The following is a 57259-nucleotide window of genomic DNA, read 5'->3' as shown; positions in this document are numbered from 1 at the left end:
CCCGCTCCCGGTCCACCGGCGCGATCGTGTCGCCGTCGTTGACCACGTCCACGACGGCCTCCTGCCCCTCCGCCCGCAGGGAGACGGAGATCCAGGTGTCCGCGTGCCGCTCCGCGTTGGAGAGCAGGTTGCGGACCACCTGCTGCAGCCGGCTGGCGTCCCCCCGGACCCGCACGGGGTCCACGTGCACGCGCACCTCGTGCCGCGAGGCCGGGCGCATCCTGGCCAGCTCCTCCCGGACCACCTCGTCCAGGTCGGTGTCCGCGGTGCGCAGCCGCAGCCCGGCGTCGTCGATCTTCGCGAGCGTCAGGAGGTCCTCCACGAGCCGCCCCATCCGGCGGGACTGGGACCTGAGCACGGGGGCGACCTCCGGCCACGTCGCCCCGGATGGGTCGGAGGCGGCCACCTCGATCGTGGTGGTGAGGGTGGCGAGCGGGCTGCGGAGCTCGTGGGAGGCGTCCGCGACGAACCTCCGCTGCGCGCGGTCGGACGCCTGCAGGCGGTCCAGCATCCCGTTCATGGTGGTGGCGAGCACCGCGATCTCGTCCCGGGTGGGGGGCACGTCGACCCGCTCCCCCAGACGGGCCGTGCCGATGCGCCGGACCTGCCCGGTGATGCGCCGCACCGGCGCGAGGGAGCGGCCGACGAGGAACCACATCAGCGCGGCCCCGAGCAGCGCCAGCACCGGACCACCGACCAGCAGGAACAGGGACACGGTCTGGAGGGTGCCCTGCTGCAGCGCCATGGGAACCGCCACGGTGAGGGTCAGGGGCTCACCGTTGATGTACATGCCATGAGCGACATACACGAAGTCGCCGGTCCCGGGCACCGGTCCCTCCCCGGTCGCCGCGGAGTCGGAGGACTGCCCCGGCTCCAGGACCGGCACGGACAGGTCCGTGTCCAGCGCGCTGGCGGGGGACGCGGCCACCACCCGCCCCTCCGCGTCCTGGAGCTGCACGATGACCCCCGGCCGGCCAAGTCGCAGCATCAGCTCGCCGAGACCGGCCCGCGTGAACACGGCCGTTTCCCCCGCCGTACCCCCGGCGCTGCGCGGTCCCCACGGCAGGCCCAGGTCCTGCAGGATCTCCGTCTGCCGGGCCACCGCCTGGTCGTGGGCGGCCCCCACGGCCGCGCGGCTCAGGACCTCGAGCAGCACGGCTCCCGCGACGGCCATCACGAGGAGGATGAGCAGCGCCGCCGCGGCCGTGCTGCGCTCCCGCACCCCCCACCGGTCGAGCAGGCCCCTTCCGCGGGGGGTCACGACGCCGCGGTCCCGGGCTCGTCGGGGACCAGCCGGTAGCCCATGCCGCGGACCGTCTGCAGGGTCGAGAGGCCGAAGGGCGCGTCGATCTTCTTCCGGAGATAGCCCACGTACACCTCGACGATGTTCTCCGAGCCCTCGAAGCCGGCGTCCCAGGCGTTGTCCATGATCTCGAGCTTCGAGACGACCTTCTCCGCGTTCTGCATCAGGTACTGGAGGATGACGTACTCCTTGGCGGTGAGCTCGAGTGCCTGCCCGCGCCGGGTCACGGTCCGGCGGACGGGGTCCAGCTGGAGGGACCCGATCGTGAGGACCACGGGCCGTTCGGGTGCCCCGCGGCGGATGAGGGCGCGCAGCCGGGCCACGAGCACGAGGAAGCTGAAGGGCTTGGTGAGGTAGTCGTCGGCGCCGAGGTCGAAGGCGTCGGTCTGGTCGTACTCGCCGTCCTTGGCCGTGAGCATCAGGACGGGGACCCAGTTCTCGGCGGCGCGCAGGTCCTCGAGCACGGCGTAGCCGTTCCTGCCGGGCAGCATCAGGTCCAGGACCACGACGTCGTAGGGGTTCTCCCGGGCGAGCCACCCCCCGGTGATCCCGTCGTGGGCGACGTCGACGACGAAGCCCTCGTTCGTGAGACCGCGGCGCAACGACTCCGCGAGGTCCACCTCGTCCTCCACCAGCAGCACGCGCACGCGATCTCCCGTTCTCGTCCGTGGGCGCGGCGGGACCCGCCCCCGTCCAGTCTTCCGCACGCGGCCTGAGGATCGCTGGAGAACGCCGTCCCGGGCAGCGCGTTCCGTCCCCTTCTCCCCACCCGGTGCACAACGTTGTCCACAGGTGTGGAGAACTGTGTGCACAGCTCGCTCTCCACAGCGTTATTAACAGCTGTGGAAGCCGCCGTGGCGCTGTCCACACCGTTGGTCACAGGTGTGGAATTCCACCGGTGTAACTTGTCGACAGGTGGGGACAACCCCTGTGGAGAACACGCCCCGCCCTCGGCGCGCGGGGCCCAGTGGGCGGGTGCGGGAACGGCGTCACCGGCGGCGGCCGGCGCCGCGGCCCCGGCGGGTAGCGAGCGTGTAGCCGAAGGCGACCAGGGCCCCCGTGACGAGCCCGCCCAGGTGCGCCTGCCAGGCGATGCCGGGGAAGAGGAAGCCGAAGACGACGTTCACGCCGATCAGCACCGCGATCGGCGTGATGGACTGCCCCAGGTGGCGCTGCAGCACGAACAGGGCGCCGAAGAGGCCGAAGACGCCCCCGGACGCGCCGACCACGAGGCTGAGGGGGTGCGACAGCAGCAGGACGCCCACGGAGCCGCCCAGGACGGAGAGCAGGAACAGCAGCAGGAACCGGCCGCGGCCCAGTGCCGGCTCGAGCATCCGCCCGAAGAGGTAGAGCATGTACATGTTCAGGAGCAGGTGCAGCGGACTGGACATCGAGTGCAGGAACCCGCTCGTGAGCATCCGCCAGGGCTCGGAGGTCGTGGTCACGGGGGCGTAGGCGAACAGCTGCAGCAGGCTCACCCCCGCCGCCTGCACGAGCCACTGCAGCGCGTAGACCACCGCGTTGGCGCCGATGAGCCACCACGTGACGAGCATCGGGGAGCCCTGGGCCGCCCGGCCGCCGAGGCTCGTGCGCACCGCCGGGCGCGAGCGCGTCGCCTCCTGCACGCAGTCGACGCAGTGGACGCCCACCGCGGCCGTGCGCTGGCACTCCGGGCACGTCGGCCGGCCGCAGCGCTGGCACGTCACGTACGCCGGCCGGTCTGGGTGGCGCGGGCACACCGGGATCTCTCCTCCGGTGGACGCGCCGTACTGCGGTCGCTCGCCGCTCACTGGAACTCCTCCTGGGCCGGACCGGGCCCGGATCGCTGGACGGGGTGGACTGGACGGGAACGGCGCAGGCCCGTCCGGATCGCTCCGGACGGGCCTGCGCCGCTGGTCCCCGTCCCGGCGGCGCCGGGACGGGGAGACTGCTCGGATCTAGAGCTGCTCGACGTCGATCGAGGTGACCACGCAGTCCTCGACCGGGCGGTCCATGCCGCCGGTGCGGACGTTGTTGAGCTCGTCGACGACCTTCCGGGAGGCGTCGTCGGCGACCTCGCCGAAGATCGTGTGCTTGCCCTGCAACCAGGTGGTGGGAGCGGTGGTGATGAAGAACTGGGACCCGTTGGTGCCCTTGCCGTTGCGCTTGCCGGCGTTGGCCATCGCCAGGATGTAGGGCTCGTTGAAGTCGAGCTCGGGGTGGATCTCGTCGTCGAACTCGTAGCCCGGTCCGCCGATGCCCTGGCCGAGGGGGTCCCCGCCCTGGATCATGAAGTCGCGGATGATGCGGTGGAAGACCACGTCCTTGTACAGGGGCCCGGTCTGCTTCTCGCCGGTGCGCGGGTCGCTCCACTCCTGGGTGCCGTCCGAGAGGCCGATGAAGTTCTTGACGGTCTTCGGGGCGTGGTTGCCGAACAGATTCACGACGATGTCGCCGTGGTTCGTGTGGATGGTCGCCTTGGCGGTGGGAATGGCAGAAGTCATGCGCTCATTCTTGCACGGCGCCCGGAGGCCCTCCCCGGCGGGGTCACGGGGTTCAGCGCACAGTGAAAAGGCCCGGGATTGCGCGGGGCACCCTCCTGCCATGACGGCTCTGCCCGTATGCTGACAGTGGATTGTCACGACCCGAGGAGGGATGGATTCATGAGCTTCAAGAAGTCCAAGAGCGAGAAGAAGGCCGTCGCGGCGCAGAAGGCCACGGAGAGCAAGGTCCTGGACGCCGGGAAGTGGGCGTCCAAGGAGATCGGTGATCTCGCGCCCCGGCTCCAGCACAGCGTTGAGGCGGGTGCCGCGGCCCTGGCCGGTGGCGTCGCGACCGCCGGCCCCAAGGTCCAGGAGGGACTGGGCCGTGCGCACGAGTTCTCCGACTCCGCGAAGCTGAAGGCGGCCGCGGTGACCGCCCCGGTCGCGGCGAAGGCCGCCAAGACCGCGGGCCCCGTGGCTGCGAAGGCCGCCGACCGCGCCTCCGAGAGCCGTGCCGCGATGCAGGCGAAGTACGCCGGCGCCGCCGCCCTGCTGGCGGGCAAGTTCGCCGACGCGGACACCCCGGAGCAGCTCGAGGCCATCGTCGCCAAGCTCACCGGTGACAAGAAGGCCGTGGCGAACGCGAAGAAGGCCGCCGCGAAGGTCGCCAAGGACTACGCCAAGCAGCAGAAGAAGGCCGAGAAGTCCCACAAGGGCCTGCTGCTGCTGGGCCTGCTCGTGGCCGGTGGTGTCGCCGGCGTGGCCGCCTGGAAGGCGTCGCGCCCCGTCGAGGACCCCTGGAAGACCCCCGCGGCCACGTCCCCGCGCGTGACCGCGTCCCCGGTGGCCCAGCAGTCCACCGTGGCCGCCGGCACCGGCGTGCAGGTCGACGACGTCAAGGACGCGACCACCCCGGCCGGCCAGTCCGGCGGTGTCTCGGAGGCGGCCTCCGAGGTCAAGGACAACGCCAAGGCCGTCGGTGACGACGCCAAGACCACGATCCACGAGGTCAAGGAGCAGATCCAGGGCAAGAAGGACGAGAACGAGGCCTGATCCCCGCCCGTTCGGGCAGAGGCCCCCGCTCCCGGGAGGGAGCGGGGGCCTCTGCCGTTGCGGGGGACCTGCCGCTCAGCCCTGGAACCAGACGATCACGTCCTGGAGCGTGTCCCACGCCTGGTAGAGGCCGAGCACGGTGAACAGCACCACGCACACGGCGAGCATGACGTTCGTGAAGACGCCGTTGCGCCAGCGCTCGGGCGTGCGCCGCGTGTTGAGCAGCCAGATCAGGGTCAGGGCCAGGAACGGCATGAACAGGGCGCCCAGCACGCCGTAGAGGAGGATCAGGAACACCGGCCGGCCCAGCATGAACAGGAGCATGGGCGGGAACGTCAGCCACAGCAGGTAGAACCGGAAGTACTTGCCGCCGGTCACGGTGTCCGGGTGCCCGCTGTGCTTGCCGCGGATGTTGCCCCAGAAATCGGCGAACATCAGGGAGACGCCGGACCACACGCCGACCAGCGAGGAGAAGGACGCCGCCCAGAAGCCGACGAGGAACGCGGTGCCGATGACGTCGCCGTAGCGGTCCTTGAGGATCTCGCCCAGTTCGAGCAGTCCTTCGTCCCCGGCGCTGATCGCGTAGCCCGCGGAGTAGAGCACCTCGACGCCCACGATGAGCATCGCGACCACGAAGATGCCCGTGACGGTGTAGGCGGCCGCGTTGTCCAGCTGCATCACCCGCATCCAGCGCGGCCGGTACCAGCCCTTCTCCCGCAGCCAGTAGCCGTAGGCGGCCAGGGTGATGGTGCCGCCGATCCCGCCGGCCAGCGCGAGGGTGTAGACCAGCCCGCCCTCCGGGATGACCGGCACGAAGCCGCGGATCATGTCGGGGACGTTCGGGACCGCGATGACCGCCAGCCCCACGACCACGACGAACATGATGCCGACCATGAGCGCGGCGAGCCGCTCCACGAGGGCGTAGCGGCCGAACCAGACCATGGAGAAGCCGAGCAGTCCCATGAAGATCGCCCACGCCCACAGGGGCAGGACCGGGAACAGGGCCGCCAGCGGCAGGGCGGCCGAGGACATGGCGGTAGCGCCGTAGACGAACCCCCAGATGATGATGTAGGGGCCGAAGTAGACGGTGGTCCACCGGCCCAGGGAGCGCCATCCCTCGAAGATGGTGCGCCCGGTGGCCAGGGAGTACCGCCCGGCGCCCTCGACGAGGATGATCTTCAGGACCGTGCCGAGCACGACCGCCCAGAGCAGGCCGTAGCCGAACCGGGAACCGGCGGTGAGCGTGGCCACGAGGTCCGCGGCGCCCACACCGGTGGCCGCGACCACCAGTCCCGGTCCCACGACCTTCCAGCCGCTGACCTTCTCGAGCGGTTCGCCGGGGTCGATGCCCGGCAGGGGGGTGAGCGCCTTGTCGGCGAAGTCGTCTCGGGGCATGGCTTCTCCTGGGTTCCGGGCGGCTCAGCCGGCTGCGGCCGGGGAGCTCGCCAGGAGGACGAGCGGGGACGCGCCCAGTCTGCCACGAGATCCCCGCTCCGACGTGCGGAGAGCCCTGGTGCGGAGCCTGCGCGGTGACCCGGTCCGGAGACGACGGGATCCCGACCGAGCGTGTGCTCGATCGGGATCCGATGTGGTGGAGACGAGGGGACTCGAACCCCTAACCCTCTGCTTGCAAAGCAGATGCGCTACCAATTGCGCCACGTCCCCGCGGTGTCCGGGCTACTCCACCTCGTCGGTGGCGTCCGCCCAGGCGGACCTGTCGGCGTCGGCCTCCCGCAGCTTGGTGAGCACCGCGACCGACGCCCCGACCAGGGCGAGGGCCGCAGCCACTTTCCTGTTCACGCCTGCCTCCTGACCTGCGGAAAAGGGCAACCGTGGGCGTACCAGGAATTGAACCTGGGACCTCTTCGTTATCAGCGAAGCGCTCTAACCGTCTGAGCTATACGCCCTCTTGCGGCCCTTGCGGACCGAGAAGAAACGATACCGGAGTTGCCGACCCGTGCCAAATCCCCGGCCGGGCCGGTCTCCCGCGTCCGCGCCGGATCAGTCGTCCGTGAGGGTGAGCCCGATCCCGCCCACGAGGGCCGCCGCGATGTTGTACAGGAGCGCTGCGAGCACCGACAGGGCGGTCAGCAGGATGACGTTGACCACGGAGACGATGGTCGCGAAGATCGCGATCTGGCCCAGGGACAGGAAGTCCTTGATGTCCAGGGCCCCGCCCGCGCCACCCAGCATCCCGAGCAGCTCGTTGATCCCGTCGAACAGGCCGGTGAGGTCCAGGACGATCCACAGCACCACCGCGGCGACCACGGTGATGATCCCCAGCGCGACCGACAGCAGGAACGCGAGCTTGAGCACCGACCAGGTGTCCACCTTCGAGACCACGAGCCGGGCCCGGCGCACCCGGGGGCGCGGGGCCGGGCGGACCAGGCCCTTCGTGGAGCTCGCGGGCCTGGAGCTCTTGGCCGGGGCGGAGCCGGACGCGGTGGGACCCGACCGGGCCGGTCCGGAGCCGGACTTCGCCGGCTTCGGCGCGGTCCGGGCGCTCGTCGAGGGCCTCGCCGTCCCGGACGGCGCCCCGGTCCCCGTCCGGGGCGCGGACGCGAGGGGGGCGCGTCCGGACTTGCCGGCGGCGTTGGAGCCGGAACTCGAGCTCATGCGTTACCTCCGTAGTTGTTCGGGTCCAACGCTACTTCATCGTCCGTGGTGTCCCCGGAACCGGGGACGGAACCGAGCTCGTCGTCCGCCCCGGCGTCCAGGACGTCGGCCGTCTCCATCGTCTCGTCGAGCTGGTCGTCGACCTCGGCCACGGCCTCGGCGTCGACCTCCTCGGCGATCTCCCGGTCCGCGTTGCGGGCCACGCCGGTGATCGCGTCACCCTGCGCGGGCTTCGCGAAGATCACGCCCATCGTGTCCCGGCCCTTGGCCGGGACCTCGGAGGCGCCGGTGCGCACGACCTTGCCGGACTCCATGACCACGAGGACCTCGTCCTCCTCGCCCACGATGATCCCGCCGACCAGCCGGCCGCGCTGCTCCGCGAGCTTCGCCACCTTGATGCCGATGCCGCCGCGGCCCTGCACCCGGTACTCCTCCACCTTGGTGCGCTTGGCGTAGCCGCCCTCGGTGACCACGAAGACGTAGGCGTCGTCGGTGACCACGTTGGCGGAGAGCAGCTCGTCGCCGTCGCGGAACTTCATCCCGGTGACGCCGGAGGTGGCCCGCCCCATGGGACGCAGCACCTCGTCGCTCGCGGTGAAGCGCAGGGACATGCCGTTGCGGGAGACCAGGAGCAGGTCGTCCTCCGCGGACGCCAGCTGGGCCGAGACGAGCTCGTCGTCGTCGCGCAGGTTGATCGCGATCACCCCGGCCGTGCGGTTGGTGTCGTAGTCCATCAGCCGGGACTTCTTGACGAGGCCCTTGCGGGTGGCGAGCACCAGGTACGGGGCGTCGCTGTACGAGCGCAGCTCCATGACCTGCGCGATCCGCTCCCCCGGCTGGAAGGCCATCAGGTTGGCCACGTGCTGGCCCTTGGAGTCACGGCCCGCCTCGAGCAGCTCGTACGCCTTGGTGCGGTAGACCCGGCCCAGGTTCGTGAAGAACAGGATCCAGTTGTGGGTGGTGGTGACGAAGAAGTGCTCGACGACGTCGTCCCCGCGCAGCTGTGCGCCCTTGACGCCCTTGCCGCCGCGCCGCTGCGAGCGGTACTGGTCGGAGCGCGTGCGCTTGACGTATCCGCCGCGGGTGATGGTCACGACCATCTCCTCCTCGGGGATCAGGTCCTCCATCGACATGTCGCCGTCGTAGCCGTACATGATCTCGGACCGGCGGTCGTCGCCGTAGCGGCTCACGATCTCCTCGAGCTCGGAGGAGATGATGCCGCGCTGGCGCTCCTCGGAGGCGATGATCTCGGTGTACTCGGCGATGAGCCGCTCGAGCTCCGCGTGCCGGTCCTGGATCTTCTGCCGCTCGAGGGCCGCGAGCCGGCGCAGCTGCATGTTGAGGATGGCCTGCGCCTGGTCCTCGTCGATCTGCAGGAGCTCCATGAGCCCGGTGCGGGCGTCGTCGGCCGTCGGGGAGCGGCGGATGAGCGCGATGACCTCGTCGAGGGCGTCGAGCGCCTTGAGCAGGCCCCGCAGGATGTGGGCCTCGGCCTCGGCCTGCCGCAGGCGGTACTGGGTGCGGCGGACGATGACGTCCATCTGGTGGGTGACCCAGTGCCGGATGAACGCGTCGAGGCTCAGGGTGCGGGGCACCCCGTCCACGAGCGCGAGCATGTTGGCGGAGAAGTTGTCCTGCAGCTGCGTGTGCTTGTACAGGTTGTTGAGCACCACCTTCGCCACGGCGTCGCGCTTGAGCACGATCACCAGGCGCTGGCCGGTGCGCCCGGAGGTCTCGTCCCGGATGTCGGCGATCCCGGTGATCCGGCCGTCCTTGACCAGGTCCGCGATCTTCATCGCGAGGTTGTCCGGGTTCGCCTGGTAGGGCAGCTCGGTGACCACCAGGCAGGTGCGGTTGTGGATCTCCTCGACGCTGACCACGGCGCGCATGGCGATCGAGCCCCGGCCGGTGCGGTAGGCGTCCTCGATGCCCTTGTGGCCGAGGATCTGCGCGCCGGTCGGGAAGTCCGGGCCCTTGATCCGCTGCAGGAGCTCCTCGAGCAGCACCTCGTTGGAGACGTCCGGGTGCTGGAGGTACCACTGCACGCCGTCAGCGACCTCGCGCAGGTTGTGCGGCGGGATGTTCGTCGCCATGCCCACGGCGATGCCGGAGGAGCCGTTGACCAGCAGGTTGGGGAACCGGGACGGCAGCACCGACGGCTCCTGGTTCTTGCCGTCGTAGTTGTCCTGGAAGTCGACGGTCTCCTCGTGGATGTCCCGGACCATCTCCATGGCGATGGGCGCCATCTTGGTCTCGGTGTACCGGGGCGCCGCCGCGCCGTCGTTGCCCGGGGAGCCGAAGTTGCCCTGGCCCAGGGCGAGCGGATAGCGCATCACCCAGCCCTGGATCAGCCGCACGAGGGCGTCGTAGATCGCGGAGTCGCCGTGCGGGTGGTACTGGCCCATGACCTCGCCCACCACGCGGGCGCACTTGTTGAAGGAGCGGTCCGGGCGGTAGCCGCCGTCGTACATCGCGTACAGCACGCGGCGGTGCACCGGCTTGAGCCCGTCGCGGACGTCCGGCAGGGCGCGTCCCACGATGACGGCCATGGCGTAGTCGAGGTAGGACCGCTGCATCTCGGTCTGCAGGTCCACCTGCTCCACGCGGTCGGTCAGCACGGGGGTGTGCTCGAGGTCGCCCGCGAGGCCGGCGTCCTCGGGGGTCTGGCCGTCCTGGGTCTCGTCACTCATGCGGTCTTTCCGTTCTGTCTGCTGGTCCTCGGTGTCCTGCGCAGGTCCCGCCCCCGGCCATTGCATGCCGGACGAGACATATGTCGCGGATCAGATGTCGAGGAACCGGATGTCCTTGGCGTTCTGCTGGATGAACTCGCGGCGGGACTCGACGTCCTCGCCCATGAGCACGGAGAAGATCTGGTCCGCGGCGGCCGCGTCCTCCATGGTCACCTGCAGCAGGGTGCGGTGGTCGGGGTCCATCGTGGTGTCCCACAGCTCGGTGTAGTCCATCTCGCCGAGGCCCTTGTAGCGCTGGATCCCGTTCTCCCTGGGGATGCGCTGGTTGTTGGCGAGCCCGCGCGCCAGCGCCTCGTCCCGCTCGGCGTCCGTGTAGACGTAGTCGTGCGGGGCGTTGGACCACTTGATCCGGTACAGCGGCGGCTGGGCCAGGTAGACGAAGCCGTGCTCGATGAGCGGGCGCATGAACCGGAACAGCAGCGTCAGCAGCAGCGTGGTGATGTGCTGGCCGTCCACGTCCGCATCGGCCATCAGCACGATCTTGTGGTAACGGGCCTTCGCGATGTCGAAGTCGTCGCCGATGCCCGCGCCGAAGGCGGTGATCATCGACTGGACCTCGGCGTTGGACAGCGCCCGGTCCAGCCGCGCGCGCTCCACGTTGAGGATCTTGCCGCGCAGGGGCAGGATCGCCTGGTGCGCGGGGTCGCGGCCCTGCACCGCAGAACCGCCCGCGGAGTCGCCCTCCACGATGTAGATCTCGGACAGGGACGGGTCCTTGGAGGAGCAGTCCTTGAGCTTGCCCGGCATCCCGCCCGACTCGAGCAGACCCTTGCGCCGGGTGGTCTCGCGCGCCTTGCGGGCCGCCAGCCGGGCCTGCGAGGCGTTGATGGCCTTGCGGATGATCTCCCGCGCGGCGGCCGGGTTGCGCTCGAGCCAGTCGCCGAACCGGTTGTTCACCTCGCGCTGGACGAAGGTCTTCGCCTCGGAGTTGCCGAGCTTGGTCTTCGTCTGGCCCTCGAACTGGGGTTCGGCCAGCTTGATCGAGATGACGGCCGTGAGGCCCTCGCGGACGTCGTCGCCCGTGAGGTTCTCGTCCTTGTCCCGGAGCAGCTTGTTCTCCCGGGCGTAGCGGTTCACGAGGGAGGTCATGGCCGAGCGGAAGCCCTCCTCGTGGGTGCCGCCCTCGTGGGTGTTGATCGTGTTCGCGTACGTGTGCACGGACTCGGTGTAGGCCGTGGTCCACTGCATGGCGAGCTCGAGGGACATCTTCCGCTCCGTGTCCTCGGACTCGAGCGCGATGACGTCGTCGTGGACGAGGTCGGCCTTCTTGGACGTGTTCAGGAACGTCACGTAGTCGAGCAGGCCGTGGTCGTACTTGTAGACGACCCGGCGGTGGCCGGAGCCGTCCTGGTCCTCGTGGTTGAGCCGGGCCACGTCGGTGCCGCCGTCACGGCCCTCGACCGGCTCGGCGTCCGCGTGGACGGCGGTGCGGTCCGAGGCGGAGCCGGCGATCTCCTCGCCGGACTCCTCCGGGGCGCGCTCGTCCGTCAGGGTGATCCGCAGGCCCTTGTTGAGGAACGCCATCTGCTGGAAGCGGGCCCGCAGCGTCTCGAAGTCGAAGTCGACGGTCTCGAAGATCCCGGGGTCCGGGTAGAAGACCTGGGTGGTGCCGGTCTCCGACGTCTCCTCGCCCCGGACCAGCTCCCCCTGGGGCATGCCGCCGTCGGCGAAGAGCATCCGCCAGACGTGGCCCTGGCGCCGCACCTCGGTCTCGACGCGCCGGGACAGCGCGTTGACCACGGAGATGCCCACGCCGTGCAGCCCGCCGGAGACGGCGTAGCCGCCGCCCCCGAACTTGCCGCCCGCGTGCAGGATGGTCATGACGACCTCGACGGTGGGCCGGCCCTCGGTGGGGTGGATGTCCACGGGGATGCCGCGGCCGTTGTCCACGACCTTGACGCCGCCGTCCGCCTGGAGGGTGATCTCGATGTGGTCGCAGTAGCCGGCCAGGGCCTCGTCGACCGAGTTGTCGACCACCTCGTACACGAGGTGGTGCAGTCCCCGCGGGCCGGTCGAGCCGATGTACATGCCGGGACGCTTGCGGACGGCCTCGAGACCTTCCAGGACGGTGATGTCACCGGCACCGTACTCGCGCTTCTGTGGATCCTCTGTTGCCACGGGTTCCTGGCTCCTCCTGTTGGGCACACCGGTCCCGCTCCGGACGGCACAAGAGAACGCCGATGAGACGTTCGACGGCTCATCGGCTCGTGCAGGGTCGGAACGGGTCGACGTCTCCGGGTGCCCGCGCCGCGGGCGGGGTGGTCGCGATCGGCCGTGGGGGCCCGGTCCGTCGATTGCTGTCTGGTGTCGATTCTATCGGAAAACCGTGGCCCCGGGGTGCTCGCAAGCCCCTCTGAACGGCCTGGAAAGGCCCTCAGGACCACTTTTCTTCCGCTCCGCGACCCCCGGGACGCCCCCGGGGGGCCGCAGCGCGCCACGAGGCCGCTCAGCGGTCCGGGCCGTCCGCGTCATCCGTAGGTGTCGCGGGGCCCGCGGCCCTGCACCGAGCGGCGGCCGCGCTTCCAGCTCGGGGCCGTGGGGCCGAGGATCTCGATCCGGGTGACGATGCCCTCCCCCAGGTGCTCGTCGAACATGCGCAGCAGCTGCGGAACCATGAGCCGGAGGTTCGCCGCGTAGGCGGTCGAGTCGCACCGGACCCGCACCACGGTCTCGTCGAAGCTCTCCGGCCGGCAGTGCCCGGCGATGCCCGGACCCACGAGGTCGTCCCAGCGGGAGAGCACCGAGCCCACGGCGACCGGCGCCTTCCAGCCGCGGCCGGACACGAGCCCGTCCAGCACCGAGCCGACGCCCCGGGGGTCGCGGGCGGAGCGCCCTGCTCCGGAGTACCCGCCGAGCGCCCTCGGGTCCACGTCGTTGCCCCGGCGTCCGAGGCGCTCGGCGGGCGACGCGGTGGCCGACTCCATGGCCGCGCCGAAGCCCTTGAGGTTGCGCCGCGCGGCGGCTCCGTGGAGCCGGCCGTCCCCGCGGGCCTCCGCGGCGTGGCGCATCCGGGTGAGCAGCGCCGCCGGTGCGTCGATCTCGTCCTCGATCCGCACGACGTTCGCCTCGGGAACGGGCGGCTCGGGGACGGGCCACCCGTCGGGCTCGTCGGGACCGGGACGGCGGTCCCCCCGCTCGGGCCCGGTCACGACGACGACGCCTCCCCGGGCTCCGGACCGGTGTTTGCGGGCGCCGGCTCGTCGTCCCGGACGGCTGTGCCGGGGCCCACCCGCACGACGTCGTGCGGACCGGCGACGAGCTCGGCCGGCAGGTCCTCCTCGACCGCGGCGGTCACGAGCACCTGCTCCGCGGAGGCCACGATCGCGGCGAGGCGGCTGCGGCGGCGGGCGTCGAGCTCCGCGAACACGTCGTCCAGGACGAGGATCGGTGCCGCGCCCTCCGTGGGGTCGTCCGCGAGGTGCACGTACCAGGAGCCGAGCCGGAGCGCGAGGGCGTAGGACCAGGTCTCGCCGTGCGAGGCGTAGCCCCGGGCCGGAGCCTCACCGAGCAGCAGCTCGAGCTCGTCGCGGTGCGGGCCCACGAGCGTCATCCCCCGCTCGAGCTCCCGCTGCTCCGAGACCTCGCACGCGTCGAGGATCAGCTGGTGGAGGTCGGCCGGGGTGAACCCGCGCAGTCGTTCGACGTCCCCGGCCGCGCTCTCGGGCAGGACCGAGGACACGTAGCGCAGCGTCGTCCTCTTGCTCCCGTCCGTGAGTTGGCCGTAGGCGGTCGCGACCTGGGGCGCCAGGGCGTCGATGAGCTGCAGGCGCGCGTGCAGGATGCCGGCCCCGGCGCGGGCGAACTGGTCGTTCCACGCGGCGAGGGTCGACCGGTGGGTGTCCGTGAACCGGCCGCTGCGGCGGGCGGACTTCAGCAGCGCGTTGCGCTGCCTGAGCACCTTCTCGTAGTCGGCCAGGGTCCCGGCGAGGACCGGGCGCATGGACTTCGCGAGGTCGTCGAGGAAGCGCCTGCGGTGGGAGGGGTCGCCCTTTACCAGGGCCAGGTCCTCCGGGGAGAACAGGACGGTCCGCACGATGCCCAGGGCGTCCCGGGCCCGCACCGGGGAGGCCCGGTTGATGCGCACCCGGTTGGCGCGGCCGTCGTTGAGCTCGAGCTCCAGGACGGTCTGCTGCCCGCCGCGCCGCACCCGGACGCGGACGATCGCGCGCTCGGCGCCGAAGCGGATCAGCGGCCCGTCGGAGGACACGCGGTGGGAGGAGAGGCCCGCCGTGTAGTCCAGGGCCTCGACGATGTTCGTCTTGCCCACGCCGTTGGGCCCCAGGAACACGGTGGTCCCGGGAGCGAGACGTATGTCCAGATGGGCATACGTCCGGTAGTCGAGCAGCGAGAGATGGTCGACGAACACGCCGGGATCAGCAGCTTCCGGTTCCGGGCCGGCCGGTCACTGGCTGGGGAGCCGCACCGGCATCAGCAGGTACTTGTAGTCGTCCTTGTCCTCGCCCTCGGGCTCGGCCTGGGCGGAGAGCACGGCCGGCTTGGGCGGGGCGGTGAAGGAGAACCGGACGTAGTCGGAGTCGAAGGCGTGCAGGCCCTCGGACAGATACGTCGGGTTGAACGCCACGGTGATGTCGTCGCCCGTGAGGTGCGCGTCGAGGACCTCCGAGGCCTGGGCGTCCTCACCGGTCCCGGCGTCCAGCGCCACCTGGCCCTGGGTGAAGGCCAGGCGCACGGGGGTGTTGCGCTCGGCCACGAGCGAGACGCGACGGACGGCCTCGACGAGCTCCGTGGTGCGCACCGCGGCGGTGATCGGCGTGTGCTCCGGGAACAGCGAACGGATCTTGGGGTACTCGCCGTCGATGAGCAGGCTCGTGGTGCGGCGGCCGCCGGACTCGAAGCCGACGAGCTCCGCGGAGTCGGACAGCGCGATGTTGATGTCACCGGCCGGGCCGAGGGTCTTGGCGATGTCGTTGAGGGTGCGGGCCTTGATCAGGGCGGCCGTCGAAATGTCCTGGGCACTGGGCCGCCAGGTGAGCTCGCGCATCGCGAGCCGGTACCGGTCCGTGGCGAGCAGCGTCATCTTCTCGCCCTCGATCTCCACCCGGACGCCGGTGAGGATGGGCAGGGTGTCGTCCTTGCTCGCCGCGATGTTGACCTGCGCCACGGCGTGGGCGAACTCGTCGCCGGCCACCACGCCGGAGACGTCCGGCAGGGCGGGGAGCTCGGGGTAGTCGGCGACCGGCATGGCGGCGAGGTTGAACCGGGAGGACCGGCAGGTCAGGGTCACCTTGCCCTCGTCGGCGTGCACCTCGACCGGGGCGGAGGGCAGGGACCGGCAGATGTCCGCGAGCAGCCGGCCCGAGACGAGAGTGGTGCCCTCCTCCTGGACGTCGGCGCTGATCGAGAGCCGGGCCGAGATCTCGTAGTCGAAGCTCGCGATGGACAGCTGACCGCCCTCCGCGCGGATGAGCAGACCGGACAGCACGGGGACCGGGGGCCGAGGAGAGAGGGACCGTGCGGTCCAGGTGACGGCCTCGGCGAGAACATCGCGTTCGACGGAGAACTTCACGAGAGGTTGCTGCCTTTCAGTGTGAGCAAGGAGGGCGGAGCCACGATCCCGGGAGGAACCGGTGCCGGCTGCGCCGTGAGGTGCAGCCGGTGCGGACGGGTCTTCGCCCTCTGCATCGTATCGGTCCGTTTCACGGGACGGCCATTCGGCCGCCCCGTGGCGGCTTTCTTGTGGTTCGGGCGTCCGGAACGGCCCGGACGGGGTCGGGGCTCCAGGATTCTTGTTGTTTGGCCGGATCTCTCTTTAAGGATGGGAGTGTTAATAACCGCTGTGGAATCTGTGGATAACTGCCTCTCGGCCAAGCCCTGGGCGGTTCGGGCCTGTTGAGTTCCTGTGGTTCGCGGTCCACCGGAACGACGGCAGCCGGTGGACGAGATCCGCGTGGTTCCGCGGGTTCCACAGCCCTCCCCGGAGTTGTACCGAGGTTCTCCACCGATCGGACCGGGAATTCCACAATTTTATCCACAGGTGTGGGTTCTGTCCTGTGCACAGGCGCTCCACAGGGACGGATCTCCTGTGCAGAGGAGTGCCGGCGGGCCCGGGATCCCGCGGGCGGAGCCTGTGGACGAACTACACGAAAAGGGCCCGGCGGGAGTCCGCCGGGCCCTTCAGGGGTGGGTGAGGTCGTGCTCAGCCCTCGCGCTGCTGCTGCTTGATCCGGTTCGTCAGCTCGGTGACCTGGTTGAAGATCTGCCGCCGCTCGGCCATCAGGGTCCGGATCTTGCGGTCCGCGTGCATCACCGTGGTGTGGTCGCGCCCGCCGAGCTCCTGGCCGATCTTCGGCAAGGACATGTCGGTGAGCTCGCGCAGCAGGTACATCGCGATCTGCCGGGCCGTGACCAGGGTGCGGGTGCGGGACTTGCTCTTGAGCTCCTCGAGGCTGATGTCGAAGTACACCGCGGTCTGGGCCAGGATCGAGGCGGCGGTGATCTCCTGCGCGCCGTCGTCGGTGATGAGGTCCTTGAGCACCAGCTCGGCCAGGGGCAGGTCCACCGACTGCTTGTTCAGCGAGGCGAACGCGGTGACGCGGATCAGGGCGCCCTCGAGCTCGCGGATGTTGGTGGAGATGTGGGAGGCGATGTACTCGAGCACGTCGTCGGGGGCGTCCATGCCCTCGCTCGTGGCCTTCTTGCGCAGGATCGCGATGCGGGTCTCGAGCTCCGGGGGCTGGACGTCGGTGATCAGGCCCCACTCGAAGCGGGAGCGCATGCGCTCGGCGAAGCCGGTGAGCTGCTTGGGCGGCATGTCGGAAGTGATCACGATCTGCTTCTCGTGGTTGTGCAGCGCGTTGAAGGTGTGGAAGAACTCCTCCTGCGTGTGCTCCTTGCCCGCGAGGAACTGGATGTCGTCGATCAGCAGCATGTCCACGTTGCGGTAGATCTCCTTGAAGGAGGAGCCCTCGTCGTCGCGGATCGAGTTGATGAAGTCGTTGGTGAACTCCTCCGAGTTCACGTAGCGCACCCGTACCTGGGGGTAGAGGCGCTTGGCGTAGTGGCCGATCGCGTGGAGCAGGTGCGTCTTGCCCAGTCCGGACTCCCCGTAGATGAAGAGGGGGTTGTAGGCCTTGGCCGGCGTCTCGGCCACCGCGAACGCCGCCGCGTGGGCGAACCGGTTCGACTGGCCGATCACGAACGAGTCGAAGACGTACTTGGGGTTCAGCCGCGCGGAGCTGTCCCACTCCCCCACCACGGCAGGAGCGGTGCCGGTGTCCTGCACGGGGCGGCGCGGCGGCGCGGCCTGCGGGTCCCGCGGCGGCGGCAGGGTCCGGTCGGCGGTGCCCAGGGCGGAACGGGGCGCCGGCTCCACGGGCGGAGCCGTGAGCCCCACGGGCTGCTGGTCGAGGCCCGCGCTCCGCCGGTCGACGTCCACCGCGTCGGCGGTGTCGGCGTGGTCGACCCGCGCGGGCAGGTCGGTGCGGTTGCGCTCGGCCTCGAGCTCGCTGATCGGGGGCAGGGCCGCGGTGGGGGCCGAGGCCCCGGCCTCCGGCGCGGGAGCGGTCTCGAGGTCGGCGTCCACGACGAAGGCCACGAGCGTCTCGTGGCTGAAGGCGCGGCCCACGGAGGACCGGAGCACGGACGCCATCTGGTTCTGGAAGAACTCACGGGTGAGTTCGTTGGGGACCGCGACGAGCAGCGTGGTGCCGATGAGGCCCTGCGGCTGGGCCAGGGAGATGAACCCCCGGTAGCGCCCCGTGGTCAGGGGGTCCTCGTACATGTACTGCACGCATTCCGCCCACTGCGCACTGAGCGCCTGATTGTCCTGCGTGCCCACACGTACTCCTGCTGTCGTCGAGATGTCGTCGGAATGACGAGGCGGTGGACAGATCGTCCCGGCCCCTCGGCGGGGATCTTGTCCACAGCGTTGTTCACAACGGTGGAAAAGCTGTCGGGGGCCAGCCGCGAGTGCCAGCCTAGAACATGCGTCAGGCCGGTTCATAGCCGTTTTCCAGGCCCTCCGGGAACTACAGACGTGTAGTTCGGGCCCTGATCCGCGCGGTTCCGCGGCTGCGGCCGGACCGGTTTTCCACAGGATGTGATGAAGATCCGTGCACAGCTGTGGGTAGGATGTGAACTGCACAGCGGCGCCGGGCATCCCGGGGTCCGGTCCAGCACTCGATCAGCATCCGATACGGCTCCTCCCCGGCCGCCCCGCTCCTTCCGCGGTGGCGTCGGGGCCCGCGGCCACCCACCACCGATTTGACCGTCCCCTGCCCGTTGTCTAGGGTGAAACAGTCTTTTGTGTCCACTGCCATGCCCAGCCGCATGCTCGGACGCATCCACCAGCACCGCTGTGACCGTCCCCCTCGTCCGCGCCGATCCGGTGCGGACGAGCACGAAGGCGGACGCACACCCTGACGCCTTTGGAGTAACCAGTGAGCAAGCGGACTTTTCAGCCGAATAACCGCCGTCGCGCCAAGAAGCACGGCTTCCGTGCCCGGATGCGCACCCGCGCCGGTCGCGCCATCCTCGCCGCCCGCCGCAGCAAGGGCCGCACCGAGCTCTCCGCCTGAGCCGGCCCGTGTCGGCGCCGGCGCTCCCGACGACCGCCCCGCGGCGGGCGCTCGTCGGCGTGCCGGAGCCGCCTGAGCCGCCGACCGCGCAGGAGCGGGACCGTGCTTCCTGAACAGCACCGGATCCGGACCGCGGTCCAGTTCTCGGCCACCACGCGTTCCGGCGCCCGCAACGGGCGCCGGAACGTCGTCGTCTATGTGCGTCCCACCGGCGAGGAGCTGCCGGCCCGGTTTGGCTTCGTCGTCTCGAAGGCCGTGGGCAACGCGGTGCGCCGCAACAAGGTGAAGCGACGCCTCCGGGAGCTCGCCCAGACCACGGTCAGGCAGCTCCCGTACGGTTACGACGTCGTGGTGCGTGCGCTGCCGCCGGCCTCCCGCGCGGACTGGCCGGAGCTGGCCGCCGACTACGCGAAGGCGTGGCGGACGGCGTCCGCGCGGGCCGGGGTTCCCGGGACCGCCGGGACGACCACCGCAGAAGACCGACGACCCGCACGGGAGGAGCCGGAGTCATGAGCGAGCACGCTCACGCGCCCGAGGACCTCCTGGCCGCGGCTCCCCACGAGTTCGTCCGCCCGGCGTCGGCGTGGCAGGTCCTGTGGTTCCTGCCGCAGAACGCGCTCATCGCGGGTCTCAAGCTCTACCGGACCATCGTCTCCCCCCTGTACGGGGACGTCTGCCGGTACTTCCCCTCCTGCTCGGCCTACGCGCTCGAGTCCGTCACGGTGCACGGCGCCGTGCGCGGCCTGGGCCTCAGCGTCCGCAGGCTCCTCCGCTGCCACCCCTGGGCGGCGGGTGGGATCGACAGGGTCCCGGACGGCGGTCGGGTCTTCCCCGACTTCGCGTCCCTTCCCCGGATCGTCCTGCTGAACCATCCCACCCTTGCCGAGCACCACCAGCACCACCCCGCCGGGGGCACCGGTCCCGCGGCCCAAGGAGAGCCTTCCCCATGAACCTGTTCGAAATGATCCTCTTCCCCTTCAGGTGGGTCGTCTCCGCCGTGCTGTGGGTGTTCCACGAGCTGCTCACGGCCATCGGGATGGATCCCGCCGCGGGCATCACCTGGGTGCTGTGCATCGTGGGCCTGACCCTGGTCATGCGCACGCTGACGATCCCGCTGTTCCTCAAGCAGATCAAGTCCATGCGCGGCATGCAGGAGCTGCAGCCGGAGATGGCGAAGCTCCAGGCCAAGTACAAGGGCAAGAAGGACCAGCTGTCCCGGCAGGCCATGGCCCAGGAGCAGATGGAGCTGTACAAGAGCCACGGCTCCAACCCCTTCTCCGCGTGCCTGCCCATCCTGGTGCAGATGCCGATCTTCTTCGGGCTGTTCCAGGTGCTCAACGGCGTGCCCGGCTCCGCCGCGGCGGGCGAGGGCGTGCACGTCCTGGACGCGCCGACCGTGCAGTCCTTCAACGAGGCGACCTTCTTCGGGGCCCCGCTGTTCTCCACGCTGCTCAACCCGGGCGACGGCAACCACGTGGCCACGATCCTCCTGGCCATCGTGATGATCATCGCGATGTCCGCCTCGCAGTTCTTCACGCAGAAGCAGCTGACGGCCAAGAACATGAGCGAGACCGCCAAGGCCTCCCCCATGTACCGCCAGCAGCAGATGATGCTGTACCTGTTCCCCCTGGTCTTCGCGATCGGCGGCATCAACTTCCCCATCGGCGTCCTCATCTACTGGACCGTCTCCAACCTCTGGTCCATGGGCCAGCAGTGGTGGGTCATCCGCAACAACCCCACCCCCGGTTCGCAGGCCGAGCAGGAGCTCAACGAGCGCCGCGCCGCGAAGGGTCTCCCCCCGCTCGGCAAGACCCAGGAGGAGCACGAGGCCGAGGTCGAGGAGCAGCGTGCCCGCGCCGCCGCCGGGCAGCGCCAGCAGCCGGTCGGCAAGAAGCGCCAGAGGCAGCAGGCGAAGCGGAAACAGGCGCGATGACCCCGGCCGGTCGATCCGGCTCGACACCCTCCCCGCTCGGGGCCGGCGTGCCCGGCCCCGTGCTTCCACGGCCCCAGGAGACGACATGACCGACATCCGGCAGACCACCCAGGACGCCGACGACGTGCAGCACCCCACGCCGGGCGACGACGCCGGGCGCGGCGTGCCGACTGAGACCGCCGTGCCGCGGGCGGCCGAGGCCCGGAGCGCCGACCGCCCGGAGTCCGAGCACGATCCCGCCGGCCGCCGCGACGGCGAGGGCGGCACCGCGGCCGACCCGCTCGAGGAGGAGGGCGAGATCGCCGCCGACTACCTCGAGGAGCTGCTGGACACGGCCGACCTCGACGGCGACATCGACATCGAGGTCCGCGACGGTCGCACCTATCTGTCGGTCGTGGCCGACGGGGACGACGACGAGAGCCTCTCGGTGCTGGTCGGCGAGGACGGGGAGGTCCTCGAGGCCCTCCAGGAGCTCCTGCGGCTCTCCGTCCTCGCCGCCACCGACCGCCGCTCCCGCCTCGTCCTGGACATCGGCGGCTACCGCCGCCGCCGGGCGGGCGAGCTCCAGGAGCTGGCACGCTCCGCCGCGCGCGAGGCCCGGGAGAGCGGGGAGCGGGTGCACCTCGACCCCCTGTCCGCCTACGAGCGCAAGATCGTGCACGACGTGGTCGCCGAGGAAGGTCTGGTCAGCGAGTCCGAGGGCGAAGGGGCGGCACGGCACATCGTCGTGTCCGTTCCGCAGGGCTGATGTCCGAGGACCAGCGCCCCTCCCCCGCCCCGCAGGACCCTCCCGTCCCGGACGACCGGGAGCGGCGCGCGGCGGAGCAGCTGTTCGGCGAGCGGCTCCCCCTGGCGGAGCGCTACGTGGCGCACCTGGCGTCCTCGGGCATCGTCCGGGGACTCATCGGCCCCCGTGAGGTCCCCCGGCTCTGGAGCCGCCACGTGCTCAACTGTGCCGTGGTGGAGGAGCACATCGCCCCGGACGCCCGCGTGGCGGACGTCGGCTCGGGGGCGGGCCTGCCGGGCCTGTGCCTCGCCCTCGCCCGCCCGGACCTGCGGATCACCCTCATCGAGCCGCTGGAGCGGCGCGTGCAGTGGCTGGACGAGGTCGTGGCCGACCTCGGGCTCACGAACGTGCGGGTGCTGCGGGCCCGGGCGGAGCAGGCCAAGGAGGAGGTCGGCGAGGTGGACGTGGTCACCGCCCGGGCGGTCTCGGCGCTCGTGGGCCTCGTGGACATCACGCTGCCGCTGCTGCGAGGCACGGGCGAGCTCCTCGCCCTCAAGGGGCGGTCCGCGGCGGACGAGGTGCGCAGGGCGCAGAAGAAACTGGACCGTCTGGGCGCCCGGTCCACCGAGATCGTGACGGCCGGGGAGGGACTGCTCGAGGAGCCGACCACGGTGGTCCGCGTCCGGCTCTGAGACGCCGCCGCCGGCTGCGGCCGGTGACGGCGGTAGGCTGGGAGGAGTGTGCCACGGGCGGGGCGCCGAACTCGGCCCCGGGTCGACGGCGACCTGACCTGCGGCGCGGCCCCAGGCACCCCTCCCCCACGGGAGGCGTGCTCCGACGGAACGAGTTCGAGACGAACCGGGAAGGTGCGCAGTCAGATGCCGATCGACGACGGCGCGGGAAGTCCGAGAGGCTTCGACGCCGAGTTTCCCCCCGATCCGCTTGATCAATCGATCAAGGTTGTTCCTGACCGGGGTACTCGTGTTTCACGTGAAACGGACGGACAGCTGCCCAAGATGACCACAACGATGGCGGAGGACACGCCGCTGGGGAGGAAGCTCGTGGAGGAGACCAGGCGACGCGCCAGGCTGAAGAAGGTCCAGCTGGAGAAGCCCGCCGCAACGCGGATCTTCACGATCAGCAACCAGAAGGGCGGCGTGGGCAAGACCAGCACCTCGGTGAACCTCGCCGTGGCCCTGGCCCGGCAGGGACAGAACGTGCTCGTGATCGACAACGACCCGCAGGGCAACGCGTCGACGGCTCTCGGGGTGGAGCACAGTTCCGAGGTCGACAGCACCTACGACGTGCTCATCGACGAGATGCCCATCGCCGACGTGGTGAAGCCGTCCGCCGAAGCGGAGAACCTCTGGGTCGTCCCGGCCACCATCGATCTGGCCGGCGCGGAGATCGAGCTCGTGTCCATGGTCGCGCGCGAGCACCGGCTCCGCAGGGCACTGGAGGCCTACGCGCGCCAGCGGGAGGCGGACGGACTGCCTCGCCTGGACTACGTCTTCATCGACTGCCCGCCGAGTCTCGGGCTCCTGACCCTCAACGCGTTCGTGGCGGCCACCGAGGTGCTGATCCCCATCCAGTGCGAGTACTACGCGCTCGAGGGACTCAGCCAGCTGCTCAAGAACATCGAGATGATCCAGAAGCATCTCAACCCCGACCTCGCGGTCTCGACCATCCTGCTCACCATGTACGACGGTCGCACCAACCTCGCGTCCCAGGTGGCCGAGGAGGTGCGCAACCACTTCCCCTCGGAGGTGCTGGAGACCATGATCCCCCGCTCGGTGCGGATCTCGGAGGCGCCGAGCTACCAGCAGAGCGTCATCAGCTACGACCCCAGTTCCACGGGAGCGCTGTCCTATCTCGAGGCCGCGGCCGAGATCGCTCTGCGCTCCGAGCACTGACCGGCCGGTCTCCTCCACTCCCCCGTCCGACGCCCGCCTCCTACGGGAGGCGGGCGTCGTGCTGTCGGCGCCCCGGAACGTCCCCGCGGCACCGCACCGTTCCACGTGAAACGTCACGTCGGAACACGACGCTCGGCTAGAATTGTCCGGATTGCCGGGCGAGGGAGAGGAACACCGTGAGCGAACGACGACGTGGTCTGGGACGAGGACTGGGGGCGCTCATTCCGAGCGCGCCCGCGACGGAGACCGCCGACCGGGAGGAGCCGCCGGCCGGCGCTCCCCCGGCTCAGGACACCGCCGAGGCACCGCAGAGCAGCGCGTCGGGAGACCGTGTTTCACGTGAAACGGAGCATTCCGGGGCGGGACACGACACGCCGGCCGTGAGTTCCCCCAGTGACGGCGCGCCGCGCCCGGCAGGGGACGCACCGGAGGCACCGACGGCGGATGCTCGTCGGCGCACCACCACCGCGCCGGGGAGTCGGACGGACGATGCGGAGTCACCGTCGACACCGGAGCAGGCGGGGACGACGAGCGCCGCCAAACGCCCGAGCGCCGGCGGGCGCGGCCGGTCCGCCGGCCCGGCCGCACGGCAGAAGGCCATGAAGGCGCGAATGGACATGGGCGAGGCCCTGCGCAACACCACCCTCGTCAGCCGGCCGTCCGACATGTTCTTCCTGCCGTCGACGAGCACGACCGAGGGGGGAGACTCCTCGGCGATCTCCGACGGGCCGGACGCGGACCAGCGGACCGCGTCGGACGGGGCGACGAGTGTTTCACGTGAAACGACGTCCCCCACGGACGAGACGGAGCCGCGGACGTCGTCGGCGGGACGCCCGGAACCCGCGGACAGCACGCCGGAGGCGACGCCGACCCCGGAACCGTCGAAGCGGAGCCCCGCACCCCCCTCGTCCCGTGCGCCGATGACTGCGGACCGGACATCCGGGGCCGCCGACCCCGAGGCACCGAGATCCCCGTCCGCGTCGGAGTTGGTCGACACTTCCGCCCCGGAGTCCGTCGACGCACCGGACACCGATGTTTCACGTGGAACGGAGGATGTCGCCGAGGAGCTGGCCGCGGTGCCCGGCGCCACCTTCGCGGAGATCCCCGTCGCCGCCATCCACCCCAACCGGAAGCAGCCCCGGCAGGTCTTCGACGAGGAGGAACTGGCGGAACTGGCCTACTCGATCGCCGAGCTGGGCGTCCTGCAGCCCATCGTGGTGCGGTCGAGCCGCGAGGACGGCGAGCAGTCCTTCGAACTGGTCATGGGCGAACGCCGGTGGCGTGCCACTCAGCGCGCGGGGCTGTCCACCATCCCGGCGATCGTCCGGGAGACGGCGGACGACGACCTCTTGCGGGACGCCCTGCTGGAGAACCTGCACCGCAGCCAGCTGAACCCTCTCGAGGAGGCCGCCGCGTACCAGCAGCTCCTGGAGGAGTTCGGCACCACGCAGGAGGAGCTGTCCCGGCGGATCGGCCGGTCCCGCCCCCAGATCAGCAACACGATCCGTCTGCTTCGTCTGCCCCCGCTCGTCCAGCGTCGCGTGGCGGCAGGCGTGCTCTCGTCCGGTCACGCGCGCGCGCTGCTGTCCCTGGCGGACCCCGCGGAGATGGAGCGTCTTGCCCAGCGCATCGTGGCGGAGGGTCTGTCCGTGCGCGCCACGGAGGAGGCCGTCCAGCTGACCGAGTCGGGGGAGCGCAAGCCCCAGCGGACGGCGGTCCCGGCCGGACGGCACAAGGAACGGCTCGACTACATCGCGGACGCCTTCGCCGACCGGCTGGACACGAGCGTGCGGATCGCCCTCGGCGCGCGCAAGGGCAAGATGACCATCGAGTTCGCCTCGGTCGAGGACCTGAACCGCATCATCGAGGTGCTGGACCCCGGAATGGACCGCAGCTAGAGGGAACCGCCCACGCAGAAGCCCCGGTGTTTCACGTGAAACACCGGGGCTTCTGCGTGGGCGCGGGGCCCCTTCGGCCGTGGCGGGCCGGGCTCAGCGCCCGTTGTACTCGGCGACGTCGTCCACGCTCATGGTCCCCGTGGGCACGTCGTCCTCCGCGATCAGGAACATGCGCTGCAGCCCGAAGACGACGGCCTCGGCCAGGTGGTTCCGGTGCTCGGGGTCCGCGAGGGCGGCCCGGTCGGCCGGGCTGGAGAGGTACCCGAGATCGAGCCAGATGGTCGGCGCGTCGTGGGACCTCAGCAGGTCCCACTGCCGGGCGTGGGTGCCGAGGTCCAGGGCCCCGGTCCGGGCCACCATCTCCTTGAGCACGAGCACCGCGGCCCTCTCGCCGATGGGGGAGTAGATCTCGGAGCGGTCCTGCTCGCCCCAGTAGTACGAGGCCACTCCACCGGCCGCGGGGGAGCTGTTCCAGTCGCAGTGCAGGGTGACCACCACGGAGTCCGACCGGCATCCGGCGACGACCTCGTGGACCGAGGAGGCCGTCCGCACCGTCTCGCCGCGGCGGTCGCGGAGCTCTCGGCCGGGGGAGACGACCGCGGGCTCGGCGCCGATCTCGCGCAGGAGCTCGAAGGCCCGGAGGACGACGTCCCGGGTCACCTCGTCGGCGCGGTCCCGGAAGTCCGGCGCGGCCGAGGCGGGCGGCTGCTGGCCGGCGGTCCCGGACGGGACGAGCACCACGGAGCGGCCGCGCAGGGCGGAGGTGGCGCGCTCCAGGCGGTGGTACTCGCGCAGGGAGAAGGCTTTGGAGGAGGTGATGTTCTTGTTGATCCGGGCGAGGGCGGCAATGGTCTCGCGGTCCACCACTCCGGTGGTGGGGAGACCCAGGCTCTGCTGCAGCTCCATGACGGCGTGGTGCGTGCTGCTCCCGAACACCCCGTTGAGGTGGCCGTAGTAGAAACCCAACCGTGACAGGTTGTGCTGCAGCATGCTGACGTCGTCGCCCCGCAGGGGACGCTCGTCGTCGACGTAGAGCGGGCGGTCACCGAGGGCGTACTGCGCCTCGTTGAGGCACCGGTCGGTCTCGGGGCCCACCAGGCCGTCCACGATGAGCCCGCGCTCCTGCTGGAAGGCGCGCACGGCGGCGTCGACGTGGTCGTCGAAGTAGGAGGGATTGTTGACATCCTGCGGCGCGAGGTAGGCCACGGTGACGCCGGCTCGCAGCAGACGCTCCCGCAGGCTCACCACCCGCCGGCTCGTCATGGTCCGGCGCAGCATCGGTTCGGTGTCGTCGTTGTTCACGGGTGTCCCACGGGTCGGAAGGGTCGGTGAGGTGCCAGGACAGCGGCTCGTCCGTCCCTCCCGGATGGGGGAGGGACGGACGAGCCCGGGGTGCCGAGGATGTCGGTGGAACCGGTCAGTTCCCGACGACGAGGTAGTCGGCGAACTCCTTCTCGAGGGCGCTCTTCGGCTTCGCGCCGATGGCCTTCTTGACCACCTCGCCGCCGGAGAAGAGGTAGATCGCGGGGATCGAGGTGATGCCGTACTGGGACGCCACGGCGGGGTTCTCGTCGACGTTGAGCTTGACGACCTCGACGGCGTCCGCGTGCTCGGCGGCGATCGCGTCGAGGACCGGGCCGACCATGCGGCAGGGGCCGCACCACTCGGCCCAGAAGTCGACGATGACGGGCTTGTCCGACTCGAGGACCTCGGTGCGGAAGTCGGCGTCGGTGACGTTCTTGGCGGCGCTCATGGTTCTCCTTGTCCGGGCCGCGGGCACGCGGTCGGCGTGCCCGGACCGCTCTGGGTGGAACGTGCGAAAGGCGGATCCGGTTCGATTATGACCCATGCCGGTCGGGGCGCCGGCGGGTGCCCCGACCGGGACGGCTCAGCTGTGCAGGACGGAGCGGTCGTGCAGGGCGGCGAGGTAGTGCTCGGCGTCGACGGCGGCGACGCACCCGGAGCCCGCCGCCGTGATGGCCTGGCGGTAGGTGCCGTCCACGACGTCGCCCGCGGCGAAGACCCCGGCGAGGCTCGTGGTGGAGCTGCGGCCGTCCACCGCGATGGTGCCGTCCACGGTGAGCTCCAGCTGGTCCTTGACCAGGGCGGTGCGCGGATCGGAGCCGATGGCGACGAACAGGCCCGTCACGGGCAGCTCCGTGGTCTGGTGGGACTCCGTGTCGCGGACCGTGACGGAGCGGACCTTCTCCTCGCCGTTGATGCCCACCACCTCGGCGTTCCACAGGACCTCGATCTTGGGGTCGTCGAAGGCCCGCTGCTGCATGATCTCGGAGGCGCGGAAGCTGTCCCGCCGGTGGATGATCGTGACCTTGGAGGCGAAGCGGGAGAGGAACGTGGCCTCCTCGAGGGCGGAGTCGCCGCCGCCCACCACCGCGATGTGCTGCTCCTTGAAGAAGAAGCCGTCGCAGGTGGCGCACCAGCTCACGCCGTGTCCGGAGAGCCGCTTCTCGTCCGGCAGACCGAGCTCCCGGTAGGCGGAGCCGGTCGCGAGGATCACGGCGTGGGCGCGGTGCACGGAACCGTCCTCGAGGGTCACGGTCTTGACCTCGCCCTCCAGCTCGAGGGCCACGACGTCCTCGTAGCGGATGTCGGCGCCGAAGCGCTCGGCCTGCTGCTGCATGTTGGACATCAGCTCCGGGCCCTGGATGCCGTCGACGAACCCCGGGTAGTTCTCGACCTCGGTCGTGTTCATCAGCTCACCGCCGGCGGTCACGGACCCGGCGAACACGATGGGGTGGAGGTTCGCGCGCGCGGCGTAGACGGCGGCGGTGTACCCGGCGGGGCCGGAACCCACGATGATCACCTCGTGGACGGTCTCGTCGTCCGCGGTGGCCGTCGGCTCGCCGCTCGAGGGGACGAGGTTCAGGGCGTTGATCACGGGACCGAAGTCGGGGCTCACTGTTCTGCAGACCTTCCGTACAGGGAGCGGCCGGGCACGCCGACCGCAGGGACCACTGGCACAACGGGGGGCGCGCGGCGGATATTCCGGTGCCGGGCCCGTCATGGCGGGCCCGGCGGGGGAGCGGAGGCCTCAGTCGAGCTGGATCTCGCCGACCCGCAGGCCGTGGTTGAACCCGGCGATGGGGTTCGTCAGCTGCGGCAGCTGCGTCCAGTTCACGATCACGTACTCGTGCTCCCCGTCCCGGGCCGCCGCCGAGAGCGGAACCGTGATCTCCGGGCCCGTGAAGGAGCCCGAGGCCACCTGCTCGGCGCCGTCCAGGCTCGGGGCGTCGTTGACGTACACGTCGAACATCCCGCCCGAGCCGGACGACTGGTCGAGCCTCAGGGTCTCCACCGGCGCGGGCTCCTCGAGCTGGACCGCCAAACCCACGCTCGGGGTCTGGTTGCCGAAGTTCTGGTCGGAGAACCCGTAGCTGATCCAGTAGGTGGACGGGTTGCCGTCGATGGTCTGGCCCAGCTGGGCGTCCTGGTCGGCCATGAAGCCCGGATCGGTGGGCACCACCCGGGTGACGGCGCGGGGCTCCGGGTCGGCGGCCGGGGCCTCCGGCTCGGGGCTCGGCGGGGCCTCCTCCTCGCCGCCCTCCTCCGCCGCGGGCGCGCTCACGGCGGGCTCCGGGGCGTCCGCCCCCGCGAAGAGCCCGCCCAGCCGGTCGAAGCTGAAGACCACGGCGCCGATCAGCAACGCCAGCAGGAGCAGCAGGAGCAGCAGCAGGCCGCTGCCGCCCTTCCGGGTCTGCGGCGCGGCCTGCTCCTTCCGCGGCGGGGCGGCCGGGGCGGTCCCCTCCGGGCGGGGGGCCGTGTCCAGGCCCCCGTCCTCGGGGCTGTCGTAGCCGTCGTAGCGGTTGTCGCCGTCGTAGCCGGGGTCGATGTCCGTCCCGGCGGTGCGCACGGCCGAGGCCGCGGTGCCGCTCGCCGCCGCCCGGTCGAAGAGGGTCGACCGGGTCGAGGTGGCGCTGACCCGCACGGGCCGGCCGAGCCGGGTGCGCACCGAGGGCGCGGGCGCGGCGTCGTCGTACGAGTCGTCGTCCCGCCACCGGGTGACCTTGGGCTGCGGGGCCGCGCCGCCGAGGTCGTCGGAGGCCTCGGTCGCGACCACGGGCGCCGGGCTGGTGGGGTCCGGCTCCTCGTACACGTAGGAGCCGCTGCCGTTGCCGCGCGGGGCGCCGAAGATGTCGTCGCTGAGGGACTCGTCCTCGACCTCGTCCGGCTCCACGAGCAGGGAGTCGAGCATGTCCGCCGCCGGGGTGTGCGAGGTCACGAGGTAGGTGTGCGCCTCCGCCTGGCCCAGGTCCAGGATCTGGAAGGGGGCGCCGATGCTGCCGTTGGCCATGGAGCGGGCGTTCTCCACCAGCAGGGACGTGTGCCGCTCGGCGGGCAGCAGGATCGAGACGCGGCGGCCGAGGATCTGGTCCTGTCCCTCGAGCACGTGGTCGCCCTCGGCGGTGGCCAGCACGTCGGAGACGACCTTGTAGCGGCCGCCGAGGACGGAACCGAGCTTCATCGGTGCGGGCACGTTGGCTCCCTGGGGGTCGGGAATTCGCGGCGGGGGCCGGAACTCGCGGGCGGGGGTGGCCGGCGGGGCAGGAGGGGTGTTCCCGACCCACGTCATCGACCACTCAGCACCTTACCGGTCCCGGCGGTCCGCGGCCGAGAGCTCCGTCACACGGTCAGCGGCGGAGCCGGGCGAGGACCGGGCGCACCAGGCTGTCGAGCTCCTGGACGCGGCAGAGCCGCAGAGCGCCCAGGTAGGCGATCCCCATGACGGTCCCGCCCGCGGCCACGGTCGCGATCGCGGTCAGCTGGTTGGTCCAGGGGAAGCCGTCGGGGTCGTAGCCGCCGAGCAGGAACAGGGCCACGGCGCCCACCGCGCCGGCGAGCAGGGACGCGGCGAGGATCCGGGCGTGGGAGTCCACGACGCGGGCCACGTCGTAGTCCCCGATCCGGCGGACCAGGACCACGTGGTAGAGGAGCGTGCTCAGGATGTTCTGCAGCGCGTAGCACCCGGCGACCGCGAAGACGATGAGGTCCGGCGGGACGAAGGACCAGATCAGCAGGGCCGAGACCACGGTGAAGAGGGCGACGCCGACCTGCACCAGGAACGGGGTGCGGGCGTCCTCCTGGGCGTAGAACGCCCGGCCGAGCATGAAGGAGACCGACATGAAGGGCGCGCCGATCGCGATCACCGCGATCACCTGGCCGACCACGGCCCCCGCGGAGGGGACGCCGCCGCTGAAGAGCATGCCGAGCGGGCCGGCGAAGACCACGAGGGCGACCGTGGCGAAGACCGTGGCCACGCCCGTGATGCGCAGGCTCGAGGACAGGGAGGTGACCATGCCGGCCCGGTCCCCGTCGGTCGAGGCCGCGGCCATCCGGTTGAACAGCACGGTGGCGATGGACAGCCCGATCACCCCGTGGGGCAGGGAGTACAGCATCGAGGCCTGGTTGAGCGCCGCCACGCCCGCGATCTGCTGCGGCGGGTCCATGGCGAGGTACTCCGGACGGTAGCCGGTGGGGATCGCGGCGACCTTGGTCAGGGTCAGGAACGCCAGGTTGGCGAGGATCCCGGTGGCGAGGGTCCAGCCCGCGAGCCGTGCCGCGGTGGAGAGCCCGATGCCCCGCCAGCCGAACCTCGGCCGCAGTCCCAGCCCCAGCCGGCGCAGCGGCCAGAGCAGCACGAGGGCCTGGGCGGCGACACCCACGGTGGCCATGGCCGCCAGCCAGAACGTCTTGGCCGGGATCCAGTTCTCCAGGGTGTGCGGGGCCTGCTGGTAGGCGCCGAACTGCTGGACGAACACGAGCAGCGCCGCGATGGCCACCACGTTGTTGACCACCGGCGCCCACATGTACCAGCCGAAGGCGCCGCGGGCATTGAGGACCTGGCCCACCACGGTGTAGAGGCCGTAGAAGAAGATCTGCGGGAAGGTGAACAGTGCGAACGTCAGACCGAGGGACAGCTGCGCCTCGGACCAGTCGGTGCCCATGGTCCGCACGATGGGCCCCGCCAGCAGCACCACGACCGCGGTGACGCCCAGCAGGGCGAGCACGGCGAGGGTGAGCAGGCGGGAGATGTAGTCGGCCCCGCCGTCGTCGGCGGCCCGGGAGGCCTTGATGATCTGGGGCACCAGGACGGCGTTGAAGATGCCGCCGGCCACGAGGACGTAGATCAGGTTCGGCAGGGTGTTCGCGAGTTCGAAGACGTCGGAGACGGTCGTGACGGAGCCGATGGCCACGGTGATGAGGACGACCTTGACGAACCCCAGCGCGCGGGAGACGAGCGTGCCCGAGGCCATGATAGCGCTGGAGGCCGCCCCCGAGCGCCGGGCCGGGGCCGCCGGGGGGCGTGCGCCGCCCGCCCCGGAGGGGCCCGCGGTCTCAGAGCTGGTGGATGATGTATTCACGGGCGATGTCGGCGATGCGCCGTTCGTTGGGGAAGGACAGCTTCCGGCCGAGGTCGTCGATGTTCACCCAGGCGACGTCCACGGCCTCGTGGTCGGGGTCGTTGTCCGTGGTGAGGTGACCGCCCGTGGCGCGCAGCAGGAAGTGGTGCACCGTCTTGTGCACGCGGTGGCCGGAGACCGTGAACCAGTAGTCGATGCTGCCCAGCGGGCTCAGCACCTCCCCGGCGATGCCGGTCTCCTCCTCGATCTCGCGGATCGCGGCTTCCTCGTTGGTCTCCTCGTTCTCGGGGTGGCCCTTGGGCAGGCACCACTCGAGGCGTCCGCCGCGGTTGATCCGGGCGATGATGGCGACCGGGTGGGACGGGGTGGCGAGGTCGACGACGATCCCCCCGGCGGAGACTTCCTCGACCGTGGGCAGCGCGGCGGCCGGCGCGGTGGGCCGCTTCTTCGGTGCGCTGGGGACGGGGAAAGCCATGTCTCCTACCTTGCCACAATCGTCCGGGCTCCTGCGGGAGTGCGGGAAGGCCTCCCCGGCCGGTTCCGGCGGGGTCGCCGCGGCCGGGTCAGCGCCCCGCGGTCTGGAACAATGGGCCGCACCATGACGCAGCTCCCCGACGCCCACGCGATCCATCCCGCCGCCCTCGACCTGGGGCGGCGGTTCGCCGCCGCCGGCCACGAGCTGTCCCTCGTGGGCGGTCCCGTGCGGGACCTCTTCCTCGGCCGGCCCGCCCTGGACCTGGACTTCACCACCGACGCGACGCCCGACGAGACGCTCGCCGTGGTCACGGGGTGGGCGGACGCGGTGTGGGAGATCGGCCGTGCCTTCGGGACCATCGGGATGCGCCGGGGCGACGTCCAGCTGGAGGTGACCACGTACCGGGCCGAGGCCTACGACGCCGACTCCCGCAAGCCGCAGGTGGCCTTCGGCGACTCGCTCGAGGACGACCTGTTCCGCCGCGACTTCACCATCAACGCCATGGCGCTGCGGCTGCCCGGTATGGAGCTCGTGGACCCGCACGGCGGGATCAAGGACCTGCACGCCCGGGCGCTGCGCACCCCGGGGGCCCCGGAGGACTCGTTCTCGGACGACCCCCTGCGCATGATGCGCGCCGCGCGCTTCGCGTCCCAGCTCGACGTCGAGGTGGCGCCCGAGGTGCGCACGGCCATGACCGGCATGGCGGAGCGGATCGGGATCGTCTCGGCGGAGCGGGTGCGGGAGGAGCTCGTCAAGCTGATCTGCGGGCGCCGGCCCCGCCGGGGCGTCGACCTCCTGGTGAGCACGGGGCTGGCCGAGGTCGTGCTGCCCGAGGTGCCCGCCCTGCAGCTCGAGACGGACGAGCACCACCGGCACAAGGACGTCTACCAGCACTCCCTGACCGTCATGGAGCAGGCCGCCGCCCTGGAGTCGGGTCCGGACGGTCCCGTGCCCGGCCCGGACTTCCCGCTGCGCTTCGCCGCGCTCATGCACGACGTCGGCAAGCCCGCGACCCGGCGCTTCGAGGAGTCCGGCGCGGTCAGCTTCCGCCACCACGAGGTGGTGGGCGCGAAGCTCACCGCCAAGCGGATGCGGGCCCTGCGCTTCGACAACGACACCATCAGGACGGTGAGCCGGCTGGTGGAGCTGCACATGCGCTTCTACGGCTACGGGGACGCCGAGTGGACCGACTCCGCGGTGCGCCGCTACGTCCGGGACGCGGGGGAGTGCCTCGAGCGGCTGCACCGGCTCACCCGGGCGGACGTGACGTCCCGGAACCGGCGGAAGGTGGCCCGGCTGGCCGCCGCCTACGACGACCTCGAGGCGCGGATCGAGGAGCTGTCCGCGCGCGAGGAGCTCGACGCCGTGCGGCCCGAGCTGGACGGCGAGCGGATCATGGCGGTGCTCGGCATCCCGCCGGGACCCGCGGTGGGGCGGGCGTACAAGTTCCTGCTGGACCTGCGCCTGGACGAGGGGGAGCTGGGGCCGGAGGAGGCGGAGCGGCGGCTGCGGGCCTGGGCGGCGGACGCCCTGTGAGCACCCGGGCCGGCACGGGTGCGGCCGCCCGGGATGTCGACCAGGACATCGACCGGGACGTCGACCGGGACGTCGACCGGGACGTCGACCGGGACGTCGACCGTGACGTGGACCCGGACACGGTGCCGCCCGCCGGGCGTCCGGCGGCGCTCCGCGTGGGGCCGTGGGTTCTGGCCGGCTTCGCCCTCTACGCCGCGCTCCTGGCGTACCTGACCAAGCTCCCGTGCCGGCTCGTCACCTGGGAGCAGCCCGAGACGTTCCGGCAGCTCTGCTACTCGGACCTGCCCACGCTGTATGCCTCTCGGGGCATGGCCGAGGGCCGCTTCCCCTACCTGGACGCCTCGGCGCTGCTGGAGTACCCCGTGCTGCAGACCGTGGTGGCGAGCGCCACCGGCGTCCTGGCGCACGCCGTCGACCCGTTCGCCAGCGAACATGTCGGACAGGGCATATATTTCGATCTCAACGCGGTGCTCCTGGCCGGGGTCTGGGTGGCCGTCGTGCTGGTCCTCGGGCGGATGGTGGCGCACCCCGGTCACGCGGTGCTCGCCGCCCTGGCGCCCGCGGTGGTGGTCACCGGGCTCATCAACTGGGACCTGTGGCCGGTGCTGTGCACCGTGGCGGCCCTGCTCGCGTTCCGCCGGGAGCGGTGGGGGCTCGGCGGGGTCCTGCTGGGCGTGGGCACCGCGTTCAAGCTCTTCCCGTTCCTGCTCCTCGGGGCGGTCTTCGTGCTGGCCGTCCGGCGCCGCGAGGCGGGGCCCGCGCTGCGGGCGGCCGCCGGCGCGGCAGGGGCCTGGGCGGCGGTCAACCTCCCCTTCGCGCTGCTGGACCCGGTGCAGTGGGGCTGGTTCTGGCAATTCAGCCAGGACCGCGGCGCGGGCTTCTCCTCCGTGTGGCACTGGTGGAACGACGTCGCCGCGCCGCGGCTGGACGTCCCACTGCTCTCGGCCGAGGGGGTCAACGTCCTGGCCCTCGCCGGATTCGCCCTCGCCTGCGTCCTGATCCTGGTCCTGGGGCTCGTGGCGCGCGAGGAGCCGCGGCTGGAGCAGCTCGCCTTCCTGGTGCTGGCGGCGTTCGTGCTGTCCAACAAGGTGTACTCGCCGCAGTTCGTGATCTGGCTCGTGCCCCTCGTGCTCCTGGCCCGGCCCCGGGTCGGGGAGTTCGTGGTGTGGCAGCTCGTCGAGGTCCTCCACTGGGCGGCGGTGTTCCACTGGCTGGGCCACCTGACCGGGGGCGGGGACGGGCTCGCGCTCGCCGAGGACGTCTACTTCACCGCGGTGGCCCTGCACACGCTCGCCGTGGGCTACCTGGTGGTCCGCGTCGCGGCGGACGTGCTGCGCGGACGGCGGGCGAGCCCATGAGCCCGCAGGGCGGCCGGAGCCGGGGCGGCCACGACGCGCTGCTGGTCGGCCTGAGCCTCTACACGGTCATGACGGCCTGGCTGCTGCGGTTGCCCTGCCGGGTGCCGGGATGGGGCGCGGAGGCGAGCCTCCCGGCGCTGTGCACCACCGGGACCGGTCCCGGCGAGCCCACGGGGGCGGGCGGGTTCTTCACGGGCGGTCCCGCGGGGGACCAGCCCGCCCTGGTCGGGATGATCACCACGGTGGTCGGCTGGCTCGCCGCCCGCCTCTCCGCGCTGTTCGGCGCGGACGTGGACCGGGACGTGTTCGCCGACCTGTCGGTGCTGCTGCTGGCCCTGGTGTGGATCGGCACGGCGGTCGTGGTCTCCGCGCTCTCCGGGCGGCGCGGGGCGGACGCGTTCGTGCTGGCGCTCGCGCCGGTGGCGGTCCTGGTCGGCTTCAGCTCCTGGGACCAGCTCGCCGTGCTGCTCATGGTGCTGGCGCTGCTTCTCCACGTCCGGGGCCGCCCCGTGCCGGCGGGGATCGTCCTGGGTCTCGCGGCGTCCGTGGCGCTGTTCCCCCTGGTCGTCCTCCTCGCCGTGCTGCTCCTGGCCGTGCGGTACCGGCAGTTCCGGGACTTCGCGGTGGTCCTGGCCGGGACGGTGGTCACCTGGGCGCTGGTCAACGGGCCGTTCCTGCTCTCGGCGCGGGACCGGTGGGCCCGGCAGTTCGGCACGCCCGGGGAGGAGCCCGTGGCCGGGTCCTCCCTGTGGGGCGTCTGGGCCCGGGTGGAGCAGGCGCGCACGGGCGCGGCCCCCGATCCGGCGGGCGGGGCGCAGTACGTGCTCCTGGCCCTCGTGCTGGGTTTCGTGGCCGTTCTGGTGCTGACCCTGCTCACCCGGCAGGAGCCCAGTGTCGTCCAGATCGCGTTCCTCCTGCTGGCCGTGCTCGTGCTCTCCGGCCCCGGCTACTCGCTCGTCCACGTGCTGTGGCTGGCGCCCCTGGTGCTGCTGAGCCGGCGCAGCTGGCCGGAGTTCGCCGCGTGGCAGCTCGTGGAGGTCCTGTGGTGGACCACCCTGGTCCTGCCCGAGCCGGCGTGGCCGGTGCTGCCGGGCCTCGGACCGATCGGCTGGGACGCGCAGGACCTGCTCGCCGCGGTGCGCGTGCTGCTCCTCGTGCTCCTCGTGGTCGCCGTCGCCGTCGACGTCCTCCGGGGCGGGCGGGCGCGCCGGATCGGGCTGTCCGAGCCCGGGTGAGCGCGCCGGCGGCGGCTCCGCCGGGAGGGGGAGGGCGCGGGCGCCACGCCCGCACGGGTTCATCCTGCCGGTGGTGCCGTCCCCACCGGCGCTCCCGTAGGTTGGAAGCGGAGAAGAACTGACGAGTGCTCGGGAGGAGCGCCGGTGATCGAGATCGAGAACCTGACGAAGACCTACGGCGGCAAGACGGCGGTGGACGACGTCAGCTTCACCGTCCGCCCCGGCAGGGTCACCGGGTTCCTGGGGCCCAACGGGGCCGGCAAGTCGACCACGATGCGCCTCGTCGTCGGGCTGGAGTCCGCGACCCGGGGCCACACCCGCGTCAACGGCAGGCCGTACGTCCAGCACCGGGCGCCGCTCGCGGAGGTCGGGGTGCTGCTGGACGCGAAGGCCGTCCACCCCCGGCGCACGGCCCGCGCGCACCTCTCCGCGCTCGCCGCGACCCACGGCATCCCGAGGTCCCGCGTCCAGGAGGTCGTGGACCTCACCGGGCTCGGGGCCGCGGCCGACAAGCGGGTGGGAGGCTACTCCCTCGGCATGGGCCAGCGCCTCGGCATCGCCGCCGCGCTGCTCGGCGACCCGCACACCGTGATCCTCGACGAGCCCGTCAACGGGCTGGACCCCGAGGGCGTCGTGTGGGTGCGCCACCTCGCCAAGTACCTCGCCTCCGAGGGCCGCACGGTCTTCCTGTCCTCCCACCTCATGTCGGAGATGGCCCAGACGGCCGACCACCTCGTGGTGATCGGCCGCGGCCGGATCCTCGCGGACGCGCCCATCCAGCAGATCCTCGCCGGCGGCCGCACGCGCACCCGGGTGCGCACCACCGACCGGGCGGCCCTGCGCCGCGCCCTGCAGGGCACGGACGCCGGGATCACGGAGTTCGACGACGACGGACTCCTGGTCACGGGGCCGGAGCCGCGGCGGATCGCCGAGGCCGCGCTCTCCGACAGTGTGCTGGTCCACGAGCTCACCCCCCTCACGGAGAGCCTCGAGGACGTGTACATGGCCATGACCCAGAACGAGGTCGAGTACCGCTCCGGCGGCGCTCCCGCACCGACCGACCCGGCGCCCTGGGCGGGCGCCGACGCACGAACCGGAGACCGAGCATGAGCACCAGCACCTCGACCGCACCCCGCCCGCAGACCGGGGCCCCGGACCCCGCCGGGCCGTCCCGCCACGCGTCCCGGGTGCGGCTGAGCTTCGGCCGGGTCCTGCGCTCGGAGTGGATCAAGTTCCGGTCCCTGCGCTCGCACTGGATCCTGCTCGGCGTCGCCCTGGTCCTCTCCCTCGGCTTCGCCGCCCTCTCGGCCTCGAGCGCGCTGACCTTCATCGACTTCAACGAGCAGGCCGCCCAGGAGCAGGTGGACGCGATGCTGGACGGCCGGAGCCCGGAGGAGCTCGGGCTCACCGAGGAGGACGTCCAGCAGCAGAAGGACGAGTTCATCGCCCAGTCCGAGCAGCAGATGACGGAGGGCTCGGGGCTGTCCCTGCCGGACGGCATGGGCTTCGGCGAGTACATGGCGATGTCCAGCGCCAACGGCGGCCTGCAGCTGGTCGTGCTGCTGCTGGGCGCGCTCGCCGTGCTGGCGATCGGCTCGGAGTACTCCACCCGATCCATCCAGACCACCATGACCGCGGTGCCGCGGCGCACACCGGTGATGCTCGCCAAGGCGGTGGTGCTCTCGGCGGTCACGTTCGGGTTCGGGGTGCTGAGCGCCCTGCTGTCCCACCTGCTCGTCCAGCCGATCCTGGCCGGCGGGGACCTGGGATACGACCTGCTGCAGGAGGCCGTGCTGCTCAACGTCCTGGCGGTGGGCGTCTTCTACATGATCACCTCGTGGCTGGGCTTCGGCCTGGGCGCCCTGCTGAAGTCCACCACCTGGGGCATCGTGGTGCTCGTGGTGCTGCTGATGGTCCTGGAGATCGTGCTCTTCGCGCTCTCCTTCGAGTGGCTCGACGACGTCAAGCCGTACTCCCCGGCGGCGGCGGGCGGGCAGCTGACGGCGATGTACCAGCCCTCGGGCGCCGTGCTGAACCACGTGGAGTCCGGTCTCGTCTACGGCGCCTGGGGCCTGGTGCTCGTGGCGGCCGGGGTCCTGGTCACCAGGAGACGCGCGCTCTAGCCGTCCTCCCGTCCCGGCTACGGCGCCGGCCCTACGATGTGAGCTGGTGGGCCGGGACGCGGCCCGGATCTCCGGCGCGAGCGCCGGACGGACCGACAGGGACAGGAGCTGCGGTGTCGGTGTCACGGGAGCGGGAGGCCGGCCAGGCCCTCTCCGCGGTCGACGCCCGGGGCCTGCGGCGGACGCTGCTGCACTGGCTGATGGTCGTCGTGGTCCTCGTGACCGTGTTCAGCTCCGTGGTGAACTGGGTCTTCGTGGACCGGGAGCCGCAGGACCCGGTGGAGGCGTGGCTCGGCGGGCTCGAGAGCGGGAGCTCGCGGCAGCTGCTGTCCCGCACCGAGGCCGTCGTGGCGGACCCCACCCTGACCATCTTCTCGAACCGCGTGTACCGCAACGCCGCGGGGCGGATCAGCGGCCACGAGATCCTGGGCGTGGACCACCGCGGGAGCCGCGGCGAGGTGCGGGCGCGCGTGTGGTGGGACGGGCCCGGCGGCGCCCGGGAGCGGGAGGAGGTCCACGTCTACCCGGTGCACCAGGTGCGGCGGACCGGTCCCTTCAACGACCAGTGGCAGCTGGACTCCCCGGACGCGGCACCTCTGTCGATCCACCTGCCCGCCCCCCTCGACGAGCTCTCCGTCAACGGGGAGAGCATCCGCCCGGACGCGGACGAGCGGGTGCCCGACCCCCAGGGACCCGGCGGCACGTGGCGCTTCGAGGCCCTGCCCGGGGACTACGCGATCGGGCTGCCGGGGAACTCGTACTACGCGGCCGCCCCGCCCCTGGAGCCGCACACCGTGGCGTTCCGGGCCCCGCAGCCGGCCACGGTGGAGCTGCGGTTCGAGCCCTCGCCGAGGATGTGGCACGAGGTCGACGACCGGATCCAGGAGTGGCTGGAGAGCTGCACGGCCTCGGAGGAGCTGCACGCCGAGGGGTGTCCCTCGTCCCGGCGCTGGGCGGCGCCGCAGGTTCCCCTCGAGCCGTCCGCGGCGGCGTCCGGGGCGCCGGATCCGGAGATCACCGGCGTCCGGTGGCGGCTGGTCTCCCGGCCGGCCCTGGTTCTGGTCCAGGATCCCGGGGACCCGCTGCGCTGGACGGCGGACCCGTACCGGCCCGCGCAGGCGCGGCTGAGCTACGAGGAGGACGGGGAGACGGTCACGGAGCGGATCGAGTTCCCCGTCCGCGCCACCGTGCGCTCCACGGGGCAGAGCGCCGAGATCAGCGTGGGCCTGGAGCAGCCGTGAGCGGAGCCTCGTCGGCGGGCTGCGCCGTGCGCACCGGTCCGCGCCGGAGTCCGCCGAGCACGCGGTCGGCCAGGGCCCAGTAGGCCACCCCCACCACGAGGGAGGCGAGCACGGCCAGGACCGGGCTCACCGGCACCAGGGGCGGATAGACCAGCCAGTGCGTGAGGTAGACGTACAGGGACGCGCTCGCGAGCCGGGCCGTCACCCGGCGCAGGCCCACGGGCACCGGCAGGGTGGGCACCCACAGCAGCAGCAGGATCCCGGCGACCAGGGTGGCCTCCCGGACCGGGCTGTCGAAGTAGCCCGGCACGGTGAGGAGGGTCAGGAGGGTGACGAGGGAGCGCTGGAGGGTCGTCCGCGACCGGGCCGCGGCCCAGCCGAAGGCGAAGATCCAGAACACCGGCGCGGGCTTCGGCAGTCCCGGGTCCACGATGTCGTAGCGGCTGACCAGCCCGATCGCGAGCAGGGCGAGCGGGAAGAGCCAGGGGGCGGCGCGCTCGGCACGGTCCGCCCAGGGCAGCGCCATGAGCGCGGTGACGGCCACGAGGACGTAGACGAGCATCTCGACGAACCAGAAGTGCCACTGGGACGTGAGCTCCTGGGGGCCGACGATGCCGTTGAGCAGCAGGATGTTGGCGACCGTGTAGTCGTCGGTGAGCAGGTGGGCGACGGCGATGAACGCCACGGAGGGCGCCACGATCCGGCCCAGGCTGCGCAGCTGGCGCCGCAGCCGCGGGAGCCGCGCCCCCGTCAGCTGGAAGCGCGCGAAGTTGTACCCCGCCACCGCGAAGAGCACGTGGGCGGTCTGGAACGTGAAGATCTCCACGTGCGTCGCCACGATGCACACGATGGCGACGGCCCGGAGCACGATGCCGGTCTCCAGGAACGAGACGAGACCCCGTCCGCGCGGAACGGGCCGGGGGGCCAGGTCCCGCACGGGCGTGAGGTGCCAGTCCGGCGGGAGGTGCCCGAGGGCCTGCTCGAGCCGGACGGAGGCCGCCACGTAGGACAGCGAGTCCCCCTCCAGGGAGACGAACGTGTCGTCGTCGCCGACGTCGGGCCGGTCGAGCACCTCGGCGAAGATCCGCCGGACGTCCTCGGGGCCCTCGGCCCGGCGCCGCGGCGGTGCCTCCGGCGCGGCGGGCGGTGCGCCGAGCGCCAGGACCGCCGGATAGTCCACCTTGCCCGTGCCCAGACGGGGCAGCTGCTCGACGGCGTGGAGCTCGACGGCCGGGCGCGGCAGGCCGATGCTCTCGGCCACGGCCTTGGCGAGCAGGGACGTGTCCTGCTCCCCCTCGGCGGCCACGACCAGCCGTTCGTCGGCGCCGGCGGCGGCCGCGCTCACGCCGAGCTCGGCGAGGATCCTCTCGACCTGCCCGAGGTCCACGCGCAGGCCCACGATCTTGACGAACCGGCTGCGCCGCCCCACGACCTCGTAGAGCCCGTCCGGGTGGCGGCGGGCGAGGTCCCCGGTGCGCAGCTCCTCGACCGTCCGCCCGGCGGCGAGGTCCTCCGGGTGCTCCGCGTAGCCGAGCATGACGTTGGGTCCGCTGTACACGAGCTCCCCGTCCGGCAGTCCGTCCACGGGGTCGATGCGGAACTCCCCGCCCGGGATCGGGATCCCGATCGTCCCGGCGCGCTCCGCCGCCAGCTCCGGGGGCAGGTACGCCATCCGGGCGGTGGCCTCCGTGGCCCCGTACATCACGACCAGGTCCCAGCCGCGCCGCCTGCCGGTCGCCGCCCAGTGCCGGACCTTCTCCGGGGCGAGCCGGCCGCCCGCCTGGGTGACGTACCGCAGGTGCGGGAGGTCCGTGTCCGCGAAGCCGACGCGCTCCAGCAGCTCGAAGGTGTAGGGCACGGCGGCGAAGGAGGTGGCGCGGTGGGCCCGGACGAGGTCCCAGAAGCAGGGGTCGACCACCGACAGGTCCGTCAGCACCAGCCCGGCGCCCCGGAGGAGGTGGCTGTTGAGCACCGACAGCCCGTAGCAGTAGGACATGGGCAGCGTCGTGGCGGCGCGGTCCTCGGGCCCGATGCCCAGGTACTCGGCGATCGACTCGGCGTTGGCCGCCAGGTTCTCGTGCGAGAGCCGCACGAGCTTCGGGGAACCGGTCGAGCCGGACGTGCTCAGCAGCAGGGCGAGGTCCGGGTGCAGCTCGTGCCGGGACCCCGGGCGCCGCTCCTCGATGACCGGGGTCCCGTTCCCGGAGCGCAGCACGACGTCGGGGTCGTAGGCCGCCACGAGCGACTCGACCGCGGCCGGCTTGTCCGCCGGGACCAGCAGGAGCGGGTGACCGGCCGTGAGGGCCGCGAGATAGGCCACGAGGGAGTCGATGTCGTTGGAGGCGGTGAGCACCGCCAGCCGGCGCTCCGTCCCCAGGCGCGCGGCCACCTCCTCGACGCGTTCGGCCAGCTCCCGGTAGCTCAGGACGAGCTCGTCCGTGAGAACGGCGGGGCGGTCCCCGTGGCGGGCGAGATCGGCGGCGAAGGCGACCCGGGCGAGGTCAGGTTGGAGGCTCACCTGCACCAGGGTAGAGAAAACCGTTAGCGAAGGAAAGTCTTGCCTAATTCGTCCGACATGCGGGACCGCCGGTTCGAGGTGCCGTCGGAGGACCGGGGCGGCGGGGCCGTGACGGCCCGGTCGTCGACCAGCAGCGTGGGGGTGGTCCCGGCCGTGACCGTCACCGCCACCGGTGTCCCCACCGGGTGGCGCACGTTGTGGGGCTGCCAGGAGCGCAGCGTGCGCCCGGAGGCCAGCCGGACGTGGTGCAGCACGAACGCGCCGTGGTACTCGACCGCGCTGACCCGCGCCGGGGAGGCGGGGTCCGGCCGCAGCGCCACCTCGTGGGGGCGCAGCACCACGTCGACGTCGACGTCGCTGTCCGCCCACCCGGGCACGGTGGAGACGATGCCGATCTCGCAGGTGAGCAGGGCGCGGTGGACCCGGGCGGGCAGGAAGTCCGCGTCCCCCATGAAGGACGCCACGAACCGGGTGGCGGGCTGCTCGAAGACCCGCTCCGGGGTGTCGGACTGCTCGATCACCCCGTCGTGCATGACCACCACGCGGTGGCCGACCGAGAGGGCCTCCGTCTGGTCGTGCGTGACCAGCACGGCGGTGGTGCCGGTCTCGCGCAGCGTGGCCACGGTGTCCCGGCGCACCTGCGCGCGCAGCGACTCGTCGAGGCTGGAGAACGGCTCGTCGAGGAGCACGACGGCGGGACGGGGGGCCAGGGCCCGGGCCAGGGCCACGCGCTGCTGCTCGCCGCCGGAGAGCTCGTGGGGGTAGCGGTGCGCGAGGTGTCCCAGGCGCACGAGCTCGAGGACCTCGCCCACCCGGGTCCGCCGCTCGGCGCGCGGGAGCCGGTCCAGGCCGAAGGCCACGTTCCTCGCGACCGTCAGGTGCGGGAACAGGGCGTGGTCCTGGAAGACGAGGCCCACCCGCCGGCGCTCGGGCTCCTGGAACCGGCGCCGGTCCGCCACCACGTCCCCGGCGATGCGGATGGTGCCCTCGTCCGGCCGCTCGAGACCCGCCACGAGGCGCAGCGTGGTGGACTTGCCGCAGCCGGAGGGGCCGATGAGCGTCACCAGCTCGCCGGGCGGGACCGTCAGCTCCAGTCCGCTGACGCCCACGGAGGACCCGTAGTGCTTGCTCAGCTCCTCCAGGACCAGGGCGGGCACGGTGCCGCCGCTGTCGGGCGCGGTCTGCGTGCTCGTGGTCTGCACGGTCATGAGGGCACCTTTCCGTGGCGGTCTCCGCGGTGGGCCTGCCGGACGAGGTAGAACACGGGCACGACCGCCGCCGCCACGATCACGAGCGCCGGCAGGGCCGCCTTCTCCCAGAAGTTCTCACGCGCCAGCTCATAGACCCACACGGAGGCCGTGGTGAAGCCGAACGGGCGCAGCAGCAGCACGATGGGCAGCTCCTTGACGGCGTCGATCATCACGAGGACGAGGGCCGTGGCGACCCCCGGGCGGGCGATGGGCAGGTGCACCCGGGTGAGGACCCGGAGCGGGGACGCGCCGAGGCTCTGCGCGGAGAAGGTGACGGTGGGGGAGATCTTGGCGAGGCTCGCGTCCACGGCCTGGTAGGCCGGGGCGAGGAAGCGGATCACGTAGGCGTAGAGGATGCCGAGCACGGAGCCCGTCACCAGCAGCCCCGTGCCCCCGGGCACGCCCGCCCGTTCGAGGGCGGTGTCCAGCCCGGCGAAGGCGATGAGGACGCCGATGCCCACGACGGCGCCGGGAACGGCGTAGCCGAAGGTCGTGAGCTGCGCTGCGAAGGCCACCGCCCGGCCGCCGCCCATCCGCACCCCGTGGGCGACGGCGAGCGAGAGCGCCACGCAGGCCACGGCGGCGATCCCGGCGACCACGAGGCTGTTGCCGAGGTACTGCGCGAAGCGCGGGTCCGAGAGGGAGGCGGGGTTGCCGATCGCCTCCCCGACGGCCCACACGAGCAGCTGGAGCACGGGCACGAGGAACCCGGCGGAGAGGGCGGCGAGGGAGAGCAGGGTGGCGCCCCAGGCGCGCCAGCCGGTGAGTCGCCGCGGCTGCAGCCCCTGGCCGCGGCCGCCGCGCTGGTGGAACCGGGCCCGGCCCCGGAGCAGCCGTTCGCCGGTCAGCACGGCCACGGCGAACAGCAGCACGAGCACGGCGAGCTGGGTGGCGGCGTGGAAGTCGAAGGTGCCCTTCCACACGAGGTAGACCCCCACGGAGACCGTCTGCACGTTGAAGTACTGCACCGTGGCGAAGTCGGTGAGCGTCTCCATCATCACGAGTGCCAGTCCCGCCGCGATCGAGGGCCGGGCCAGGGGGATCAGGACCCGCCGGAGCGCGCGTCCCCGGCCGGCGCCCAGGGTCCGCGCGGCATCGTAGGTCCCGCTCGTCTGCTCGACCAGCGCGGAGCGGGCCAGGAGGTAGACGTACGGGTAGAGCGTCAGGGACATCACCAGCACGGCGGCGGGCAGCGAGCGGACCTCGGGCACCCACACGTCCGGCCCCAGCACGGCGCGCAGGGCCCCCTGCACCGGCCCCGCCACGTCGAAGACGGAGAGGAACACGAAGCCCAGGATGTAGGCCGGCATGGCCAGCGGCAGGACCAGCAGCCAGACCAGGACGTCCCGCAGGGGGAAGCGGAAGGCGGTCACGAGCCATGCGAGCCCGCCGCCCACCACGAGGGTGCCCGCGCCCACGCCCAGCATCAGCAGGAGCGTGGTGAGCACCATCCGGCCCAGGTCGCGCGGCGGGGTGGCGGTGCCCAGGCTCCCCAGGCCGTCCACGACCACCGCCAGGACCGGGGTGGCCACCACCACGGCGACGACGACGACGAGCGCCGACCAGGCCGGGCGCCCCGAGCCGGGGGCCCGGCGCGGCCGGCGGGCCGATGTCCTCGTCTGCGCGAGGACGGCGGTTTCGGTCACTGGTACCCGGCTTCGGCCAGCAGGTCGACGGCCTCGGCGTTGAGGTCCCCGTAGGCCTCGGCGTTCAGGGGCATCCGCTCGAACTCGCCGAAGGCCGCGATGGAGGGGGCGGGCTCCACGGAGGGGTTGACCGGGAACTCGTGGTTGGCGTCCACGAACGCGTTCTGGCCGTCGGTCGCGAGCCACTCGATGAGCCGCTGGGCGTCCTCGGCGTTGTCGGAGCCCTCGACCACGCCGGCCCCCGAGATGTTCACGTGCGTGCCGGCACCCTCCTGGCTGGCCCAGAAGAGGTCGACGTTCAGGTCCGGGTTCTCCTGGAGGGTGCGCGCCAGGTAGTAGTGGTTGTTGATGCCCACGTCGCACGTGCCGGCGTCGATCGCCTCGAGCAGCAGGATGTCGTTGCTCATGATCTGCACGTCGTTGTCGACCCAGCCCTCGACGATCTCGAGGGCCCGCTCCCGGCCGTGCAGGTCGATCAGGCTCGCCACGAGGGACTGGGTGTAGGCCGAGGTGGCGTCCCGCATGCACAGCCGGTCCTGCCACTTCGGGTCGGCCAGTCCCGCGTAGGTCTCCTCGGGGTCGAACTCCGCGGTGTCGACGTTGTCCGGGTTGTAGGTCACGGTGCGCGCGCGCATCGCCAGGCCGTACCACCGGCCCTGGGGATCACGCAGGTCCTCCGGGACCGCCTCCTCGAGGGCCGCGGAGTCCAGGGCGGCCAGCTCGTCCTGCCGGGCGGCGTTCCACAGGTTGCCCGCGTCCACGGTCATGAACACGTCGGCCGGGCTGTCGTCCCCCTCGGCCTTGAGCCGTTCGAGGAGCTCGGCGTCGTCGCCCGTGATGAACTCGACGCTGATGCCGGTCTCGTCGGTGAACTCGCCGAACGCGCCCTCGAGGTCGTAGTGCCGTGCCGAGTAGATCTGCAGGTCGGCGGGCTGCTCGCCCAGGCCGAGCGTGCCGCAACCCGTGACCAGGGTCGTCAGCGCGGTCAGGATGCCGGTGGTGGCGTACAGGGAACGACGACGCATCGGAGCCTCTTCCGGAGGGCGCGGCGCTCGGGGACCGCGCGACGATCATTTGGCAAGGAAAGGGTAACCTAATCGGAACCGCCCTCGCGTCGCCCCGGGGTCGACGCCGCCGCGGGGCCCGGCCGGGCGCCCCGCGGCGGGCCGGGCACCGGAATAGTGCCCGGGGGCGGGCGGTTGCACTGGTCGGGCCGTTCCCCGCGGACGGCCCTCCCGAGATCCCGTCCGTGCCGAAAGGACCCCCGTGGCTCCCGAGCCCGAGTACTACCGCCCCGTCCCGCTGAACAACGACCCCGGCCGCGCCGGGTACTCCCGCGCGCCCTACGGGCAGCCGTTCGGCGGGCACGGCGCTCCGCACGCCGGACCGCCCGTGGTCAACGTGGTGGGCGGGAAGTCCGTGGTCCTCGCCTACGTCCTGTGGCTCTTCCTGGGCTGGCTGGGCATCCACAAGTTCTACCTGCGCCAGCCGATCTGGGGGCTGATCTACCTGTTCCTCGGCGGCCTGGGCTGGACCCTGGCGGGGATCGGCGTCGGGATCCTGTTCCTGATCCCGTGGGCGCTGCTGATGTTCCTGGACATCTTCACCATGCCGTTCCGCACGGCCCTCGTGAACGCCTCCATCGCCCGCAGCGCCTCCCGCTGGTGAGTCCGGGTTCCGCGCGCCGGTTCCGCGCCGGCCCGCGGATGTAGTAGTGTTGTGAGGTCTGTGTGCCCGCCGCCCGACGTGCGGCGCCGGCGCGCGGACGACGCTACAGAACCTCCTGCTGCGGAAGGACCGCAGCCGCTCAGCCCGAAGGAGGTGGGTTCGAACATGCGTGAGTACGAACTGATGGTGATCATCAACCCCGAGGTCGAGGATCGTGCCGTGGAGCCGACTCTCAAGAAGTTCCTCGATGTCGTCACCAAGGACAACGGGACCGTCGACAACGTCGACATCTGGGGCCGTCGTCGCCTCGCCTACGAGATCCAGAAGAAGACCGAGGGCATCTACGCGGTCGTCCGCTTCACCGCGACCCCGCAGACCACCCAGGAGCTCGACCGCGTCCTGAACCTCAACGAGGCCATCATGCGCACCAAGATCATCCGCCCGGAAGAGCAGAAGATCTCCGCCGAGTAAGGACTTCACAGACTGACCATCGAGGGCGCCCCGACGGGCCCCCGGTGAGATGCTGCAGAGATCCGAGCACGTCCCGCACGACCGCGAACACCCTCGACCCGGGAGGTCCACATGGCTGGTGACACCGTCATCACCGTTATCGGCAACCTGACCGCCGACCCCGAGCTGCGCTTCACCCCGTCGGGTGCGGCCGTGGCCAACTTCACCGTTGCGTCCACGCCCCGCACCTTCGACCGCCAGTCCAACGAGTGGAAGGACGGGGAGACCCTGTTCCTGCGCTGCTCCGTGTGGCGCGAGGCGGCCGAGAACGTGGCGGAGTCCCTGCAGAAGGGCATGCGCGTCATCGTCCAGGGTCGGCTCAAGTCGCGGTCCTACGAGACCAAGGAAGGCGAGCGGCGCACCGTCACCGAGCTCGACGTCGACGAGGTCGGTCCTTCGCTGCGCTACGCGTCCGCGAAGGTCAACCGCAACGCCCGCTCCGGCGGGCAGGGCGGCGGCGGCTTCGGCGGCGGCGGCCAGCAGGGCGGCGGCTTCGGCGCCGGCGCCCCGGCCGGCGGCGGATTCGGGGGCGACTCCGGGTTCGGCGGCGGCGGTGGCCAGCAGGGCGGCGGCACCGGCTTCGGCCAGGGCGGCCGCTCCGGCGGCGGGCGTCAGCCCGCTCCGCAGGCAGCACCCCAGAACGACCCCTGGAGCCAGTCCTCCGGCGGGAACTACGACTGGGGCAGCGGCCAGGACGACGAACCGCCGTTCTAGACCTTCCGCACATGTCCCATCCACCCCATCCCGCGGTGACAAGCCGCGGGCTCCACTCGAAGAACAAGGAGCACCACGATGGCCAAGGCTGAACTCCGTAAGCCCAAACCAAAGCAGAACCCGCTCAAGGCTGCCAAAGTCACTGAGATCGACTACAAGGACGTTGCGCTGCTGCGCAAGTTCATCTCCGATCGCGGCAAGATCCGCGCCCGCCGCGTCACCGGTGTGACCGTGCAGGAGCAGCGCAAGATCGCCCTGGCGATCAAGAACGCCCGCGAGGTCGCGCTGCTGCCCTACTCCGGCGCCGGCCGCTGATCAGAGAGGACAGACACTCATGGCAAAGATCATCCTGACGACCGAGGTCACGGGTCTCGGCGCTGCCGGTGACGTGGTCGAGGTCAAGAACGGGTACGCCCGCAACTACCTCTTCCCGCGCGGCTTCGCGACCCCGTGGTCGCGCGGCGGCGAGAAGCAGATCGAGAGCATCAAGGCCGCCCGCGCCGCGCGCGAGGTCGCCTCGCTCGAGGACGCCCAGGCCCTGGCCCAGAAGCTGACCTCCGCCACCGTGACCATCCCGGTCAAGGCCGGCTCCGAGGGTCGCCTCTTCGGCACCGTCAAGGCCGAGGACGTCGCCAAGGCCGTCGAGGCCGCCGGCCTCGGCGCCGTGGACAAGCGCAAGGTGGAGCTGAACCAGCACATCAAGACCACCGGTGTGTACCAGGCCTCCGTGCGCCTGCACGAGGACGTCAACGCGAACGTCGAGTTCGAGGTCGTCCCCGCCTGACCGGTTCCTCCGGACCGTCCGAGCACGGACAGGGCCCCCGCGGTGCGCCGCGGGGGCCCTGTCCGCATCTCTGGGTCCTTTCCGCATCTCCGGGGCCTGTCAGCGCGGCCGGACGGCCTCGACGACGACGTCGAGCGCGGTTTCGGTGGTGCGCACCTGCTCGGCGCGCAGCAGGTCCAGGCCCTTGCCCTCGAGCACGGCGACGGTCTCCTGCAGCGTCGGGCGGGGAACGGTCGGGGGCGGGCCCTCGACGCTCCCGGGGGCGTGGGTGATCCACAGCAGCCGGCCGCCGGGAACGAGCCACTCGGCGGCGCGGCGGAGCAGGGACAGATCGTGCTGGAAGTACGCGGCGACGATCAGGTCGAACCGTGGGGGCACGGCGTCGGGCCCGGAGCGCTGCTCCTGGTCGGGGGACCAGGTCCGCAGGTCGGCGATCAGGGCGCGGCCCGGCAGGCCGTGCTCGGCCAGGGCACCGGTGACGGTCCGCACGGCGCTGGGGGAGAAGTCCACGGCGGTGGGGTCGTAGCCGGCGGCCGCCAGGGCCAGGGTGTGGCGGCCGGTGCCCGCGCCGAGGTCGAGGGCCGTCGGCGGGCCGCCCGCGGTCTCCCCGGCCGTCCGGTCCAGGAGGGCGGTGACCTCGGGGTGCGGCTGGGCGCCGTCGGGGGAGGACGCGCCGGAGGCGTACCGGTCCTCCCACATGCGCTGGTTGTCGTCCACGGGCATCTCCTGGGTGGCTCGGGCGGATGGGTCGGGCGTGCGGGGACTCTTGGGGCGGCGCGGCGGTGCCGTCGAGCTCCTCGGGGGACAATGGGTGCATGCCGTCCCTGATCTCCCGCGTCACACCGTCCGCCCTGTACTGGTTCGGCGTGGGCTGTCTCCTCTTCACCGTACTGGCTTTCGCCGTGGCATTCCTGGGCGGGAACTCCGCGGGCACCGAGACCTCCATGGCGTTCTTCGTGATCGGGTTCATCGCGGCGGCGGTGGGGGCGACCGTGACGGCGGTGGTGGCCCTCGCGGGAGCCGTGGGGTTCCCGTCCGCGCGGGTCCGGTTCCTGGTGCTGCTGGGCCTGTCGGTGCTCTGCCACCCGCTGCTGTGGCTGGCCCTGCTCGCGTCGGTGTCCTGAAGGTCGGAACCGGTTCAGCACCCCGGCGTCCCGACCGGTGTCCACGGTCCGCCCGGGGCCGGTCGCGGGCGCCGTGGCCGGCGAGCGGAGCGCCTGACCGAGTGGCCTCCGACGTGGGCCGGGACACGAGTCGAAGAACACTGCGCTGTGGATGGGGCGGGTGTTGTCCATACCGTCCCTGCACAGGGTGTGCACCGACGTATCCGCAGGTCAGAACGGCCTTTTGGGGATCCTGTGCATAACTTTCCACAGCCTTCTCCCCAACCTGTGCACAGCCGTCCACGGCGTTTTCCACCGGTTGTCCACAGGGTGGAAAACCCTGGGGACTGGTAGGGTTTCCGGCCCTCCCGAGCCGGAGACCTCCGTGGGCCGGGGGCGGCGGGCTAGGCTCGGGGCACCGGCCGGTCCGGCGGTCGGGTGCCCCTGCGGAAGAGGAGCGGCGGATGTCCCCACGCACGCGCGTGGCACTGGCGCTGGGCAGCGGCGGCGCCCGCGGCTACGCGCACATCGGTGTGATCCAGGTGCTCGAGGAGCGCGGCTACGACATCGTGACGGTCGCGGGAAGCTCCATGGGGGCGCTCGTGGGCGGGCTCCACGCCGCCGGCCAGATGGAGGCGTACGCGCAGTGGGTGCGGGGCCTGAGCCAGCGGGACGTGCTGCGGCTGCTGGACCCGTCCCCCTCGGCGCCCGGCGTGATCCGTGCGGAGAAGATCATGGCGAAGGTGCGCGAGCTGCTCGACGGCAGGCTCATCGAGGACCTGCCCATCCCCTTCACCGCGGTGGCCACGGACCTGCTCGCCCGCAAGGAGGTCTGGTTCCAGGAGGGCCCGGTGGACGTGGCCGTCCGTGCGTCGATCGCCCTGCCCAGCATCATCACCCCCGTCATGCTCAACGGCCGGCTGCTCGCCGACGGCGGGATCATGAACCCCGTGCCCATCGCCGCGACCGTCGCGACCCGTGCGGACGTGACGGTGGCGGTCTCCCTCTCCGGGGGTCAGCAGTCCGGGGAGGGCAGGGTCCCCGCCCACGAGACCGCCGCCGTGCGTCCCACGGAGGAGTGGGCGGAGCGGTTCCGCCGCGGCGCCTCCCACGTCCTGGACCGCGAGCTGACCCGCAGCGTCCTGGAGCGCTTCGCGGAGACGCGCGGCCGCGGCGGCTCGTCCCGGTTCCTGCGTTCCGCCGGGGTGGCCCCGGCGGACGTGGACGAGGGCCTCGTCCCGGAGGCCGTCCAGGACGTCGTCGAGGAGGCCGCGGAGGAGGCCGTGGAGAAGGCTTCGGAGGAGCTCGTCCAGGAGGGGTTCGGTGTGCTGCCCGCGGGACTGCGCACGCTCGACGTCATGCAGCTCTCCCTCGAGGTGCTGCAGTCCATGGTGCTGCGCTACCGGCTGGCCGGCTATCCGCCCGACCTTCTCATCACCGTGCCGAAGAGCGCCGGGCGGCTGCTGGACTTCCACCGCGCCGGGGAGCTCATCGAGCTCGGCCGGCGGCTGACCGAGGAGGCCATCGACCGCGCCGACGAGTTCCCGGCGGCGCGGTCGGGCCCGGGGGTCTAGTCCGCCTGGATGATCTCGTCCAGGTTCGCCTCGTTCGAGATCACGTCGTACTTCAGCATCAGCTCCGAGAGCGTCTCGAGCTCGTCGCGGTCCACCTCCGCGTCGAACTCCTCCAGCCGGAGGTCGGCGGCGACCTCCTCCGGCATGTTGAGGAAGCTCACCAGGGTCTCGCGCACCCGCTCCGGGTTCTCCTGCGCGAACTGGAGCGCGTCCTCGATGGCCGCGTTGTAGTTCTCGAGGACCTCCGGGTTCTCCTCGGCGAACGACGCGCTGCTGAAGGTGACCATGGTGTCGAGGCCCGGCACCGTGTCCTGGTAGTTGTAGCCGACCAGTGCGGTCTGCTCGCCGTTGATCAGCTGGGTCAGGAACGGCTCCGGGACCCAGGCGGCGTCGATCTCTCCGCGGTCCAGCTGGGCCGGCATGTCCTGGAAGGGCATCTCCACGAACTCCACGGCGTCGGGGTCCCCGCCGTCCTGGCTCACGGCCTCCTTGATGGTCAGGTCGCCCTGGCCGTTGATCGTGTTCACCGCGACCCGCTTGCCGGCCAGGTCGGCCCAGGACGCGATGCCCGCGTCCCGGTTGGCGGCGACCCCGGTGATGTCCTCGCCCTCGGGCATGGAGCTGCTGTAGCCGCTGAGGATCTTCATGTCGAGGCCCTGGTCCTTGGCGAGGATGACCGAGAGCGGGTTGCCCACGCCGATGTCCATGGAGCCGCCCGAGACGGCCGGGAGCATGGCCGCGCCGCCCTGGGCGGTCTCGATCGTGACGTCCAGGCCGTGCTCCTCGAAGATGCCCTCGTCGAGGGCGAGCTGCACGGGCGCGGACGGGGCGATGGGGATGACGCCGATGGTGAGGGGCTGCATCTCCTCACCGTCCGCGCCCCCACCGGTGGTTCCCCCGCCGCCGCAGGCGGTCAGGGTGAACGTCAGGACGGTTCCGACGGCGGCTGCTCTGGCGAACGGGTGCTTCATGGTGGTCCTCTTCCTCGGGTCGGTCCTGCCGGCGCCCGGCACCGGCGAATCCGCTGTGACATGCATCACGCACGTCGGTGTCCTCACCGTAGAGGCAGACCGTTGGATTCGTCAACGGTTGTGGCTCTGAACCGTTGCACTGTCCCCCGAAGTGAACCGTGCCGGCTCACTGGTCGCGCAGCAGCGCCTCCACGGTGCGCGCGAGGTCCAGCAGCACGGCGTCCGCACCCGGCCCCGCCGCGAGCTCCAGGCCCACCGGCAGGCCCTCCGCGGTGCGCCCGGCGGGGATGCTGATCCCCGGCGTGCCGAGAACGCCCGCCAGGTCCGAGTGGCGGGTGAAGGTGTCGAAGGTGGGCACGCGCCGGCCGTTGAGGTCCACGGTCTCGTCGTCGCCGATCGGCCGGGCCGTCAGCGGGCACGTCGGCTGCACCAGGGCCGAGACCCCCTGGGCCTGGAGCGCCCCGGTGTACAGCCGCAGGGCCAGCCGGCGCTCCTCCTGGGCCGCCCGGTACTCGTCGTCGGCGGCGCGGAACACCTGCGCCAGCTCCCAGATCCGCCGCACGTCCGGGCTGCCGATCCCGTCCCGGACCTCGTCGAGGGAGTGTCCCGTGCCGCGGGCGTCCAGGTAGGCCTGCAGATCAGGCAGGAACTCGTGGAGGGCGAACGTCATGCCGGCCGCGGCCGCCAGCTCGCGGGCCGGCCGGACGTCGACGCCCACGAGCTCCGCACCGGCGGCCTCGAGCGCCCGCAGGGCCGCGCCGAAGACCGTGTCCACGCCCGGCTCCAGGTCCTCGAGGAACAGCTCGGGCACGCCCAGCCGGACGCCGTGCAGCGGGCCGGGGCCCTCGTCGTCGAACTCCAGGTGCCGCGCGCCGGGCACGCCGAGCGGGTGCTCGCCGGCGAGCAGGGCGTCCAGCAGCACCACGTCGTCCACGGTCCGGGCCATGGGGCCGATCGTGTCCCGCGAGTGGGCGATCGGCAGCACGCCCGACGACGGGTAGCGGCCCAGCGTGGGACGGAACCCCACGATCCCGCAGAGGGCCGCGGGGATGCGGGCCGAGCCCCCGGTGTCCGCGGCGACCGCCGCCGGGACCAGGCCCACCGCCACGGCCACCGCCGAGCCCCCGCTGCTGCCGCCGGGGCTCAGGGCCGGGTCGGCGGGGTGGTGCACCGGGCCGAACGAGCCGTTGTTGGAGGTGATGCCGAAGGACAGCTCGTGCAGGTTGGTCTTCAGGGTGAACAGGGCGCCCGCCTCGCGCAGCCGGGCCACCGCGGGGGCGTCCCGGCCCGCCACGTCGTGCTCGAGCGCTCGCGTCCCGCCCGTGGTGGGGAACCCTGCGACGTCCACGATGTCCTTGACCGCCAGTGGGATCCCCGTCAGCGGGCCCCGGGTCTCCCGGCGGTCCAGCGCGTGGGCGAGGGCCCGGGCCAGCTCCGGGTCCGCGCTGATCACCGCCCCCAGGCGCTGCGCCGTGGGCAGGCGCTCCAGCAGGGCGTCGAGGTGCTCCACGTGGCTGATCCGGCCCGCCGCCAGCTCCGCCCGGGTGGTCCGGATGTCCCACGAACAGGGGCCGCTGAGGTCTGTGCTGAGCGTCATGATCCATGGTGTCCACGGACGGGCCCGGGCGGCAAGCGGTGTCCGCGGTCGGTGCGAGAATGGAGGGGCTGCCCGGAAGGTCGGGGCGGCGTCGTCGTTGTGTGCGCACCCCGCAGTCCGCGGGTGCGCGAGGAGAGGTGGACCAGGTGTCGATGGTGTCGGAGCGCTCGTCCGGGAGCGACCGGGAGTTCGGCCGGACCCCGCCGCAGGACAACGTCGCGGAGCAGTCCGTGCTCGGCGGGATGATGCTGTCCAAGGACGCGATCGCGGACGTGGTCGAGGTACTGCGCGGCGTCGACTTCTACAAGCCCGCCCACGAGTCCATCTACGAGGCCGTGATCTCCCTGTACGGGCGCGGCGAGCCCGCCGACGCCATCACCGTGGCGGACGAGCTGACCAAGCGCGGCGAGATCGAGCGCGTCGGCGGTCCCGCGTACCTGCACACCCTCATCTCCTCCGTCCCCACCGCGGCGAACGCCGGCTTCTACGCCGAGATCGTGCGCGAGCGCGGCGTGCTGCGCCGGCTCGTGGAGGCCGGGACCAAGATCGTGCAGCTGGGCTACAGCTCGGACGGCGAGGTCGACGACATCGTCAACGCCGCCCAGGCGGAGATCTACCAGGTGGCCGAGCGCCGCTCCTCCGAGGACTACACGGTGCTCAAGGAGGTCATCGAGTCCACGGTCGACGAGATCGAGGCCGCCGGCTCGCGCGGCGAGGGCATGCGCGGCGTGCCCACCGGCTTCATCGAACTCGACGAGCTGACCCAGGGCTTCCAGGGCGGCCAGATGATCGTCATCGCGGCCCGCCCCGCGATGGGCAAGGCGCTCGCCCTCGACACCGCGATCCCCACTCCTGCCGGATGGACCACCATGGGCGAGATCCAGGTGGGGGACGAGGTCGTCGCTGCCGACGGCACGCCGTCCCGCGTGATCGCGACCACCGAGGTCATGACCGACCGGCCCTGCTACCGGGTGCGCTTCGACGACGGCTCCGAGATCGTCGCGGACGAGCAGCACCAGTGGCTGACGGCCACCGACGACTCCTCCGCGGTGCGGACCACCGAGGAGATCCTGGCCTCCATGCTGGTGGGAGAGCAGCACGTCGTCGTCAACGCCCCCGCCCTCGACCGCCCGGAGGCCAGCTATGAACCGGGAGGGCGACGACGTCTCACGGCTGTCGAGCCGATCGACTCCGTACCGGTGCGGTGCATCGAGATCGATCACCCCTCGCACCTGTACCTGGCCGGGCGGACCTTCATCCCCACCCACAACTCCACCTTGGCGCTCGACGTCGCGCGGTCCGCGGCGATCAAGCACAACCAGACCACGGTGATCTTCTCTCTCGAGATGAGCCGCAACGAGATCGCCATGCGACTGCTCTCCGCCGAGGCCACGCTGAACATGCAGGACCTGCGCAAGGGTCGCCTGCAGGACGAGCAGTGGGCGAAGATCGCCACCACGATGGGCAAGATGGACTCCGCGCCGCTGTTCATCGACGACTCCCCGAACATGTCCCTCATGGAGATCCGTGCGAAGTGCCGGCGGCTTAAGCAGAAGCACGACCTCAAGCTCGTGGTGCTGGACTACCTCCAGCTCATGAGCTCCGGCAAGAAGGTCGAGTCCCGCCAGCAGGAGGTCTCGGAGTTCTCCCGTGCCCTGAAGCTGCTGGCCAAGGAGCTGGAGGTCCCGGTCATCGCGCTGTCGCAGCTGAACCGTGGGTCCGAGCAGCGCCAGGACAAGAAGCCGATGGTGTCTGATCTTCGTGAAAGTGGATCTATCGAGCAGGACGCGGACATGGTCATCCTGCTGCACCGCGACGACGTCTACGACAAGGAGTCACCGCGCGCCGGTGAGGCCGACGTCATCGTGGCGAAGCACCGCAACGGTCCCACCAAGACGATCGTGGTGGCGTTCCAGGGCCACTACTCCCGGTTCGCGAACATGGCCCACGAAGGGCTGTAGCGCTCGCAGGGCGACTTGCAGGGCCGTCGGCGTTATCGAGATACAGGCAAAACTGAACGACCCTCGGGGAACCTAAATCTTGATTAAGGCGCGGCTGGCCACTCCGAGGCACAAGCTGTATGCGCGAGTCCATAGAACCTTCCAGTGATCCCTGGAAAATTGACGGTCAGGATCGACGCCGTAGGGAACCGTTTTTGGTCAAAGGGCTCCAAACTGCGAAAGGCAAATGAGCAGATTGCCTACCGGCTATTGAGACCTGGCCTGAACCGCATCCAAACGGCGAAGGAGCAGTGAACCCGTTTCATCGGGGACGGCGTGGCCAACACCCCAGTCTTTCTCTCGAAATAGCAGGACTTGTGACAGCCGTGCTCTGACACGCTGGCCGACGTCCAGAAAAGGTGCGAGGTCGTCAGCGCCAAGATCTTCGCGTTCCGGCGTCGTGGGCTTGAACCCAGGAAGAGCGACAGTCACGAAAGCGCACCAGGTATCTCAAGCGATGGGATGCGAGACGTCTCGTCCCGAAAGTTTGCGCCCGCATGTTTCCGCGGATCGGCCTGTCTCACAGCTATGTACTTTATTCGTACCCCTAGAATCTGATACTCAACGTTGGTTGCGAGACAGATGGGGTGGACATGGGGAAGCTGATCGGATATGCGAGGGTGTCGACGCGGCAACAGGATGCGGACCGTCAAGTATCCGACCTCCTGCATGCCGGTGTGCGGCGCGATGACCTTTATGTGGACAGTGGAGTATCTGGAGGGCGTGCATCGCGTCCAAAGTTCGACAAGGCCGTGGCTGCGCTCGAGGAGGGCGACACGCTGGTGATCACCACACTGGACCGGCTGGGTCGGTCGACGCAGAACATGCTGGCCTTCGCCGAAGCACTGCGGGGAAGAGGCGCTGGGTTGCGGGTACTGAACCTCGGTGGGGGAGACGTGGACACCGCGACCCCGATGGGCTCGATGGTCTTCACCGTCATGGCGGCCCTCGCCCAGATGGAGCTGGAGATCAAGCGGGAGCGAATCACCGACTCGGTGGCCAAGCGCCGGGCCGCCGGCAAGGACCTCGGTGGGCGGCGCCAGACCTTCACCGACTCCCAGATCCGCAATGCCCTGCGGTTGATTGACGGTGGGGAGCCGGCCACCCAGGTCGCCCGGGACCTTGGGATGTCCAGGGCGACCCTGTACCGGCGGATCCGTGAACTGCCTGTGTTGAGCAGGTGAGCGGATGTTATGTGCGGAACTGGGGATGCGTGGGGCATCCCCTCCATCGGTGGGCTTGGTGGTGGAAGGGTTTAACCGGCGTCACTGGCCGATGGTGCTAGCGGACATGCCAATCTCCCTGTAGGCGGACACGTACCTCCCTGCTGACGGACAGCTGATCTCCCTGTTCTCAGCCCCGGGGCCAGCCTCGTGTCGGTCCC

General features: G+C 71.4%; 50 protein-coding genes and 2 tRNA genes (1 of these 52 cut by a window edge). 24 read left to right on the top strand and 28 right to left on the bottom strand.

Annotation, left to right across the window (positions count from 1 at the left end):
- The 4 genes from Q0817_RS11385 to Q0817_RS11370 all read right to left on the bottom strand — a co-directional run.
- Positions 1-1261 carry the 5' portion of an ATP-binding protein gene (locus Q0817_RS11385; RefSeq protein ID WP_298587446.1) on the bottom strand. 188 nt of this gene lie to the left of the window's left edge, so the window shows 1261 of its 1449 coding nt (coding positions 1-1261); its start codon is at positions 1259-1261; its stop codon lies off the left edge, out of view.
- The gene (locus tag Q0817_RS11380) at positions 1258-1950 is read right to left on the bottom strand and encodes a response regulator transcription factor (protein WP_298587443.1); all 693 of its coding nucleotides are present in this window, start codon (positions 1948-1950) and stop codon (positions 1258-1260) included. The genes Q0817_RS11385 and Q0817_RS11380 overlap by 4 nt, the downstream gene beginning before the upstream one ends.
- A gap of 342 nt (positions 1951-2292) precedes the next feature.
- Positions 2293-3093, bottom strand: coding sequence for a rhomboid family intramembrane serine protease (locus tag Q0817_RS11375; RefSeq protein WP_298587440.1), 801 nt, complete (start codon positions 3091-3093; stop codon positions 2293-2295).
- A 147-nt stretch (positions 3094-3240) separates the two neighbouring features.
- Positions 3241-3786, bottom strand: a complete 546-nt coding sequence (locus Q0817_RS11370; RefSeq protein ID WP_298587436.1) for a peptidylprolyl isomerase — start codon at positions 3784-3786, stop codon at positions 3241-3243.
- Positions 3787-3945: 159 nt separating this feature from the next.
- On the opposite strand from Q0817_RS11370, the gene Q0817_RS11365 reads away from it, so the two are divergent.
- A complete protein-coding gene (locus Q0817_RS11365; protein ID WP_298587432.1) occupies positions 3946-4818 on the top strand; it encodes a hypothetical protein in 873 nt (290 codons plus the stop codon).
- A gap of 75 nt (positions 4819-4893) precedes the next feature.
- On the opposite strand, the gene Q0817_RS11360 is transcribed toward Q0817_RS11365, so the two are convergent.
- The 11 genes from Q0817_RS11360 to dnaA form a co-directional block, all read right to left on the bottom strand.
- Positions 4894-6213 (bottom strand): Nramp family divalent metal transporter, encoded by a 1320-nt coding sequence (locus Q0817_RS11360; RefSeq protein WP_298587429.1) that lies wholly within the window; start codon positions 6211-6213, stop codon positions 4894-4896.
- 194 nt (positions 6214-6407) lie between these two features.
- Positions 6408-6483 (bottom strand) — tRNA-Ala (locus Q0817_RS11355).
- Between the two features lie 12 nt (positions 6484-6495).
- A complete protein-coding gene (locus Q0817_RS11350; RefSeq protein WP_269433307.1) occupies positions 6496-6618 on the bottom strand; it encodes a hypothetical protein in 123 nt (40 codons plus the stop codon).
- 33 nt (positions 6619-6651) lie between these two features.
- A tRNA-Ile gene (locus tag Q0817_RS11345) sits at positions 6652-6725 on the bottom strand.
- A gap of 94 nt (positions 6726-6819) precedes the next feature.
- Positions 6820-7434: a DUF3566 domain-containing protein gene (locus Q0817_RS11340; RefSeq protein WP_298587422.1), complete on the bottom strand. Its 615-nt coding sequence runs from the start codon at positions 7432-7434 to the stop codon at positions 6820-6822.
- Positions 7431-10124: a DNA gyrase subunit A gene (gene gyrA / locus Q0817_RS11335; RefSeq protein WP_298587419.1), complete on the bottom strand. Its 2694-nt coding sequence runs from the start codon at positions 10122-10124 to the stop codon at positions 7431-7433. The genes Q0817_RS11340 and gyrA overlap by 4 nt, the downstream gene beginning before the upstream one ends.
- 90 nt (positions 10125-10214) lie before the next feature.
- Positions 10215-12302 carry a DNA topoisomerase (ATP-hydrolyzing) subunit B gene (gene gyrB / locus Q0817_RS11330; protein ID WP_298587416.1) on the bottom strand — a complete coding sequence of 696 codons (2088 nt, stop codon included), beginning with the start codon at positions 12300-12302 and terminating at the stop codon, positions 10215-10217.
- 350 nt (positions 12303-12652) lie between these two features.
- Complete coding sequence (locus Q0817_RS11325) at positions 12653-13333, bottom strand: DciA family protein (RefSeq protein WP_366139873.1); 681 nt, start codon at positions 13331-13333, stop codon at positions 12653-12655.
- On the bottom strand, positions 13330-14550 hold the full coding sequence (gene recF, locus Q0817_RS11320) for a DNA replication/repair protein RecF (RefSeq protein WP_298587413.1): 1221 nt from the start codon (positions 14548-14550) through the stop codon (positions 13330-13332). The genes Q0817_RS11325 and recF overlap by 4 nt, the downstream gene beginning before the upstream one ends.
- Before the next feature lie 36 nt (positions 14551-14586).
- Positions 14587-15711 carry a DNA polymerase III subunit beta gene (dnaN, locus tag Q0817_RS11315; RefSeq protein ID WP_298587410.1) on the bottom strand — a complete coding sequence of 375 codons (1125 nt, stop codon included), beginning with the start codon at positions 15709-15711 and terminating at the stop codon, positions 14587-14589.
- A 630-nt stretch (positions 15712-16341) separates the two neighbouring features.
- Positions 16342-17934 (bottom strand): chromosomal replication initiator protein DnaA, encoded by a 1593-nt coding sequence (gene dnaA, locus Q0817_RS11310; RefSeq protein ID WP_298587560.1) that lies wholly within the window; start codon positions 17932-17934, stop codon positions 16342-16344.
- A gap of 649 nt (positions 17935-18583) precedes the next feature.
- Here dnaA and rpmH point away from each other — a divergent pair.
- The 8 genes from rpmH (at position 18584) to Q0817_RS11270 (ending at position 25192) form a co-directional block, all read left to right on the top strand.
- Positions 18584-18721, top strand: a complete 138-nt coding sequence (gene rpmH / locus Q0817_RS11305; protein ID WP_019181680.1) for a 50S ribosomal protein L34 — start codon at positions 18584-18586, stop codon at positions 18719-18721.
- Between the two features lie 102 nt (positions 18722-18823).
- Positions 18824-19234: a ribonuclease P protein component gene (gene rnpA / locus Q0817_RS11300; RefSeq protein WP_298587386.1), complete on the top strand. Its 411-nt coding sequence runs from the start codon at positions 18824-18826 to the stop codon at positions 19232-19234.
- Positions 19231-19671, top strand: coding sequence for a membrane protein insertion efficiency factor YidD (yidD, locus tag Q0817_RS11295; RefSeq protein WP_298587382.1), 441 nt, complete (start codon positions 19231-19233; stop codon positions 19669-19671). Before rnpA ends, yidD begins: the two co-directional genes overlap by 4 nt.
- Positions 19668-20654 (top strand): membrane protein insertase YidC, encoded by a 987-nt coding sequence (gene yidC, locus Q0817_RS11290; RefSeq protein ID WP_298587379.1) that lies wholly within the window; start codon positions 19668-19670, stop codon positions 20652-20654. The genes yidD and yidC overlap by 4 nt, the downstream gene beginning before the upstream one ends.
- An 85-nt stretch (positions 20655-20739) precedes the next feature.
- Complete coding sequence (locus Q0817_RS11285) at positions 20740-21402, top strand: R3H domain-containing nucleic acid-binding protein (protein WP_298587376.1); 663 nt, start codon at positions 20740-20742, stop codon at positions 21400-21402.
- Complete coding sequence (rsmG, locus tag Q0817_RS11280) at positions 21402-22073, top strand: 16S rRNA (guanine(527)-N(7))-methyltransferase RsmG (RefSeq protein ID WP_298587373.1); 672 nt, start codon at positions 21402-21404, stop codon at positions 22071-22073. Before Q0817_RS11285 ends, rsmG begins: the two co-directional genes overlap by 1 nt.
- Before the next feature lie 324 nt (positions 22074-22397).
- Positions 22398-23294 carry a ParA family protein gene (locus Q0817_RS11275; protein ID WP_366139872.1) on the top strand — a complete coding sequence of 299 codons (897 nt, stop codon included), beginning with the start codon at positions 22398-22400 and terminating at the stop codon, positions 23292-23294.
- Between the two features lie 617 nt (positions 23295-23911).
- Complete coding sequence (locus tag Q0817_RS11270; RefSeq protein ID WP_298587557.1) at positions 23912-25192, top strand: ParB/RepB/Spo0J family partition protein; 1281 nt, start codon at positions 23912-23914, stop codon at positions 25190-25192.
- A 93-nt stretch (positions 25193-25285) separates the two neighbouring features.
- Here Q0817_RS11270 and Q0817_RS11265 read toward each other — a convergent pair whose 3' ends face one another.
- From Q0817_RS11265 to Q0817_RS11240, 6 genes are all read right to left on the bottom strand, one after another.
- Positions 25286-26494 (bottom strand): peptidoglycan-binding protein, encoded by a 1209-nt coding sequence (locus tag Q0817_RS11265; protein ID WP_298587367.1) that lies wholly within the window; start codon positions 26492-26494, stop codon positions 25286-25288.
- Between the two features lie 115 nt (positions 26495-26609).
- Positions 26610-26945 carry a thioredoxin gene (trxA, locus tag Q0817_RS11260; RefSeq protein WP_298587364.1) on the bottom strand — a complete coding sequence of 112 codons (336 nt, stop codon included), beginning with the start codon at positions 26943-26945 and terminating at the stop codon, positions 26610-26612.
- 135 nt (positions 26946-27080) lie between these two features.
- Positions 27081-28112, bottom strand: a complete 1032-nt coding sequence (trxB, locus tag Q0817_RS11255) for a thioredoxin-disulfide reductase (RefSeq protein ID WP_298587361.1) — start codon at positions 28110-28112, stop codon at positions 27081-27083.
- A 132-nt stretch (positions 28113-28244) separates the two neighbouring features.
- Entirely contained in the window at positions 28245-29687 is a 1443-nt protein-coding gene (locus Q0817_RS11250; RefSeq protein WP_298587358.1) for a hypothetical protein, read from the bottom strand.
- 154 nt (positions 29688-29841) lie between these two features.
- Entirely contained in the window at positions 29842-31464 is a 1623-nt protein-coding gene (locus Q0817_RS11245; RefSeq protein ID WP_298587354.1) for a murein biosynthesis integral membrane protein MurJ, read from the bottom strand.
- Positions 31465-31546: 82 nt separating this feature from the next.
- The gene (locus Q0817_RS11240) at positions 31547-32047 is read right to left on the bottom strand and encodes an NUDIX domain-containing protein (RefSeq protein WP_298587351.1); all 501 of its coding nucleotides are present in this window, start codon (positions 32045-32047) and stop codon (positions 31547-31549) included.
- Positions 32048-32170: 123 nt separating this feature from the next.
- On the opposite strand from Q0817_RS11240, the gene Q0817_RS11235 reads away from it, so the two are divergent.
- The 6 genes from Q0817_RS11235 to Q0817_RS11210 all read left to right on the top strand — a co-directional run bounded on the left by Q0817_RS11235 (position 32171) and on the right by Q0817_RS11210 (position 39540).
- Entirely contained in the window at positions 32171-33583 is a 1413-nt protein-coding gene (locus Q0817_RS11235; RefSeq protein WP_298587348.1) for a CCA tRNA nucleotidyltransferase, read from the top strand.
- Positions 33580-34941, top strand: a complete 1362-nt coding sequence (locus tag Q0817_RS11230) for a glycosyltransferase family 87 protein (RefSeq protein ID WP_298587345.1) — start codon at positions 33580-33582, stop codon at positions 34939-34941. The genes Q0817_RS11235 and Q0817_RS11230 overlap by 4 nt, the downstream gene beginning before the upstream one ends.
- A complete protein-coding gene (locus Q0817_RS11225) occupies positions 34938-36176 on the top strand; it encodes a glycosyltransferase 87 family protein (RefSeq protein ID WP_298587342.1) in 1239 nt (412 codons plus the stop codon). Before Q0817_RS11230 ends, Q0817_RS11225 begins: the two co-directional genes overlap by 4 nt.
- Before the next feature lie 144 nt (positions 36177-36320).
- Positions 36321-37286 carry an ABC transporter ATP-binding protein gene (locus Q0817_RS11220; RefSeq protein WP_298587339.1) on the top strand — a complete coding sequence of 322 codons (966 nt, stop codon included), beginning with the start codon at positions 36321-36323 and terminating at the stop codon, positions 37284-37286.
- The gene (locus tag Q0817_RS11215; RefSeq protein ID WP_298587336.1) at positions 37283-38299 is read left to right on the top strand and encodes an ABC transporter permease subunit; all 1017 of its coding nucleotides are present in this window, start codon (positions 37283-37285) and stop codon (positions 38297-38299) included. Before Q0817_RS11220 ends, Q0817_RS11215 begins: the two co-directional genes overlap by 4 nt.
- Positions 38300-38412: 113 nt before the next feature.
- Positions 38413-39540 carry a hypothetical protein gene (locus tag Q0817_RS11210; RefSeq protein WP_298587333.1) on the top strand — a complete coding sequence of 376 codons (1128 nt, stop codon included), beginning with the start codon at positions 38413-38415 and terminating at the stop codon, positions 39538-39540.
- On the opposite strand, the gene Q0817_RS11205 is transcribed toward Q0817_RS11210, so the two are convergent.
- From Q0817_RS11205 to Q0817_RS11190, 4 genes are read right to left on the bottom strand one after another with little or no spacing between them, the layout of a single operon-like run.
- Positions 39515-42058, bottom strand: a complete 2544-nt coding sequence (locus Q0817_RS11205) for an AMP-binding protein (protein WP_298587330.1) — start codon at positions 42056-42058, stop codon at positions 39515-39517. The two genes, Q0817_RS11210 and Q0817_RS11205, sit on opposite strands and share 26 nt — an antisense overlap.
- 23 nt (positions 42059-42081) lie before the next feature.
- The gene (locus tag Q0817_RS11200) at positions 42082-43266 is read right to left on the bottom strand and encodes an ABC transporter ATP-binding protein (RefSeq protein WP_298587327.1); all 1185 of its coding nucleotides are present in this window, start codon (positions 43264-43266) and stop codon (positions 42082-42084) included.
- Positions 43263-44954 carry an iron ABC transporter permease gene (locus Q0817_RS11195; RefSeq protein ID WP_298587324.1) on the bottom strand — a complete coding sequence of 564 codons (1692 nt, stop codon included), beginning with the start codon at positions 44952-44954 and terminating at the stop codon, positions 43263-43265. Before Q0817_RS11195 ends, Q0817_RS11200 begins: the two co-directional genes overlap by 4 nt.
- On the bottom strand, positions 44951-45979 hold the full coding sequence (locus Q0817_RS11190; protein WP_298587321.1) for an extracellular solute-binding protein: 1029 nt from the start codon (positions 45977-45979) through the stop codon (positions 44951-44953). Before Q0817_RS11190 ends, Q0817_RS11195 begins: the two co-directional genes overlap by 4 nt.
- 241 nt (positions 45980-46220) lie before the next feature.
- Between Q0817_RS11190 and Q0817_RS11185 the strand changes: the two genes are divergently transcribed.
- The 5 genes from Q0817_RS11185 (at position 46221) to rplI (ending at position 48630) form a co-directional block, all read left to right on the top strand.
- Entirely contained in the window at positions 46221-46622 is a 402-nt protein-coding gene (locus Q0817_RS11185; protein WP_298587319.1) for a TM2 domain-containing protein, read from the top strand.
- A 165-nt stretch (positions 46623-46787) separates the two neighbouring features.
- Complete coding sequence (gene rpsF, locus Q0817_RS11180) at positions 46788-47093, top strand: 30S ribosomal protein S6 (protein ID WP_058873271.1); 306 nt, start codon at positions 46788-46790, stop codon at positions 47091-47093.
- 111 nt (positions 47094-47204) lie between these two features.
- Positions 47205-47846, top strand: coding sequence for a single-stranded DNA-binding protein (locus Q0817_RS11175; protein ID WP_298587314.1), 642 nt, complete (start codon positions 47205-47207; stop codon positions 47844-47846).
- 78 nt (positions 47847-47924) lie between these two features.
- Positions 47925-48161, top strand: a complete 237-nt coding sequence (rpsR, locus tag Q0817_RS11170; protein WP_017835048.1) for a 30S ribosomal protein S18 — start codon at positions 47925-47927, stop codon at positions 48159-48161.
- A gap of 19 nt (positions 48162-48180) precedes the next feature.
- The gene (rplI, locus tag Q0817_RS11165; RefSeq protein ID WP_298587300.1) at positions 48181-48630 is read left to right on the top strand and encodes a 50S ribosomal protein L9; all 450 of its coding nucleotides are present in this window, start codon (positions 48181-48183) and stop codon (positions 48628-48630) included.
- Between the two features lie 99 nt (positions 48631-48729).
- Here the strand turns inward: rplI and Q0817_RS11160 are convergent, their stop codons facing one another.
- On the bottom strand, positions 48730-49347 hold the full coding sequence (locus Q0817_RS11160) for a bifunctional 2-polyprenyl-6-hydroxyphenol methylase/3-demethylubiquinol 3-O-methyltransferase UbiG (protein ID WP_298587297.1): 618 nt from the start codon (positions 49345-49347) through the stop codon (positions 48730-48732).
- A 98-nt stretch (positions 49348-49445) separates the two neighbouring features.
- Here Q0817_RS11160 and Q0817_RS11155 point away from each other — a divergent pair, with 98 nt between their 5' ends.
- Together Q0817_RS11155 and Q0817_RS11150 are read left to right on the top strand one after the other, a co-directional pair.
- Positions 49446-49754 (top strand): hypothetical protein, encoded by a 309-nt coding sequence (locus Q0817_RS11155; protein WP_298587294.1) that lies wholly within the window; start codon positions 49446-49448, stop codon positions 49752-49754.
- Between the two features lie 443 nt (positions 49755-50197).
- On the top strand, positions 50198-51307 hold the full coding sequence (locus Q0817_RS11150; protein ID WP_298587291.1) for a patatin-like phospholipase family protein: 1110 nt from the start codon (positions 50198-50200) through the stop codon (positions 51305-51307).
- Here the strand turns inward: Q0817_RS11150 and Q0817_RS11145 are convergent.
- On the bottom strand, positions 51304-52278 hold the full coding sequence (locus Q0817_RS11145; protein WP_298587288.1) for an ABC transporter substrate-binding protein: 975 nt from the start codon (positions 52276-52278) through the stop codon (positions 51304-51306). The two genes, Q0817_RS11150 and Q0817_RS11145, sit on opposite strands and share 4 nt — an antisense overlap.
- A 166-nt stretch (positions 52279-52444) precedes the next feature.
- Positions 52445-53875, bottom strand: a complete 1431-nt coding sequence (locus Q0817_RS11140) for an amidase family protein (RefSeq protein WP_298587285.1) — start codon at positions 53873-53875, stop codon at positions 52445-52447.
- A gap of 152 nt (positions 53876-54027) precedes the next feature.
- Here Q0817_RS11140 and dnaB point away from each other — a divergent pair, with 152 nt between their 5' ends.
- Both dnaB and Q0817_RS11130 read left to right on the top strand, forming a co-directional pair.
- Positions 54028-55836 (top strand): replicative DNA helicase, encoded by a 1809-nt coding sequence (dnaB, locus tag Q0817_RS11135; RefSeq protein ID WP_298587554.1) that lies wholly within the window; start codon positions 54028-54030, stop codon positions 55834-55836.
- Positions 55837-56468: 632 nt separating this feature from the next.
- The gene (locus Q0817_RS11130) at positions 56469-57059 is read left to right on the top strand and encodes a recombinase family protein (RefSeq protein ID WP_298587282.1); all 591 of its coding nucleotides are present in this window, start codon (positions 56469-56471) and stop codon (positions 57057-57059) included.
- Positions 57060-57259: the final 200 nt, after the last annotated feature.

It is taken from the genome of uncultured Kocuria sp. (genome assembly GCF_947500125.1).
In the GTDB taxonomy this organism is placed as follows: domain Bacteria; phylum Actinomycetota; class Actinomycetes; order Actinomycetales; family Micrococcaceae; genus Kocuria.
This window is presented reverse-complemented; position numbering and strand designations above follow the sequence as displayed.

Excerpts from the sequence above, each read along its gene's own strand:
- rpsR (WP_017835048.1), top strand. The coding sequence starts at position 47,925 with ATGGCCAAGGCTGAACTCCGTAAGCCCAAACCAAAGCAGAACCCGCTC.
- dnaB (WP_298587554.1), top strand. The coding sequence starts at position 54,028 with ATGGTGTCGGAGCGCTCGTCCGGGAGCGACCGGGAGTTCGGCCGGACC.
- Q0817_RS11130 (WP_298587282.1), top strand. The coding sequence starts at position 56,469 with ATGGGGAAGCTGATCGGATATGCGAGGGTGTCGACGCGGCAACAGGAT.
- rsmG (WP_298587373.1), top strand. The coding sequence starts at position 21,402 with ATGTCCGAGGACCAGCGCCCCTCCCCCGCCCCGCAGGACCCTCCCGTC.
- Q0817_RS11270 (WP_298587557.1), top strand. The coding sequence starts at position 23,912 with ATGGGCGAGGCCCTGCGCAACACCACCCTCGTCAGCCGGCCGTCCGAC.
- Q0817_RS11215 (WP_298587336.1), top strand. The coding sequence starts at position 37,283 with ATGAGCACCAGCACCTCGACCGCACCCCGCCCGCAGACCGGGGCCCCG.
- Q0817_RS11155 (WP_298587294.1), top strand. The coding sequence starts at position 49,446 with ATGCCGTCCCTGATCTCCCGCGTCACACCGTCCGCCCTGTACTGGTTC.
- Q0817_RS11370 (WP_298587436.1), bottom strand. The coding sequence starts at position 3,786 with ATGACTTCTGCCATTCCCACCGCCAAGGCGACCATCCACACGAACCAC.
- Q0817_RS11140 (WP_298587285.1), bottom strand. The coding sequence starts at position 53,875 with ATGACGCTCAGCACAGACCTCAGCGGCCCCTGTTCGTGGGACATCCGG.
- Q0817_RS11200 (WP_298587327.1), bottom strand. The coding sequence starts at position 43,266 with ATGACCGTGCAGACCACGAGCACGCAGACCGCGCCCGACAGCGGCGGC.
- rpsF (WP_058873271.1), top strand. The coding sequence starts at position 46,788 with ATGCGTGAGTACGAACTGATGGTGATCATCAACCCCGAGGTCGAGGAT.
- Q0817_RS11340 (WP_298587422.1), bottom strand. The coding sequence starts at position 7,434 with ATGAGCTCGAGTTCCGGCTCCAACGCCGCCGGCAAGTCCGGACGCGCC.
- Q0817_RS11240 (WP_298587351.1), bottom strand. The coding sequence starts at position 32,047 with ATGGCTTTCCCCGTCCCCAGCGCACCGAAGAAGCGGCCCACCGCGCCG.
- Q0817_RS11235 (WP_298587348.1), top strand. The coding sequence starts at position 32,171 with ATGACGCAGCTCCCCGACGCCCACGCGATCCATCCCGCCGCCCTCGAC.
- Q0817_RS11285 (WP_298587376.1), top strand. The coding sequence starts at position 20,740 with ATGACCGACATCCGGCAGACCACCCAGGACGCCGACGACGTGCAGCAC.
- Q0817_RS11175 (WP_298587314.1), top strand. The coding sequence starts at position 47,205 with ATGGCTGGTGACACCGTCATCACCGTTATCGGCAACCTGACCGCCGAC.
- gyrA (WP_298587419.1), bottom strand. The coding sequence starts at position 10,124 with ATGAGTGACGAGACCCAGGACGGCCAGACCCCCGAGGACGCCGGCCTC.
- trxA (WP_298587364.1), bottom strand. The coding sequence starts at position 26,945 with ATGAGCGCCGCCAAGAACGTCACCGACGCCGACTTCCGCACCGAGGTC.
- Q0817_RS11225 (WP_298587342.1), top strand. The coding sequence starts at position 34,938 with ATGAGCCCGCAGGGCGGCCGGAGCCGGGGCGGCCACGACGCGCTGCTG.
- Q0817_RS11275 (WP_366139872.1), top strand. The coding sequence starts at position 22,398 with ATGACCACAACGATGGCGGAGGACACGCCGCTGGGGAGGAAGCTCGTG.
- yidD (WP_298587382.1), top strand. The coding sequence starts at position 19,231 with ATGAGCGAGCACGCTCACGCGCCCGAGGACCTCCTGGCCGCGGCTCCC.
- Q0817_RS11365 (WP_298587432.1), top strand. The coding sequence starts at position 3,946 with ATGAGCTTCAAGAAGTCCAAGAGCGAGAAGAAGGCCGTCGCGGCGCAG.
- rplI (WP_298587300.1), top strand. The coding sequence starts at position 48,181 with ATGGCAAAGATCATCCTGACGACCGAGGTCACGGGTCTCGGCGCTGCC.
- Q0817_RS11245 (WP_298587354.1), bottom strand. The coding sequence starts at position 31,464 with ATGGCCTCGGGCACGCTCGTCTCCCGCGCGCTGGGGTTCGTCAAGGTC.
- Q0817_RS11360 (WP_298587429.1), bottom strand. The coding sequence starts at position 6,213 with ATGCCCCGAGACGACTTCGCCGACAAGGCGCTCACCCCCCTGCCGGGC.
- Q0817_RS11190 (WP_298587321.1), bottom strand. The coding sequence starts at position 45,979 with ATGCGTCGTCGTTCCCTGTACGCCACCACCGGCATCCTGACCGCGCTG.
- Q0817_RS11150 (WP_298587291.1), top strand. The coding sequence starts at position 50,198 with ATGTCCCCACGCACGCGCGTGGCACTGGCGCTGGGCAGCGGCGGCGCC.
- Q0817_RS11145 (WP_298587288.1), bottom strand. The coding sequence starts at position 52,278 with ATGAAGCACCCGTTCGCCAGAGCAGCCGCCGTCGGAACCGTCCTGACG.
- yidC (WP_298587379.1), top strand. The coding sequence starts at position 19,668 with ATGAACCTGTTCGAAATGATCCTCTTCCCCTTCAGGTGGGTCGTCTCC.